This is a genomic window from Paradesertivirga mongoliensis, assembly GCF_024436395.1.
GTDB lineage: Bacteria > Bacteroidota > Bacteroidia > Sphingobacteriales > Sphingobacteriaceae > Paradesertivirga > Paradesertivirga mongoliensis.
Genome location: NZ_JAFMZO010000003.1, coordinates 115343 through 173013 on the forward strand (window position 1 = coordinate 115343; position 57671 = coordinate 173013).

Below are 57671 nucleotides of genomic sequence, written 5' to 3' on the forward strand. Positions count from 1 at the left end.
CCGGAATCGATTTGAAAGAGAAATTAACGGTAGGATCATTAGTCATTGTAAGATTTAGTATTCCTTGCAGATCCATTGTTACATAAGAATACTCCTGATCACTTAGCTGGGCATACGACCCGGTAGCGATTCCAAAAAAAGCTAATAAGGTAAAAATTTTCTTCATTTTATTAATTTGGTTGATATCATTAAGTTCCTTGTTACTTAAAAAATGCATTTCAGGTTACATTTTTATTACAAAGGCACTTAAATATTGCAGCATAGCTTATTTTTTTAATGCGTAAGACAATGCTTTTAACCCAAATTAATATAGCCCCCCAATTGGATCAGGAACCAGGGAGGGTAAGAATCAGGAGTTTAGGCTTCTCCCATCATCAGGCCTTCGATACTATGAGCCTGAACAATTGGCTCCAACTCGTCAACAAGGCGATAGGTCAAATGCTGTCGCAAAGAGTCGGGAAGTGTATTAAAAAATCTCCTGGTAAGTTGTAAATCGTGCCGTTCGGCATTATTTGCACCGGGAGCATCCACGCCTAGAACCAGGGCTGGCCGCGATTTGTCGGAAAGATTAGCAGTACCGCGATGGATGGTCAGAGCAGACCGGGCAGAAATATCCCCCATCTTCGGCATCTTCTGCTGGGCCCTCTGCTCATAGCGCGGATATAAGTTTTTAGGAGGGAACATCTCGTGCTGAAAACCCTCAGGCAAATCCCATTGAGTACCGGGTGCTATCTCAAAAGGCCCCATGTCTTCATACACGTCCACGGTGGTAAGATTAAAAGCCAAAGAGTTTAAACGCCTGCCAACCGTAGTATCGTCAGGCGCCGGGAAATCACGATGCCAGGGCTGATTTTGGGAACCGGGATTAGGAACATCAAATCCTATTTCAACGATTTTATAATCTGGGCCAAGAACCGCTTCACAAACAAATATCACCCATGGATGAGTAGCCAAATCAACAAAGCCGGATATATCTTCGGGATGTATTTCAACATAATGTCTTTTGGGACCACGGCCAACAGCACCGCCCGGACGCTTCAATGCATCCTCATAAAGATCAAGAACTTCGTCGTGTAATTTCTGGACCCATTCTTTAGAAAAAGCAGACTTAAGACCTATAATTCCGTCTCCGTATAATCCACCCATAACCTGAGCAACATCATACACAGAGGATTGGACTTTTGAAAAAGTTCCTGCATGGCTTGGATTTAAATTATTAGTTTGCATAACGGCTGTTTTGATATGATTAACAACCTTAATGCCACTTTGATTAAGTTTATGATCTTTCGATCCACTTACACATCGAACTTATCCAGCAATTTAATCAGCGTTGCGAAATCTTTTGGATATGGAGCCGATACGGTGATAGTATCTTCATCGTTGATCATAAAGGTTACTTCCTTTGCGTGCAAAGCAAAGCGTTTCATAATAGGCAGCTCTTCCTGATCTTTACCTAAACGATATCCTCTTTTTATATTTGATAACAGAACCGCCTGCCCCCCATACATATCATCACCGGCAATAGCTGCCCGTTGAGAGGCAAGGTGTATTCTGATTTGATGCATCCGCCCTGTTATTGGCTGACATTCGATAAGGGTATAATGCTTGTAGTATTTAATAGAATTGAATATCGTTTCCGCGGCCTTACCCTCCTGTCGGCTGATAGCCACATTTTTATTACCCAGATTCAGGATAGGCAAGTTAACATCAAGTTGATTAAACTGATGTGTTCCATTTACTATAGCATGGTACACCTTCTTTACTTTGCGCCGCTCAAACTGCATTGATATTAAGCGATAAGCTTCAGGGTTTTTAGCTATAATCAAACAGCCGGAGGTTTCTTTATCCAGACGGTGGCAAACTTGTGCATCGGGAGTATATTCCTTTGCCAATCGCAGCATGCTCATCCCGCCTCCTTCCCTCTCATCGAGAGAACTGATAAATGGTGGCTTGTTGACGACCACCAAATCATTATTTTCAAACAGTATAGTGTCTTTAAACTTTGGAAATTTCACGCACAAAAGTACTGAAAAACCTTCTGGTTTGTTAGTTTCCCTGGCCTAACCCGTCAAATTTATACCCCACTCCTTTTACAGTGCTGATATAATCTTCTCCAAGCTTCTCGCGAACCTTTCTGATGTGTACGTCGATGGTTCGATTGGTAACAACCACAGAATCTTCCCAAATGCTCTTCAGAATAACCTCGCGGGTATATACTTTCCCCGGTTTTGAAGCAAGCAGATATAACAACTCAAATTCCTTTTTTGCAAGAACTATCTTTTCGCCGTTGCGGTAAACCAGATACGTCTCACGATCGATGGTTAAATCTGCGATCTCCAGTTTGTTTTCTATCGGCTCTTCTGGCTGGCTGTTCCGTCTAAGAATTGCGTTTATTCTACTAACAAGAGCTCTCGGCTTGATTGGCTTAGCGATATAATCATCAGCACCTACATTAAACCCGGCAATTTCTGAATACTCTTCACTACGAGCAGTAAGAAAAACCATAAAGGTATTCTTGAATTCATTCATAGTCCGAAGAATGCGGCAGGCTTCAATGCCGTCCATTTTAGGCATCATGATATCCAGTATGATTAAATCAGGATGTGAGCGTTTAGCTTCCGAAACACCTTCCTGACCGTTTGATGCGGTAAAAACCTGATACCCTTCCTTTTTGAGATTATACTCAATAAGTTCCCGGATATCCGGTTCATCATCTACAATAAGAATTTTTTGCTTTGCTGAACTCATGGCTTTTATTTACCACTAAAGTATAACGTTAAAAGCAGGAAATAGTTAAGCGTGTATTAAATAATTGTTAACAAAGCATATTCTGTTAACAATATAATTAGCTTATCGCAAGGTTTTCGTTAAAAAGGCCTCCAGGTCTGGTCCCCGGAGATTTTTAGCAATTATTTTACCCTCTTTATCCAACAAATAGGAAGTAGGAATGCCTTCAATATTATATTGCTTTACCACATTACTATCCCAATGCTTTAGTTCTGAAACGTGAGCCCAGGCTAACTTATCAGCTTTAATTGCATCAAGCCATTCGGTTCTGTCTCTATCCAAAGAAACTCCAAAAATGGTAAATCCCTTATCCTTAAATGCATGGTATTGCTTTACCAGGTTCGGATTCTCTTCACGACAAGGGCCGCACCACGAAGCCCAGAAATCTACCAGCACGTATTGACCTCTGAAATCGGACAATTTTACATTTTTCCCTTCAACCGAAGGCATTTCAAAATCAGGAGCCACATGCCCAACAGAAAGCGCCCTTAATTTATCCATCCGGCTAATAAAGCTTTGAACAGCCGGAGAACCTGGAAATTTATTTTTGATATCCTGGGCATACTTCAAAAGGACCGTTTCGTATTTATCCTGATTAAGGGAGCCAATGGCGTAAAAGCCGGCAAGATTATCTTTATTTTTTTCGGCAAAAGCGATGGTCTCTCTTGAGAAAGCATCCACGTTCTCGTTAAATTTGGGGAATATTACCTGCTCCAACGAGTCTTTTATGGATGGATCGCGGCCTACTTTTTCTTCAAATTCTTGCTGGAAACTTCTGAATATCTTGCTGTACTTTGTACTGATCGCATTGAACTCTTTCAACTTATCCGCATTTTCAGATCCACTTACGTGGAACTCTCCTACTTCATTGGCATAATCAGCTTTAAATTCGATATCATCACCATTCCTGGCGATGATAGAATAGGCTTTTTCTGCTGCACTGATGGTAAAGAAATCAAAATCAGGAGATATTGCTTTTAACTTAAACTCGCCGCTTTCATTCAGAATAGCAGAATCTATTACTTCGTTTCCTTTATAGAGTTGTACCTTTTTTAACCCGGCAGCATTGTCAAACTTACCGGTAATAGTAAATTCGTCATTGTTCTTACAACCCGACAAAATTGCGATAAGCAACGTTACAACTCCAATTATCTTTTTCACTTTAATAAATCTAATTTCTCAACTATCAGTTTATTGGCTGTCTTGGGGTCGATTTTACCTTTCGATAATTTCATAACCTCGCCCATAAACAATCCTAAAACGCCTTTTTTGCCTTTATGATATTCAGTAACCTTATCCGGATACATAGAAACCGCCTGATCGATATATTTCAACAGCCCGTCGCTATCGGTATCGATCAAAAGATTTAACTCCTGCACCATATCCAGCACATCAACACCCGGATTTTTAACTAATGCCGGAAACAGTTGTTGCGTAACTGCGGTATTATTAATCTTTCCATCATCTACTAACGATATTATCAGCGCTACAGACTCCGCCGGAAGCTTCATTTTGATATTCTCTGCGGGATTTTCATTTAAGTATGATTGAACCGGGCCGTTAATGAAGTTAGCTGCCGCTTTATAATTTGATGTATGGTTCACCACTTCCTGGAAATAATCCGAAACCGCTTTATCTGAAGTTAATAACTGTGCATCGTATTCAGACAAAGCAAATGATTCTCTGTATCTCTTAACCCGTTGCTCAGGCAGTTCCGGAAGCTCATCTTTTATTTGCTGAATCAGCTCTTCGCTAAGCGTTAGCGGCGGCAAATCCGGCTCTGGAAAATAGCGATAATCGTACGCCATCTCTTTAGAACGCAGAACCGATGTTACACCTGTGGCTGCATCAAAATTGAGGGTATTTTGTTCAATTTTTATCCCTTCTTCGATAAGTTGCACTTGCCTTTTAAACTCGTAATTTACAGCCCGTTGAAGATTTCGAATAGAGTTCAGATTTTTCACTTCACACCTCGAGCCATATTCTGTATCGCCCTTTAACCGAACCGAAATATTAGCATCACAACGTAAGCTGCCTTCCTCCATATTCCCATCACAAATATCAAGGTATCTCACCAGCTTTCTCACTTCTGATAAGTAAGCTGCCGCTTCCTCCGCAGATCGGATATCAGGTTCAGAAACTATTTCGATTAAAGGAACGCCCGCCCGGTTTAAGTCGATAAGCGAGCTGCGCTGGTCTCTGTCGTGGATACTCTTACCGGCATCCTCTTCCATGTGAATACGATTTAAACGGATTTTCCTTTCCGAGCCATCTTTTAACGTTATCGCGACATAGCCTCTCTGGCAGATAGGCATTTCATCCTGGGTAATCTGATATCCCTTGGGAAGGTCTGCATAGAAATAGTTTTTTCTGTCGAAACGATTGACCCGATTTATGGTACAATTCGTTGCCAGTCCCATTTTAATAGCAAAAGTAACTACCTTCTTATTTAGCTTGGGCAAAGAACCCGGTAAGCCCAGCGAAACCAGGCTGATATGATGATTCGGGGCAGCGCCGAAAGCTGCCGAGTCTGATGAAAAAATCTTGGTAGCGGTTGAAAGCTGGGCATGTATCTCTAAACCTACAACCAGTTCATATTTCTCAAAAACCTCCTGGCTAAGTGTTTTCTGTTCCGTCTTCATTTATTGTGAGGAGCCAAATATACTATTTCTCGTTTAATGAATACAGCGAATTGGCACATGAATTGAAATATTGAAACATCTAACTCTACCTACTTATGAAAAAAATTATCCTCTCCGCATGCTTTTGCTTTGCAATAGCTTTTGGCGTAGCAGCTCAAGAAACTTTGAAGCCCGCTATCAGTACTCAACCTTTATGGGGACCGACGGGGTACAACCTGGCCGCTTATTATTACCTCCCTGATATTGAGGTTTATTACGATGTACCTGAAAAGAAATTTATTATTCTGGAGCAAGGAAAATGGGTGCATTCTTTCACATTACCCGAAAAACTTAAAGATTTTGATCTGTTTAGCGCTTACAAAGTTGTACTTAACCGGCCGCATCCATATTACAATTTTAAAGCGCATAAGTCTAGATATGCCCGTTTTAAAGGTCAGTTTAACAGGCAGGAAAGTATTAAAGAAAGTACAAACCCTAAATACTTTGTAATAGAAGGGCACCCCTTGTCAGAACAAATTCAGGCTTCTAAACAAAACGATTTAAAAGAGAATAACATGAAGGTTGCAGGCAACTAAGTAACCGCCTGTCGGATTCTCACAAGTTTTACAAGCAAATTTTCCAGCAAAGTCAGATGAAGCATATTCGCGCCATCTGACTTTGCATTTTCGGGTTCAGGATGGGTTTCAATAAACAAACCATCAGCCCCTACCGCTATTGCCGCCTTGGCAATGGTCTCTATCAACTCGGGCTTTCCGCCGGTTACGCCCGAAGTCTGATTCGGCTGCTGTAGAGAATGTGTGCAGTCCATCACCACCGGAACACCAAAGGACTTCATTTCCGGGATGCCGCGAAAATCCACGATCAGATCCTGATATCCAAATGTATTTCCTCTATCCGTTAAAATCACCTTTTCATTGCCGCTGTCTTTTACCTTATCCACAGCAAACTTCATCGATCCGGAAGAAAGAAACTGGCCCTTTTTTATATTAATTACCTTTCCGGTATTTGCAGCAGCGATAAGCAAATCGGTCTGTCGGCATAAAAAGGCCGGGATCTGAAGCACATCTACGTACGCAGCTGACATTTCAGCTTCTTCCGCGGCATGTATATCAGTTACCGTAGGAATTCCAAACTCTCTGCCAATTCTGGAAAGAATTTTCAGCGCTTTTTCATCACCAATGCCGGTAAAAGAATCAATCCTGGACCGGTTAGCTTTACGATATGATCCTTTAAATATGTATGGAATCCGGTGTTTGTCTGTTATCTGCACAATTTTTTCGGCAATTCGCAATGCCATTTCCTCACCCTCTATTGCACAAGGGCCAGACATTAAAAAGAAATTGCCAGAGTCAGAAAATTTTAAGCTTGGGAGAAGATTAATCATTAGTTTCCTAATTCAGATAAAAATTTGATACGCATCAGCTGAAGTTCTTCACGGGTGTAATCATCGCTGCCCAGTTCTCTCAGAGCTTCATCAATAGAGTCAACTTCAGCACTTCTAAAGTAATCAAAAACTTCATCCTGACGATCCTCATCAATCATCTCGTCGATATAATAATTAAGATTGAGCTTTGTACCAGAATTCACGATGGTTTCCACTTCCTTCAAAATTTCTTCGTAGGTAATCCCTTTCGAAGACGCTATATCATCCAGCGCAAGCTGCCTGTCAATATTCTGAATGATTGATACTTTTAAAGCAGACTTATTAGCAGCACTTTTAATTACCAGGTCAACAGGCCTGTCAATATCATTCTCCTCTACATACTTCCCTATCAATTCAATAAAAGAGGCACCGAATTTCATCGCTTTACCTGCGCCAACGCCATGGATCTGCTTTAATTCCTCTATTGTTGACGGATAATGCGTGCACATTTCCTCAAGTGAAGGATCCTGAAATACTACAAAAGGAGGCACATTCTTTTGCTTGGCAATCTTTTTACGTAGATCTTTAAGCATTTGAAGTAAAACAGTATCTACTGCACCTGCCCCTTGCTGTGAACCTTCGTCCTGATCATCTTCCCCGGTTTCCATTACCCGATTGAGAATAAATCGCAGAGTGTGAGGATTTTCAATAAAAGAACGGCCCGACTTGGTTAAATGCAGGAGGCCGTAGTTGTCAATATCCTTTGATAGGTAGTTATTTAAAAGCGCCTGGCGCAGTAATGACTTCCAGTAAATAAGCCCCTCTTCTTTTCCGCTTCCAAAATATGGAAGCGTATGATGATCGTACGCCGTTATTTGAGATGTTTCAACGCCCATCATGATATTTATGATGTGATGGTCATCAAACTTTTCTCCAAGATCCCGAATAGCTTTAAGGGTTTTCTTTAAGTTGTCGGAAGCATCAAAATGAGTTTTTGGAGCCCGGCAGCAATCGCACATGCTGTTACAGCCAGCCTCGTTAAAGTTCTCTCCGAAGTAGTGAAGAATTTGTTTTCTTCTGCACACCGAAGATTCAGCGTAATCGATAACTTCCTTTAATATTTGTGTGCCTATTTCGCGCTCGGAAACAGGCTTATCCTTCATAAACTTGGCTAACTTGTCAATATCTTTTTCGGCATAAAAAGCCACACAAAGGCCTTCGCCCCCATCCCGGCCTGCTCTGCCGGTCTCTTGGTAATAACCTTCCATTGATTTCGGAATGTCGTGATGGATAACATAACGAACGTCGGGTTTATCAATTCCCATCCCGAAGGCGATAGTAGCCACAATTACTTCCACATCCTCCATCAGGAATTTATCCTGAGTTTCAGCACGGGTTTTGGGATCTAATCCCGCATGATAAGGTAAGGCTTTTATGCCATTCAGATTCAAAGCTTCGGCTACCTCTTCTACCTTTTTGCGGCTTAAACAATAGATAATGCCCGATTTACCCATGTTTCCCTTAATAAACCTCACAATCTCCTTCATCACGTTTCGCTTTGGCCTTACTTCATAGTAAAGATTGGGGCGATTGAAAGAAGATTTGAACAGTGTGGAGTCAGTCATCTGCAGGTTTTTGATAATATCCTGCTGAACTTTTGGCGTAGCGGTTGCCGTTAGAGCGATGATAGGGATATTCTCGCCTAAAGAACTTATAACCTGCCTTATTTTACGATACTCGGGTCTGAAATCATGTCCCCATTCCGAGATACAATGGGCTTCGTCCACTGCGACGAATGATATTGTAATTAAGTTTAAAAAATCTATGTTTTCAGCTTTTGCAAGCGACTCAGGAGCAACGTACAGCAGCTTGGTCTCGCCACTTAAAACATCTTGCTTGACTTTAGTTATTTCGGCTTTATTTAATGAAGAGTTCAAGAAGTGTGCGATACTTTCTGTACCACCGAATGCCCTGAGCTGATCTACCTGATTTTTCATTAAGGCAATCAGGGGTGAGATGACGATGGCTGTTCCCTCGGTCATCAGGGCGGGTAACTGATAACAAATTGATTTTCCACCGCCGGTCGGCATTATTACAAATGTATCCTTCCGTTGAAGTATATTGGTGATTATAGCCTCCTGCTCACCTTTGAAGTTATCAAACCCAAAAAAATTCTGTAAATTATCAAACAATGATTTCTTTATCTCCATATCCTCCCGGAATAAAAATTAGAAAGGCTAATTTTAAACATCAAAATAACATATTTTTGCGGTGAAATAGTATTTTAAATTAAAAAACTTCTGTTTGAAGACCAACTCCGAAATTTTAAATATAGCAAGAAGAACACTTCAAACAGAGGTTGAGGGCATCTCGGGACTAATTCCACGGTTAAATAATGACTTTGGAGTGATAATAAAACATATTATCGACACAAATGGACGTGTTGTCATCACTGGTGTAGGAAAAAGTGCGCTTATTGCCCAAAAAATTGTAGCTACATTTAACTCTACCGGAACGCCTTCGATTTTTATGCATGCTGCCGATGCTATCCATGGCGACCTGGGCATTATTCAAAAAGATGATTTGGTAATTTGTATTTCAAAAAGTGGGAACACGTCCGAGATTAAAGTTCTGGTTCCTTTCTTAAAGCAGGCCGGAACCCTCTTAATCGGAATGGTGGGCGATCTCAGTTCTTACCTTGCCCAACAGGCTGATTTTGTTCTGGATACAACGGTCGATAAAGAAGCATGTCCGCATAACCTCGCGCCTACTACCAGCACAACCGCACAACTAGCCATGGGCGATGTTCTGGCGGTATGCCTCCTCGAATGCAGAGAGTTTACCAGTCAGGATTTTGCCAGATATCATCCGGGCGGCTCGCTGGGCAAACGTTTATATTTGAAGGTTAAAGATCTGTATATTAACAACAACAAACCAGAGGTTAACCCCGACTCTCCAATTAAGGAGGTAATTGTTGAAATCACCAAAAACCGTTTAGGCGCTGTAACGGTTGTGAATGACAATAAAATTGAAGGAATCATAACGGACGGCGACATCAGAAGAATGATGGAAAAGTATAACACATTCGACCGCCTTACTGCTAAAGACATCATGGGAACTTCGCCGAGGCAAATTGCCAGCACCGAACTTGCTTTAAATGCCTTGGAACTTATGCGTGGTAACAATATCACACAATTAATAGTCGCAGACAAAGGAGTTTACAAAGGAATTATACATTTACACGACTTATTAAGAGAAGGAATTATATAACATAATGAAGAACTACTACGCAGTAATTATGGCTGGGGGTATCGGTAGCCGCTTTTGGCCAATAAGCCGCTCAGCCCATCCAAAACAGTTCATAGATATTTTAGGAACGGGAAAAACACTAATCCAGACCACGTACGAACGGTTTTTAAAAATAGTGCCGGCAGAGAATATATACATTGTAACGAACGAGAATTACGTTGCTCTGGTAAAAGAACAGCTTCCGGAAATAGACGAGAGCCAGATCTTAGGCGAGCCTGTAATGAGAAATACTGCTCCATGTGTTGCTTATGCCTCGCACAAAATCAATATGCTGAATCCCGAAGCGTCAATCGTGGTTGCTCCGTCTGATCATCTTATTCTAAATCCCGAGCGCTTTATTGCCGACATACAAAACTCTTTAGAAGCGGCTTCAAGAAATAACTGCCTTATAACTCTCGGAATTAAGCCATCGCGGCCAGATACGGGATACGGCTACATTCAATTTACCGAAGAAACGCTTGACAACGACTTTCATAAAGTAAAAACCTTTACCGAAAAGCCAAATCTTGAGCTTGCAAAAACCTTTGTTCAAAGCGGTGAATTTCTGTGGAATGCGGGAATTTTTGTTTGGTCGGCGAAATCAATTATCCAGGCCTTTGAACAATATCTGCCAGAAATGAACGATACGTTTAAAGACGGTGCCAAATCATTTAATACTGATAACGAGCATTCCTTCATTCAGAATGCCTATTATCAATGCACCAATATTTCTATTGACTATGGGATAATGGAAAAAGCTGACAATGTTTACATCTTACCCACTGATTTTGGCTGGTCTGATCTGGGAACCTGGGCATCTGTTTACGAATTGGCAGATAAAGACTATTTAGGAAACGCGGTGATTCCACCCGACCGGGTTATTATGTATGATTCCTCAAATTGTATGGTAAATGTCCCGAAAGGCAAACTGGTGATTTTACAGGGTTTAGATGATTATATCGTGGTAGAAGCAAATAACACGTTAATGATTTGCCATAAAGACAAAGAACAAAGTGTAAAGCAAATAGTTGCCGATGTGAAATCTAAATTCGGAAACGAATTTATTTAATTAAGAGATTGAATGAGGACGCCTCATTCAATCTTTATTCCTTCAATTCTTTGCCGAACGGCCTCATAAAGGATCACTCCAGCCGAAACCGAAACATTCAAGGAATGGATTTCTCCGAACATGGGGATTTTAGCCAGGTAATCTGCGGCACGGATAATTTCGTTCGAGATTCCGTCTTCTTCAGAACCTAATACTATGGCTGTTGGCATTGTATAATCAGGAGCATATAAATACTCATTGGTTTTTTCGGTGCAGGCGACTACAAACAGTCCCGACTCTTGCAAAAATCGGGTTGTTTTTAACAAGTTTTCTTCGCGACACACCGGTATTTTGAACAAAGCACCGGCTGAAGTTTTAATGGCATCAGGATTTATCTGAGCGGAACCTTTCACGGGAACCACAATGGCATGAACCCCGGCACACTCAGCTGTTCTCGCAATTGCTCCAAAATTTCTCACATCAGTAACACCATCTAAAATCAGAATCAAGGGTGTTTCTCCCTTTTCAAAAATAGAGGGAATAATATCTTCAATTCGTTGATAGGTTACCGGAGAGATAAATGCTATTACCCCCTGATGGTTTTTAGTGGTTATCCTGTTCAGCTTCTCGGGCGGAACCATTTGAAAGTTTATGATCTTATCGCGCAGCAGCGCTTTTAATTCATGAAAAATGCCTCCGGTCAAACCACGTTGTACATAGATCGCATCAATATCCTTTCCGCTTTGCAACGCCTCTATCACCGCCCGTATCCCAAATATCATTTGGTTTGATTCTTTTTTTGGCCTTGAAGACTTCGTGTCCATCATTAAATATTTAGCCCGCAAATTACTGATATTTGCTTTAAAACGCGGTTACAAATATTTCAGCCGTCTTCATTATTAACAACAGAAAAAGTTTTTAACACAGCCTTCAAGCTAACCACCGAGGGATATTTACATTAATCCACAATTTATCAACATCACTTTGTGAACAGAAACAGCTACTTGTTAACAAGATAAATAAGCGTAAATTTTTCAGTGTTGACAAAGTAAATACCCGGGTACGGCGGTTTATGTATATTTTTGTATTGATGAGTTCAGACAACCAAAACGATTATAACCCTGGGAAGAAATCCGCACCAACTGCAGAACGCCGAACCCGCTTAAATAACCTGGTAAGTGGCCTTGGTAAGCTTCCACCACAGGCGGTAGACCTTGAAGAAGCAGTGCTTGGAGCACTTATGCTCGAAAAGGATGCTCTCTCCGCGGTTATAGACATTTTAAAACCTGAGGTATTTTACAAAGAAAGCCATCAAAAGATATTTGAAGCAATTCATATGTTGTTTCAAAAGTCGTCACCCGTCGATATATTAACAGTTACATCTCAACTACGTCAGCAAGGCGATCTTGAACTAATTGGCGGGGCTTACTACATTACCGAATTAACCAATCGTGTGGCTTCGGCCGCGAACATCGAATATCATGCCCGAATCATCTCTCAAAAATATATTCAGAGAGAGCTTATCAGGATCTCAACCGAAATTATTAATAACGCATATGAAGACACCACTGATATCTTCGATTTGCTTGACCATGCTGAGAAAAACCTGTTTGATATTGCCCAAAATAATCTTCGCCGCGACTCCAGAAAAATGGATGATATTGTTCGCGAGTCGATAGAAACACTTGAAAAACTTCGCGACAAGGTAGACGGCCTGACGGGTGTACCATCTGGTTTCACCGGGCTTGACAGGATGACGTCTGGCTGGCAACCTTCCGACCTTGTAATTATAGCAGCCCGTCCGGCGATGGGTAAAACAGCTTTCGTTTTAAGTTGCGCCCGCAATGCTGCTGTTCAGTTTAAAAAACCGGTTGTAGTGTTCTCGCTGGAGATGTCGTCGGTACAGCTGGTGAATCGTTTGATATCCGGGGAAACCGAAATTGAGCAGGAAAAGATCAGAAAGGGAAACCTTGCCGAGTGGGAATGGCAGCAATTGCACTCAAAAATAGGAACATTAACCGAAGCTCCGCTTTTCATAGATGATACCCCGGCCCTGAATATCTTTGAATTCAGAGCGAAATGCAGAAGGCTAAAAGCGCAATACGATATCCAGATGATCATTGTCGATTACCTCCAGTTGATGCACGGTAAAGGCGAAGGCAAGGGTGGCGGAAACCGGGAGCAGGAAATTGGTAGTATTTCCCGGGCACTAAAATCGGTAGCTAAAGAATTAAATGTTCCCGTATTGGCATTATCACAGTTAAGTCGTGCGGTAGAAAGCAGACCGGGTGCAAGCAAAAGGCCAATGCTCTCCGATCTTCGTGAGTCCGGATCTATTGAACAGGATGCAGACATGGTGCTGTTTCTGTACCGGCCGGAATATTATGGACTTACCGAAGACGAAGAAGGCCGCTCTACCATTGGTATCGGTGAGGTAATTATTGCTAAGCACAGAAACGGTGAAACAGGAACAGTTCCATTAAGATTCGTGGGTAAGTTTGTGAAATTCGCCGATCTTGAAGATGACTTTTCTGTTCCGTCTGCACAAAAAGGGAATCCTTTTGGCGCTATGGCCCCTTCAGAAGATTTTGAAAAGCCAAGTAACTTCATTATCCGTCCGTCGAGAATGGATGATATCGACGAAGAGCCTCCTTTTTAATCAGATAAACCATCCCATAAGAACTCCTGCCAGAATAATAAAAGGGGTTCTTATGCGGGTAAAGGTTAAAAGCAGGAAAGTTGTAAGTACCAATGCGGCAGTCAGCCAGCTCAAACTGAGTGGTTCGAGCATAAACACAAAACCGGCGATCAAAAACCCTACCGCCACCGCATTTATCCCCGAAAGGGAGTTTTTTATCCTCGATATCTTCTTCAAATCGTTCCAGAAAGGAACGAAAAACAGCACCAGAATAAATCCCGGAAGATTAATACCTAAAGTAGCCACTACACTGCCCAGTATCTGACCTCCAATCGATCCTCCGGCGTGTTTCATTGTCATTGCTCCGACAAATGAGGTAAATGAGAAGGTTGGCCCGGGAAGGGCCTGCTGAAATGCAAAACCGGCTAAAAATTCATCGCCAGTGAGGTATCGTTTCATTTCAACAAACTCTGTGAACATTAAAGGAATAAGCACCTGCCCTCCTCCAAAAATTATGATCCCGTTACGATAGAAGTTTTCGAACATCCTGATAGGCAAACTAAAAGGCGAGGTTTGATTGATGATTGCACCCAGGGTTGCGAAGAGCAGCAAAATTCCAATGTAGTACATTACCTTCTGAGTATTGATATTCGAAAATAACTTTACCCGTAACTGATTTTCTTCCTGCGAGGTCTCTAAGGCTGACGAGATAATTCCGCCAACGAGAATAAGAATAGGAAAAACGTAAGCATTCCTGAGGATCAATGTCACAATTACCGCAGTTACAGCCAGCCAAACCGAAATATTTGTTTTTAAAACCGTCTTCCCTAGTCTATAGGCTGCATAAGCAACTATTCCGACTGCGATAGGCTGAACATAGCGCATAATCTGGACAAATTTTTCTTTATCCCCTAAAAACGAAAACATAATAGCAGCGAAACAAAGAATAGCAGCCGATGGCAACACCCAGATCAGGAATGTAACGACCGAAAGCCACAATCCGCCAACTTTATAGGCTACACCGACCAGTGTTTGTGTAGACGAGGGGCCCGGCAGGATCTGGGTTAAGGCATTAAGTTCGAGAAGTTCATTTTCATTAATATAATGCCTTCTGTTTACAAAATCTTTTAACATGATAGCCATGTGAGCCTGAGGCCCGCCAAAGGCCGTGAAAGTAAATACTACGGCATCCCGGATGAAAAGAAATTGCTTTGCGTTCAATGTTAGTCGTCTTCGTAATCTAGTCCCATTGCAGAATTGTAAACAGACTGCAGCTCCGAGAACGCGTGGTTATCTCTTGCGGCACGAGCAACCTGCATTCCCTGTTGATAGGTTTTTATAGCTTCATCCTTCCTTCCGAGCTTCTCATATAGCTTTCCTAAATGATAATAGGTGCCTACATAATCCCTGTGATTGAGAATTAAATCTTCAAAATAAATCAAAGCAGAGTTAAAATCGTTTATGGCTATATACTCTGTAGCCAGTGCATACTTTAAGAAAGGATCATTGGGCTCATTGGCATTAAACTCTAACAGCTTTTGTAATCGGGTGCTCTGCATTTTAAAAAGAAGCTTTTTTAAACTAAATTTGCAAAAAAGACAATATGAAATTATTGGTTTGTATAAGTAACGTACCAGATACCACCACAAAAGTAACTTTTACCAACAATAATACACAATTCAACACTTCGGGGGTGCAATTTATCCTTAATCCTTACGATGAGATTGCATTATCAAAGGCGATCGAATTGACCGAGGGTGGGAATGGCACTGTAACAGTAATACATGTCGGTGATGTTGCTGCGGAACCAACTATCCGTAAAGCGCTGGCCATTGGTGCCGACGATGCTGTAAGAATCAACGCCGAGCCGCATGATGCATACTTTGTGGCATCACAAATTGCTCAATATGTTAAGGATAAAAACTTTGATCTTATCCTTACGGGACGGGAATCAATAGATTACAATAACGCTCTGGTTGCAGGCATGCTAGGCGAAATGCTTCAGATACCATCGGTATCGATTGTTAAGAAATTAGATTTGATCGGCAACGAAATTGTTGTCGAAAGAGAAATTGAGGGAGGAAAAGAAGTCCTGAATGTGTCTTTGCCGGCGATAGTAAGCTGTTCTGAAGGTGTGGCAGAACCGAAAATCCCTAATATGAGAGGTATTATGTCGGCGAGATCTAAACCCCTTGAAGCTATTGAAGCCACGGAGGCCGGCAAATTGTCGAACATTGTTGAGTATACCACTCCTGAACCAAGGGGATCAGTGAAAATTCTGGGAGCTGAAGAAACCGAAAAACTGGTTGAATTATTGCACACTCAAGCTAAAGTAATTTAAGCTGATAATTTAAAACAAGAACAAACATGGCGGTTTTAGTATATGCAGAACACGTTGAGGGTCAATTTAAGAAATCAGCTTTTGAAGTGGTTTCATACGCAAAAGAAATAGCGCGCAACGGAAATACACAGTTGGTTGCAATTTGCGTCGGTGAGATTTCTGATGAGGCGTTGGGCAAATTAGGCGCTTATGGGGCAGACAAAGTTCTGGCTGCAAGGTATGCTGCCTTAAATACGTTTTCCAGTTCTGCTTACGCCTCGGCAATCGCCGATGCCGCTAATAGAGAAAATGCCGATATTATCATTCTTTCTAACTCATTTAGCGGAAAGGGGCTTGCGCCTGCTGTTTCAGTTAAACTAAATGCAGGAATAGTTGCAGGCGCGATTGATTTACCGAAAACAGAAGGCGGAAAATTCATCGTCAAAAAACTTGCATTTTCAGGAAAGGCTTTTGCGTGGGTAGAATTACTGTCAGCAAAAAAAATCATATCTCTTAATCCGAACTCATATAGAATAGTTGACTCACCCACCTCGACAATCATTGAGAGCTTTGAGGCAAACAACACTCCCGATTCAAAAGTATCTGTGAAGGAAGTTATTCGTTCAACTGATAAAGTTTCGCTGCCTGAGGCGGAGATAGTAGTGTCTGGTGGCCGTGGACTTAAAGGGCCTGAAAACTGGGCGATTCTGGAAGATCTTGCTGCGGCATTAGGGGCAGCAACGGCATGTTCCAAACCAGTATCAGACGCTGGATGGCGGCCGCATGAGGAACACGTTGGTCAGACCGGAATTGTGATAAGCCCTAACCTGTATTTAGCTATTGGTATTTCCGGAGCTATACAGCACCTAGCAGGTGTGAGCTCTTCCAAAACCATTGTAGCGATAAATAAAGATCCGGATGCCCCTATTTTCAAGGTTGCCGATTACGGAATAGTTGGCGATGCGCTAGAAGTAGTCCCCAAATTAACACAAGCAATTAAAGCCTTTAAGGGTTAAATTTTTAAGCCGGCGTTTGGCCTTTTATAACATGAAGAAAATTAAATTAGATATAGTAGGTTTATCTTATAGTCAAACTCAGTCTGGCGCTTATGCTTTGGTATTAGGCGAAGTAAACGGCCGACGAAGGTTACCTATTATTATTGGCGGATTTGAAGCACAGGCCATTGCTATAGAGATTGAGAAAATGACACCCAGCCGTCCGCTCACTCACGACCTGTTTAAATCTTTTGCACTCGCTTATAACATCACGGTTGAAGAAGTAATTATCTATAATCTTGTTGATGGGATTTTCTTTGCGAAGCTGGTTTGTAACGACGGTAAAAAATCGATCGAAATTGATGCACGGACTTCTGATGCCATAGCTCTTGCTGTACGATTTGAATGCCCGATTAATACCTATGAATTTATTTTGTCGACTGCCGGAATTATGATTGAGGGTAATGACTTTGTTTTCCTTGAAAATATTGATGCCCCAACTGAAGAAAAAGTAGCAACTGCAGCAACAAATTACTCTTCACTTAGCGACGAAGAATTAAAAGAGAAACTTCAACAGGCTTTGACTGAGGAAGCTTATGAAAAAGCTGCCAAGATCAGGGATGAACTGTCAAAAAGAAAATCTTCCTGATAGCTAACATTGGTCAAAAGTTACCTAATTGTATCTAATTAGCATTAGCTTTATAAGTACGATTTATCTTAAAACAGATCTATGAGCGTAAAAACCCGCCTGATAATAATGAATTTCCTCCAATTCTTTATTTGGGGATCGTGGCTTATTACCATAGGAGCGTACTGGTTTCAAAACAAACAATGGTCTGGCGCCGAGTTTGGCGCTATCTTTTCGACTATAGGTATTGCGTCGATATTTATGCCAGCTATTACTGGGATTATATCAGACAGATTTATAAATGCTGAGAAACTATACGGAGCAATGCACATCATGGGGGCTTTTGTTCTGTTTTCATTGCCGCTTGTAGACAACCCCTCAACCTTTTTCTGGGTCATTCTACTAAATATGATTTTTTATATGCCCACATTATCCCTTTCAATCACTGTGGCATATTCCGCATTAAAAAACCATGGAAAGGATGTTGTAAAAGACTACCCTCCTATCAGAATCTGGGGAACAATTGGCTTTATTGCAGCATTATGGCTGGTTAGTTTAACCCATAATGAGACTTCTGTTAACCAGTTTTACATCGCATCGCTGGTTTCTCTTGCCCTCGGAATTTATTCGTTTACCCTACCTAAATGTCCGCCGTTGTTTAACAAGGCAGGCAACAAATCTACGATAGATTCACTCGGCTTAAATGCCTTTATTTTATTCAAACAAAGCAGGTTTACTGTATTTTTTCTCTTTTCGATGCTTCTGGGAGCTGCATTACAACTTACAAATGCTTACGGCGACACTTTCCTTCACGATTTTAGTAAAGTAGCCGAATATAAAGACTCGATAGCTGTGAGATATCCAGCCATCATCATGTCGATCTCTCAGATCTCTGAAACACTCTTCATTCTGGCCATTCCATTTTTCTTAAGAAAATTTGGGATAAAGTACGTGATGTTATTCAGTATGCTTGCCTGGGTTTTGCGCTTCGGACTTTTCGCCTATGCAGACCCTGAAGGAAGATTATGGATGATCATTCTCTCTTGTGTGATCTATGGAATGGCCTTCGATTTCTTCAATATCTCTGGTTCTCTGTTTGTAGAAACACAGACGGATCCTAAAATCAGGGGAAGTGCTCAAGGCTTATTTATGATGATGGTGAACGGCTTCGGTGCCCTTTTTGGTAGTTTTACAAGCGGTATCGTCATAGATAAATATTTCACTTATGCCGATCAAAGCAAAGACTGGAACGGAATCTGGACAGCCTTTGCCTTATACGCTCTTGCTATTGCGGTAGCATTTCCTTTCTTATTTAAATACAAGCATACAAAGGAACTGGAAAAAGCCATTGACCGGATCAATTCTTAAACAAAGCGCCAAAAAGAAAGAGGTTATCTACCATATCTGCTCAGCAAACATGGTAGATAACCTCTTTAAGATTTCTATTGTATCGTCTTTCTATCGGTTTTTAATATCAACAAAAGTACGGTCAACCTCACCAACGTAGACTTGTCTTGGGCGTCCGATGGGTTCTTTGTTTTCGCGCATCTCCTTCCACTGTGCAATCCATCCCGGCAAACGGCCTAAGGCAAATAATACTGTAAACATCTCGGTTGGAAAGCCTAAAGCTCTATATATAATTCCGGAATAAAAATCTACGTTAGGATATAATTTACGTTCCGCAAAGTAAGGATCGTTCAAGGCTGCTTCTTCCAGGTGTTTTGCAATTTCCAGTACCGGATCTTTGATGCCTAACTTGTTTAAAATATCATCACAAGCTTTCTTTATGATCTTTGCACGCGGGTCAAAGTTTTTATAAACTCTATGTCCAAATCCCATTAGACGGAAAGGATCATTTTTATCTTTTGCCTTCGCAACCCATTTTGCTGTGTCGCCTCCATCGTTTTTGATCTTCTCAAGCATTTCGATCACTGCTTGATTTGCTCCTCCGTGAAGAGGGCCCCAAAGCGCTGCAACACCTGCTGCTACTGAAGCATAAAGATTGCAATCAGAAGATCCTACAATACGAACGGTTGAAGTTGAGCAATTTTGCTCGTGATCGGCATGTAAGATCAACAATTTGTTCATTGCATCGATTACCACCGGATCAACTTTTGTACTTCCGGCGTGTCCGCCAAAAGCCATATTCATAAAGTTGGTAACGTAATCTAAGTTATTATCGCTCGCAACATAAGAGTGACTAAGTGTGTGTCTTTGGATGTAAGCTACTATGCTGGGTAATTTAGCAAGCAATTTTACAAGAGTTAAATTCTGTTCGCTTTCGGAAGCATTTGGCTTTAAACTTTCCGGATAGAAAGCAGACAACGAGGCGATCACTGAACACAATTTACCCATTGGATGACCTTCAGGCGGGAAAGCCAACAAAATTGTCTTTAACTGCTCGGGCACATCAGAATGTTCCTTCAGCAATTCCTCAAATTCATTCAATTGAGTCTGCGTTGGCAGCTCACCGTAAATTAACAGATAGGCAACCTCAATGAAAGATGATTTTTCTGCAAGCTGCTCAATCGGATAACCACGATATTTAAGGATACCTTTTTCACCGTCGAGGAAAGTAATTGCACTTTTAGTACAGCCTGTATTTTTGTAACCACTATCTAAGGTGATGTAGCCGGTTAGATCCCGAAGTTTCGAAATATCTAGTGCTTTTTCATTTTCGGTACCGGTAACTACCGACAAATCATACTTTTTATTATCCAGTGTTATAGAAGCTGTTTCAGACATATTAATTGAAGTTGCGTCGCAAAAATAATCAAATCTGCCTTTTTTGGAAGTTAATTATTAGTTGTAGCGTAATTTAATGGTCAAAAATTTAAAATAATTTGATTTTGGGCGATCATGAGGGCTTATTAAAAGAAAAAACGGACTTGAAATTAAACAAGTCCGCTTTTTGCAATGAAATTTTTACCTATCGGCTTAGATTAAATCCATAAGCTATTCTTAGAGCCACCTGGCCAAGTTTTAACTTACTGTCTGGAAATCCTTCATAATTCAGGCCGGACACGCCTTCGTACCGTAGTCCCAAATCGATGCCCCTGTTAAAGCCTATTCCAATTCCCGGAGCGTAAACAAAGCCTGTTCCTTCAGATTTCGCGGCCCCAAATGCGGCTCCTACTTCTCCGGAAATGTAGAACCGTTCGATCGGAAATACTTTTATTCCGACTTTTAAAGGAATGTAATCCGCGCTGCCGCCTCCGGCCTCATCTTTTATTGAAAAACTGGTATAACCCAGCGATAAAAGTCCAGAAACGTTACTGTAAAAATCTTTTTGCAAACGCAAATCGCCACCTATGGCAATTTTGTATGCGTCCTCTGTAGGAATTCCCAGACTAAGACCTAAACCAAGCCTGGTATCATGAGAATCGCCGGCCGGTTCGGTTTGAGCATTGGCACTGGCAGAGAAAAACAACGCTGCTGTAGCTACTAAAGCAGAGAAAAATGTGTTAGTGTATCTTTTCATAGTGTGAAAATTTAACTGTTTAGCTAATATTTCAGATACAGTACAACTTAAACGAAAATTTGTTATTAAAAAATAAAAAAAATATAAAAACAACAGCATAAACTATTGATTATCAACTAAAACTAATTATTTTTACACTAATAATGAGAAGGGAGATTGCCGGTTACTTAGTAGGACGACAAGTTTTTGTAAAGAGATTAAGCTCTTAACCAAATAACAAGTACCTTTAAGTCGCGGAACATTATAGATGAGTTTTGCTCTCGATAACCGGCATTCGTCGGGATCGGGATCATTCTGTAACTAATTAAAAATATCAAATTCCCCGAATAAGGTTTTGATGAAACATTTTGTGTTGCAGGGCGTAAACGCGGTATAGTAAACGACAAAAAAGGGTTCATTTCGTACATGAAAAAACAGATTCTCATTGTTGATGATGAGTTAAGTATACTAAAGCTTTTAAATTTTGTTTTGTCGAAAGATTATGACCTGATTATTAAAAACAGTGGTGTAGATGCGTTTAACTGGCTTGAGGAAGGCAACGATCCTGATCTGATTATATCTGACTTACACATGCCTTATTTTGATGGAAGCTCATTTATCAGGAACTTAAAAGTCAGCGGATACTACCGCGACACCCCGGTGATTTTGCTTTCCGGAGCCGATGATTTAGAGAATAAAGTAACTGAAATGGCAATTAAGGTTGAAAGTTTTATACAGAAGCCATTTAATCCGGACCAACTAAAATCTATAATTAATACTTTAATTGTTTCGTAATATGGTTCTAACTCCGGAATTAAATTTATCGCAACAAACTGGTTTGAACGTTAAGATCGCCTATGCTGGTTCTGAACTGAGAGAACTCGTTTTGCCGGAGTTATCAGCAAAATTTGAACTTGATAAGAGAAATCTCTCATTAAACACTATTGAGCAATACCTGAACGAGCAATCACTGCTATCGCTGCCCGACGTTATTCTAATCGAAGCTGATAATAAAGATCAGTGGATAGGGGTTGTAAGGCAAATTAAACAAAACCCACTACTGCTGGGCGTCATTGTTGTGGTGATCTCTGCTTTCTCTAATAAAAAGTGGAAATCAATAGCAATGGATCTTAAAGTACACGATTTTTACACTTATCCTTTCCCCTTACAAGATTTATCAGAACGCTTAAGCTTTTTAGTAAAATTTAAGCTGATAAAACCAAAACTTTCATTTCTTTCACAAATTATCGATGTTACGTACAAAACTCCCGTCTCAAAACGAGTTTTTGACATCGTATCATCCGGAACGGCCTTGATTATTCTGTCTCCTGTATTACTCCTGGTTGCATTGGCTATCCGACTGGAGTCGAAAGGTCCGGTTCTTTATAAAAGCAAGCGTGTAGGCACAGGATATAAGATTTTCAACTTTTATAAATTCCGCACTATGCGTGAAGGGGCCGACAAGGAAGTTGAGCACCTAAGCACATTAAATCAATATGCCGACGAAACAGGCAAGTCAGCATTTTTCAAGGTGAAGGATGATCCGAGAATAACCAGACTGGGGCAGTTTTTCAGAAATACAAGCATAGACGAGCTGCCTCAATTATACAACGTTTTCAGAGGCGATATGTCGTTGGTAGGTAACCGCCCTCTCCCTTTGTATGAGGCTGAGATGTTAACATCTAATGAATGGACTCAAAGATTTCTGGGGCCTGCAGGTCTAACGGGCCTTTGGCAGATAAGTAAACGGGGAAAAAGCGACATGTCTGAATATGAACGCAAAAAGCTGGATAATTTTTACGCCATGCACCACTCGTTTTGGCTTGATATTAAAATTATTTTGAAGACTTTCCCGGCATTATTGCAAAAGGAGAAGGTTTAAATTCTACGCCATTAATCCAGAATTCCCGTTAATCTTGTGCTGGCTAATTAACACAATCCATCTGGCTAAGGTTTACGCCATTTATCACCACATCAAATTCGGTACGTCTGTTTAGTTGCTGGTCTTCTTCCGAGCAGTTTACGCCATCGAAACAACGGTTTACCAGACGACTTTTACCATAATACTCTATTTTGACTCTCCCCGGCCGCACTCCTCTTGATACCAGATACGATTTTGTTGCCTCACCCCTTCTTAGTGAGAGGGCCTTGTTGTAACCGGCAGAAGCACGACTATCACAATGACTTGCTGTGATTATTGAGATTTCGGGATGCTGTTTCATTAGTTGAACAATCTTATCTAAAACAGGCTTAGACTGCTCGCGTACGTGGGCTTTATCCAGATCGTAGTAAATGTTCGATATGTTTAATACACGTTTTAGAGAATCGCAGTTCTTTGTTACCCAACGTTGTGAAACTTCTGCCTTATTAAGCGAAAAGTTTACAACGATAGTGGTGTCTGTACGCATTCCTGTGGTGCTGAAAAACTGCCTTTGAGTTACATAATCGGGATTGTAACCGATGATCTCATAGTCGGTTTCTTTATCAAGTTCGGTTGTAAATTCACCCGATCGATTTACTTTTAAGGTATCAATTCCGTCAGAGGTGCGCAGATAGATTTGACTTCCCGGCCAGGCAATTTTAGTCTGCTTATCTAAAATCTGGCCAGCCAGCCTGATAGAATAACTTTGACGGGTATACGCATAAATATCATCGTTCCCGGAACGATTAGAGCTAAAATATCCATTTTTTCCATCTTCTGATCTGATCAAACCAAAATCGTCTGCAGATGAATTAATAGGAGCACCTAGATTATGTGGTATCCCCATAGGCCTCAAATCTTTAAGCACCACTTCAAAAACATCGAGGCCGCCGAGGCCGGCATATCCGGTAGATGAAAAGAACAAAGCTCCATCCTTTCCCCAAAAGGGAAACATTTCGTTCCCTTCCGTATTTATTCTCTTACCCATATTAACCGGCCTGGTCCACTGCTTTCCACCGGCTACTCTTACACTATAATACAGATCTTTGCCCCCAAAGCCGCCCGGCATATCAGAAACGAAAATTAAAATGTTTCCGTCGCTGCTTATAGCTGGATGGCCCACCGAGTACTCATCGCTGTTAAAGGGCAGCTCCTCCAAATTATCCCAATTAGCACCACTTGCGGTAAATAATTTTAGTTTTACGGTTCCGTCGCTGCTCGTTCCTGGCTTCACGTGCGTGTAATTATTTCGGGTAAAGAATAATGTTCCGTCCGGAGATACTACACACGGTCCTTCATGAAACCTGGTGTTAATTTTGCCCTTTACAGGATAAGCGTTAGCGCTCGTTAGCCGTTGACTTGCATTATAGATACGAGGATCGTAGAGACCAAGTACTCTGCTGTCGTTACTGGTTGGATCAGTATCATCGTCGTTTGATTTATAGGCAGACAAATAGCCAATACTACTACTAGTGGAATCAATTTTTACTTTCTCAATCTTTGTGAGATCATTAAATACGTAAAGATTACTGTAGGGAGTATTATCCCAGCCAAAAACGTTTTTTACAATTTCTCCCGATCGACGATTACTGACAAATAGCAAACCTTTTTTATACCATGCCGGAGAATACTCTGAAGCCGCCGTGTTCAGGTTAGTTTGATAGACCACCCAATCTGAATTACCCTGAAAAGATGCTGCACCGGCCTTAATAAAGGATGAGGCTCGTTTATCTTTGGGCACCAGACTCAAATATTTGCGATACCATTTCTCAGATTCCTCGTATTTTTCTTTGCTTGCGAGCGCCTCTGCATAATAGAGAGCCCATTCAAACTTCATATTCGGTTGTTCAACCAGTTTGGCAAACCAATATAACGACTCATCATAATTACGGAGATTGCGATAGCTGTTTGCCATCATTTCCTGCGCATTTACGAGCGTTGAGTCAGCCTCCAAAATAGGCTTGAGATGCTGAATAGCCGATAAAAAATGTAATCGCTTATATTGCTGTTCGGCTATTTTAAGTTGTGTCTTTAATTTGGCGCTGCTCTGGCCATAACTATTCTGGCAGACCAGTGCGAATAGTACGCAAACTATTATTGGGGAAATTCTCTTTAAATTCATCGGTCCTTAAAAATACCTTGGTGTTATCACCTTGTTTCGTTGAAACCCAAACTCAAACCTCAGCATTAATTCGTGACTACCTGTATTGTAGTTACTCAAAGCAGTTGTGCTATGGTCGTAAGCATACCCCAATCGAACTTGTGGTGTTGCCTGGATCTCCAGTAGTCCTGAAACGTCGGCATTGGTTCGATACTGCCCTCCAATAGAAACCCGGTCTTTTATCCAAATACTGGCATTTAAATCGGCCTCAAGAGGGGCTCCTTGCACACCTTTAAAAAGCACTGAGGGTTTCAATTTGAATGAATTGTTCAGATCGATAACATAGCCGGTCATTATAAAAAGGTGGAAACTCTGCCGGTTTCCGCCAGTCTGCGAACCGGGCAAAACGTTATTCATTAATTGGGGTGACGACAAACCGGCATAAAACCGGTCGGTATTATAATAAATCCCTGCGCCAAAGTTATACAGCGCCTTATTGTCGTTGCTTATAAATGCAGGATCCGCAGACATGCCCGAAGGATCCAGTTCGACTGAATTATAATCTGTTTTAAAATGGCTCATGCTGCCCTGCAGCCCGAACGATAAACTTGCCTTTTCCATTCGTATGCGATAGGCATAGCTAATAACCGCACCTGTATTTTGGGTTTTCCCAAGCTCATCATTGAACAATTGAAAACCGAGGCCTATTTTCTTGGAATTGAAGGGTGCATCCATCGTAAAGGTCTGCGTGTTGGGAGCCCCCGGAACCCCAACCCACTGATTACGGATGACGCCAGTAGCCGAAATGACGTTCCGGCTTCCCGCGTAAGCGGGATTTAGAGCAAGTGTATTGAACATGTACTGTGTATACATTGCATCCTGCTGAGCAGAAGCATGAAAAGGCTTATATCCTATACAAAAAATAAGCAGATTAAGTACTAAAATCCTCTTCATGCTACCGGTTAATTGTGATATATCCCATGTACTTATCCTTGTCATCAATGATTGCTATATAGTAATAGGTCCCAACCGGTAAATCCTGTCCCAGCGAAATTCCTTCTGTGCACCTTCCATCCCAATTATTTTGATAGTCCGTTGATTTGTATACCCGGTTGCCCCAACGGTTATATACATCGAGATTTATCTTTTTACCCTGACTGTTACTAATGATGAAAACATCGTTGATTCCGTCGCCGTTGGGAGAGAAACCTTCGGGGATATAGAGGGGACCTTTGACTAATTCAACAAAGGTCGGTCCGGAGGGAGTGACATTTCCCGGCTCAAACGGATCCGGAATATCACCAGCCACCGATGCATCTAAGGTTTTCATCCCGTTCAATCCGGAAGAAGCTTCTGCAATAGCGCTATTTTGATACATTCCTTCGCTAGATACCAAAGTTAAGCTTATAATTAGCTCCACTTTTTCAACTGCAGCTACGGGCAGTGTGCTTGACTCATTTAACAATTCGATGTCGCCCACTCCGTTAAAATTGGCATTTGCTTTAAGGGTGCCGGTGGCATTGATCCCCACGATTTTAGTTTCAGCACCGGCAAACGCTTTTGCAAGGTCATCTTTAAGACTAACTTTTTCGAGCGGCTCCTTCCCATAATTCCCCAATGTGAACATAAACCTTACAATAAAAGATCCGTTGATTGAATTTCTGACACTAGTCAGCGCCTTTGCCAATCCGATTTTAGGCACGGAGTTCACAGTAATTTTCACCTGGGCGGGTAGAGATTCTGCACCGTCATTGTCTTTGACGGTATAGGTTACGAAATCGACCCCTATAAACCCTGGTTTAGGGGTATAAATAATATTACCGCTTACATCCGTAGTAACAACACCATTACTGGGCTGTGCCTTGATATCTATTGATGCATTATTTACAACCCCATCTACATCTGTGTCGTTAGCTACTACGTCTACAACAACCGCTTCATCTATCAATGTGATTGCCTCATCATCATTAGCAATTGGCGGCCGGCGAATTAAGACGGATACCGTTATGGGGTCAGATTCGAGGCCATCTCCGTTCCTAAGTTTATATGTAAACGTATCACTACCATAGAACCCATTGGGAGGGGTATACTTAATGGTGTTATTGGGATTTATTAATATACTTCCACCCCGGCTCGTGAGAGTGCTCCCGATCACTATAACATCGATTTTGGACGGGTCATTACTATTTACGTCTATTGTAACAGCTTGGTTCAGGGTTGTCTCGGCTGCGTCGGGCATGCCTGAGGGCTTTATACTAACCACTGTTACTTCTACCCTGGCAATATTTGAAACCTCGCTTTCGTCGTCTTTAACGGTATAGAAAAACGTATCCTTGCCTAAAAAACCTACCGGCGGCGTATAAGTCACGACACCTGTAACAGCATCTTTGGTGATCACCGCTCCCGGGGTTTGGCCTATAATAACGACTGTAGCCGGATCAATATTTCCGTTTTGATCTGTATCATTGTGAAGTACAGGAATGTTTACCGCGGTATTTTTGGCGGTTGTAACCGTTAAATCATTGTTTGCTACTGGCGGTATCGGGTCGAAGGCATTAATCCTAAGATTCCGGATTTCGTGATAATTAGTTTCGAAACCTGTAGATGAGGCAATGCCGTATTTTAGTGTGGCGGGTGCCACATCTGGGTAGTGATGTCTATCTATTAGTGTGTAAGTGGTAGGCACACTACCACCTTTAACAATTTTTACAGTTATGTAATATCCGGTAATAGGTGCATCAGCCGGCTCTAAATGGATTATGGCCTTCCTATAATCGGGGTTTTCTGAAGTCGGATTTCGGCTCCCCGATGTCAAACCGAATCCTAGATCTTGAGTTTGCTTGTGAGTAATATACCGGTAATTTTTCACGCTAGAATTTGGTAAGGTTGCGCCACTTCCCTGCCCTCTTCCGCGAATGGTTACTGAACCCTTTTTAAAACCTGGACCATCAGAGCGTAGTTCGGTAGGATTAGCAAAATTACCGTACTCATCTAAGCCTATACCCAGGTAACCACCGGTAACTCCATCAATGGGCAATGGGTCTTGAACAGTTTGATACTGTGCATAGCCAAGAGACCCCCCGAAACCTCCAATTTTAAAATCGGTATCCTTAACCGCCGCATCGTACAAGAAAAACGTAATTCCGTCTGCTGACCCGCCGAAGAGCTGTGCACCGCCGTATGTAAAATATTCAAAGTCTATTTTCAATCCATAATGCGACAAAAAACTCGTGGAGCTATGAATATATCCTTTTTGGTCCCTTAGATTTCTGGTCAGCCGCAAATACCCTTCCCCCTCGGGATCTTTTATACCTGTAGCCGGGTCCATCAACCCCGATGTTAGATATGCGGTAGGGGTACCCCCGAAAACTATATTTGGTGCAGTAGATTTCTTAAAAGTTTCTTTATACGGAAACTGGCCAAATGCCCCCGTAATACAAAAAAGCAATAAAAAAATAAGAGCATTAATTTTTTTCTGCATGGAAATCCTCAAATTTAGGGCGCTTAAAACTCATCAATATTCAGCCCGACTATAATTAACAAATATAGTGCTACAGCTCCTTCACTTAGGGTATGGGTAAGAATTACGCTTTTTAAGCTATATTTCGTAATCAAAGATTTCTGCATCTTCTGTCATTTCTTTAGCAAGTGAATTCAGTTTCCCTTCCCGGGAAACAAATTCTACATAAAATTTTGAAACCATTAGGGAGTTTAACAATATAAAGGTTTAGAGTAAGTTATAATGACTAGCTTATCTTTGGCATAATACTGGTTTATATACGGTTTAATTAGAAAGGGGTTTCTAAAAAATTCGAACCATAGTGTTAACATGTTAACAAGTTCTTCGATTCAATGACAATACAGTTAAATATTTTTGAGTGGTTTGGTATACAGTGTGAGATTCAATGATTAAAAGGTTAGCGATTTTAAGTATTCTACTTTCTGTTTTTTCTAAAATCTCCAATGCCCAAGAACATCAATCTTCTATAATGGAAGACATTTCGTATGTCTATATGGAAAAATTGGTTGCGGTGGCCAAAGAAAACTATCCCAGAGTGAAAGCTTTAAAGAGCAGGGAACTTGCTGCGTCGTCTGCTGTTACGGGTGCAAAATTCTCCTGGTTTAGTCCTTTAAGTCTCTCATATGTCTATTCACCAACCACTACTCTAAATTTAACCAATCCTACTTTCTTTAGCGGCTATCAAGTTGGCCTGGCATTAAATTTTGGATCTATCTTACAAACACCATCGAATATACGACGGGCGAAGGAGGAGCTAAAAATAACTAAACATGATAGTGAAGAATACCTGGCATCACTTGCCGCAACAGTAAAAACGCGGTATGTTGCATATTTGCAGGCACAAAAAGTACTTAAACTCAACTCCCAGGCGAGTCTGGACGCAAGGGACATGTATACGCAAACCAAACTAAAATACGAAAGGGGCGAACTTACGCTTTCGGATTACGTATCAGCATCATCAGCATTAACTACAAACAATCAGGCGAAAATAGATGCGGAAGCGGCAGTATTACAAGCAAGATTCGCACTCGAAGAGTTGTTAGGAATTAAGCTAGAAGAGGTACCTAATTAATGGAGATAACAGCTTTTTTTAAATTCTTATATAAAAACGTTGTCGTTTTAGTATTAATACCCATCATCACGGTAGTTATTACATATTTTTTGGTTAAAAGTCTCCCTGATTCTTATATAGCACAAACGCAAATATCAGCAGGAATTATCGACAAGACCGGAGAAATAGACCTGAGTGATACCCCGCCATTACAACAATCGGAGATAGAACAAAAGTTCAGCAACCTCATTCAGCGAATGCAGATAACCCAGATCATCAGCTTGGTCTCCTATCGCTTAATTATCCATGATCTTCTGAATCCATCCTTTAAGCCTTTAAGTGCCAGACTTCAAAATCTTACGAAGGATCAAAAGACCCGGCTAATTAATACTGCGAGTGCTAAATATAAATCAATGCAGCCTCTGGCGCGCGCTAACCAAGATGAAATCGCATTGGAAGATGCACTTGTTTCAATGAAATATGATGTAAACAGCATTAAAAGCAACCTCTCCATTGCCCGTGTTCAACAAAGTGATTACATCAATGTGGTATATACAGCCCCCACCGCAGAACTCTCTGCCTATGTTGTAAACACTCTCTGCTCTGAATTTATAAATTACTATAACGGGCTCGTACGAAGTACCGGACAGCGTAAGGTTAATTATCTTTCAAAGCTTCTTGAAAACAAACAAAAGGATCTGAACAATAAGATGGTAATTTTAAAATATTATAAGATCCAAAATAATGTTTTAAATCTTCCTGAGCAGGCCAGGATTATTTTTGGGCAGATGATCGAAGTAGAAAACCGTCAGGCAGAATTACAAAAGGAGATCATTGCAGGCTCTGCCGCCATTAAGTCTATTGAAAATCGGTTCAATGCACGCGACAGAAAATATTTCGAAGCACAATCTGCTATCCTAAACGCGCAGATTATTACCGATAAAGAAAAAGCAAGATTATTATACGACAAATATATAGATAGCGACTGGGATCCGGTGTATAAGCGGATGCATGATTCAGTGCAATCGTTAACAACAGACAAAATACTTCGTGGGGTAGATGAGAACATTTTCAACCCTATGGTGCCGAAGCAAGATTTGATAGGCCGTAAAATTGGTCTTCAAACGGAACTCGATTTAAACAGAGCGGGGGTTAATAGTTTGGAACGGCTACATACTAAGCTCTTTGCACAATTCAGGCGATTGGTTCCATTTGAGGCTAGTATTCAGAATTACGAACGAGATATTGAGATAGCAAGCCAGGAGTACCTTGATATTTTAGACAGATACAATAATACGAGCATGCAAACCAGCTTTGTAGCAAAGCCAAAACAAGTACACGAAGCACCACTCGGAGCCCTTCAGCCGTCTAAAAAAATGTTGCTTATTATACTCAGTGGAGTTATTAGTTTTGTATTCTGTGTATTAATCTTATTCGTATTATTTTATTTCGATGATTCGGTTCTCTCAGCCAGGCAACTGGCTAATACTACTGAACTTCCCGTCATCGGGCAGTTGGATACACTAAACCACACCAGCTTAAACATTCAGGAACTGTGGGAAGACAGGATAGACCGACCACAATACAAAGGCTTCAAAGATCAGCTAAGGGCGATCAGGCTTGAGTTAAACCAAGAACTTCATGGAGCTAAATTATTGGCGGTAACCAGTTTTTCGGCGCAGGAAGGTAAAACATTTTTAGCCTTAAATCTGGCCTATGCCTATGCACTTACAAACAAAAAGGTATTACTTATTGACGGAAACTTTGTCCAGCCAGGATTGACAAAGTCGTTGAAATCTACCGGTTTAAACTATATTGAGGACTTTCTTCTTCACGGCGAAGTAAACTCTGCACCAGAAGCAAAAATCGGAATTACCGTTTTGGGAAATACTGGGGGAAATAAATCTCTGTTTGAAATTTCGGATGAAACAAGTGCACGAAACAGGTTCGAGAGTTTAAAATCAGTGTACGACCTTATATTGATTGAAACACCCGCACTTGTCGACACCGAAACAAGTAAAGAATGGATTTTACTGGCCGACAAGGTTATCGGAGTTTTTGAATATAAAGGTTATATCAGCGACGCGAAAAAGGCACAATTGTCTTATCTTAAAATCTTGAATGAAAAGTTTATTGGCTGGATATTCAATAAGTTCCCCGCTCCACCGGTTAAAAAGCCGTCTTTAAAAAAGGCATAATATGCTTGTGTTGCTTTTTGTGTTATGGATATTCATTCAAGTTGTGATCGGATACAATTTGCTTCTCCCATTCATTTTATCATTAGTACATTATTTCGTAAGACCTAAAGGCTTGTCGGGCGTTTCAGAAACAGAGCCTGACTATGCGGTGATTATTACCGCTTACCAATACACAGACACCCTACCTCAGGCTGTTGCCTCTGTATTAAAACTCAACTACGATAAGTTTTTGGTTTATGTTGTAGCAGATAACTGCGACACATCAACATTAACCTTTGATGATGAGCGAGTGATACTATTAAAACCGGAACATGTACTTAAAGGAAATACTCGATCTCATTTTTACGCGATAGATCGATTTAAACGCCAGCATGACTACATCACGATCATTGACAGCGACAATGTTGTTCATCCCGAATACCTCAACGAAATAACCAAATGCCTGAATCAGGGATTTGATGCAGTTCAAGGATTGCGAGAGGCAAAAAATCTGGACACGACCTATGCTTGTCTCGACGCTGCGAGAGACCTTTATTATCATCACTTTGATTGCAAAGTTCTTTTTGAATCAGGCTCATCTTCTACTCTCTCAGGATCGGGAATGGCATTTGCAACCTCATTATATAAAGAGTGCCTGCAAAACGAGCAGATAAGCGGTGCCGGATTTGATAAAATACTGCAAGCAAGGATTGTACAAAGAGACAAACGAATTGCATTCGCTCCATCTGCAATTTTATACGATGAAAAGACATCTCAACCTCAACAACTGGTAGATCAACGCTCACGCTGGCTTAACACATGGTTTAAATATTTCAAACTTGGCTTTTTACTATTATGGAAGGGCGTCAACAATTTTAGTTGGAATCAGTTTCTTTTCGGACTTATATTATTACGCCCCCCCCTGTTTTTATTTCTGATTCTTTCAGTTTTACTGATGTTGGCTAACCTTTATGTAAATCCCTTTATAAGCTTAATATGGATGTTAGCACTCGCAGTATTTACTATTTGTTTTTTTAAGGCGCTTCTATTTTCAAAAGCAGACAGACGCATTTACAAAGCATTGATTGGTATACCTAAGTTTGTTTTTTACCAGATAATTTCACTCACTAAGGTTCGAAAAGCGAATATCCGCTCCGTGAGCACCAGGCACTATCGAACATAATAATCGCTTTAGAGCATAGTTTAAAGTAAAATGAAGATAAACCCGACCGAGCACGAAGTTAAGCAGCAACAGCAAGAGGAGAAAGACAATGCCTTTCTGCAATCGCTCTCTATTCTTTTTGCCTTCGTCGGAATATTTGCTTTCGCCATAAAACTTATTTTTTTGTAATGCGGATATTACCGGAGATAAAAAGCCTCAACACGAGCATGCCGGCCAAAAAGTTCTTCGAAGGAGGCACCAACAAAAGGTTTCCTCCTAATTTTTGGTATGTTGCTTCCCTTTTTGCAATTATAGCTCTTTCATTAATACTCGCGGCTACATTATCACTTTTAGGTATCAAATATGTAATCCTCATGTTGGTAATACTAATTGCTATTCCAACAGTTTTTTGCATTGTCGCCTTTCCCAAATTCGGAATACTTGTGATTCTCATATCTTCCTATTTTATTATGTGGGTGATAAGAATGGGAGTAAATTTTCCTCTCGGGACCATTATGGATGGCATTCAGGCCCTATTGATATTTGGCTTCTTTTTAAAGCAGAAATTTCATCCAAACTGGGACCTTTTAAAAACACCAATAGCTATCATTATTTTGATTTGGGAGGCTTACAATCTCTTACAGGTAGCTAACCCAACGGCCGAGTCCAGGATGGCCTGGCTATATACAGTGCGTTCGGTTGCGGTAGTTACCTTAATGTATTTCATATTTTCCTATCATATAAAGACCATTTCGTTTGTCAGGGTTATTTTGAAAACCTGGATGGTGTTAACTTTCATTGGCGCCCTAAATGCCTTTAAGCAGCAGCACTTTGGTTTTTTCGCCTTTGAAGAAGCCAACTTTAACGATCCCCTGGTTCAATCGCTTTTGTTTATCAACGGAGAATGGAGAAAGTTCTCCATTTTCTCCGACCCCGTATCATTCTCATACAACATGGCTATTGGCACCATATTTTGTATCTGTATGGTCACAAGCCCGAAACCTTTAAAACAGAAAGTAATTTACTTTCTGTTAGGTTGCTTTTTTACCACTACAATGCTTTACTCTGCAACGAGAGCCGCGTATGTATTACTCCCGGCAGCGATGGTATTTTATGTGGTGTTAAACCTCAACAGAAAGGTGCTGGCGTTGGGTATAATTGGGGGAATAATATTTGCCGGTATAGTGTATGTCCCCACATCAAATCCAACCCTTTACCGGTTCCAGTCGGCGTTCAAACCTTCTGAAGATGCCTCCTTTAATGTCCGAAAGCAAAACCAGAAGTTTATTCAGCCCTATATTCAAACTCACCCATTTGGCGGCGGCCTGGGAGCCACAGGCGCCTGGGGGGTTAAATTTGCACCCCACTCTTTTCTAGCTCAATTACCACCAGATAGTACTTACTTGCGCGTGGCCGTCGAACTTGGGTGGGTAGGACTACTTTTACTCTGCACACTCTTCTTCGTGGTGATTCGGCAGGGGATAAAGAATTATTTTCGAATACGGGATCCCGAGCTTAAGTCATACTGTTTGGCCATGACACTCATCATTTTTGCACTAAACGTAGGTAGTTATCCGCAAGAGTCGTTAGTTCAATTCCCAATTAACATTTATTTCTATTTCTTTATCTCTATGATAAATATTACCTTGAATCTGGATAAAGCGAAACAGGAAACTGGCGTTGCTTCCTTACAATAAATTATAATGGCACTGGTAGAAAAAATCAAAGCAAACCCTTCTTTAAAAAAGATTGCACATTGGTGCCTGATTCCTACCAACGAGTATCGACCGCGGCTTTGGGTAAAACTCTTGTTAAATCCTTTTAAGCATAAAAAAGGCAAAGGATCTAAAATATGCCGGCGCACCCGAATTGATGTATTACCTTTTAACCATTTCGAACTAGGTGCTTATTCCACAATCGAAGATTTTTCCACCGTAAACAATGGTGTAGGAGATGTTCTGATTGGAGAGAAAACCATAATCGGCTTGGGAAATGTCGTAATTGGCCCTGTGAGTATCGGCAACAATGTTATGTTGGCCCAAAATATTGTAATTTCAGGATTAAACCACGGCTATCAGGATGTAAGCAAGCCTCCGGCTGAGCAGGCTGTTTTTACACAAAAAATCACTATCTGTGATGATGTGTGGGTTGGCGCCAACAGTGTGATCACTGCAGGTGTGAAAATCGGCAAACATTCTGTGATCGGCGCCGGAAGTATTGTAACGAAAGATATACCTGAATATGTGGTTGCGGCTGGGAACCCGGCAAGAATTTTAAAGAAATACAACTTCGAAACTAAGATTTGGGAAAAATCCGATTAATGAGTTTATCCAATCAGTTTATTTTCATTCTGGGAACGGCCAAATTTGACAACCCCTACGAATCGGCCAGCTATATCATCGCCAAAAATCTGGCGAAAACTAATAAGGTCTTTTACATTGAAAATCCTTTTACGTGGAAAGATTACTTTAAACAAAAAGGAACTCAGGAATTCATCCGTCGCAGGAAACACTTTTCACTAAAGTCGGATGGTCTTCTTTCGACAGAACTTCCGGGGTTAAAGGTTGTAATAACTCCTCCTCTCCTTTCCATCAATTTCTTTCCCGAAGGGTTAATATACCGACAACTGCTAAAAATCAACGAAATAAATATCGCTAGACGAATCCGAAACATTCTCATTAAAGAAAAAATTGATAAGTATATTTATATCAACTCATTTAACTTTCATTACCCGGAAGTCAGCAGATATATTTCGCCCGAGCTAACGGTTTACCATTGCGTTGATCCACTTATTTTACCATTTGATAAGAGACATGGTTTAACTTCGGAACCTAAGCTACTAAAAAATAGCGACGTCGTAATTTGTACCAGTAAACAGCTTTACGAGGAAAAAAAACAGGTTAATCCCAATACTTTTTTCGTACCAAACGCTGCAGATATTAGCCATAGCAATAAAGCCATGGACCAAGATTTGGCTATACACAAGAGCATTGAAGGACTAAAGAAGCCCGTAATCGGATTTTTCGGACATATAGAGAGACGGATGGATTTCGACCTCATAAAAGACATTACTACAAATAATCCGCATAAAAGCTTTGTATTTGCAGGGCCAATAAGCGCAGAGTTCGTGCCCGAATGGTTTTTTAACACCCCGAATATTTTTACCACCGGACAATTGCCATACGATCAGCTTCCCGGTGTACTAAAAGGATTTGATATTACCTTGATCCCATTCAAAAAAGACGCAGTTAGCGCTACAATTTTCCCGCTTAAATTATTTGAATATCTGGGTGCCGGGAAGCCTGTTATAGCAACAAACTTCAATCCCGATCTTGAAGAATTCACCAAAGGAACTGTACGCTTTTGCGATGATAACAAATCATTTTCGGCCGCCATTAGTGAAGAATTAACGACAAATTCGGAAGAGAAGATAAATAAACGACTAAAAATTGCAGAGGAAAATACCTGGATAAAACGAGTGGAGGAATTTTCTGAAATCCTACGAGCTAACCTCGAAACCGCCAGCTAAAATTCATCCCAAACAACTATTTTAAATCATCATCGTATACCAAACACTAAACATAAACAATGATCAAGATCTTTTACGATCATCAAAAATTCAGCACGCAACTCTATGGTGGCATCAGCAGGTACTTCGCTAACCTAATACAAGCTATAGAAGAATTACCGGATTTTGATTACTTATTGGGAGTTTTGTATTCGAACAATCATTATGTAAAAAGTAAAATATCTAACGAACTCATTCGCAAAATTTTAAAAAACCCCAACTACGTTTATAAACTGAACCAACTATATTGCCGGGAGCTACTTAGAAGAAATAACTTTGATATTTTTCACCCGACTTACTATGACACTTATTTCTTCGATAGGTTAAAAAAGCCTTTGGTTATTACTATTCATGATATGACATATGAGCGTCTTCCTGAATACTTTTGGGCCGAGGATTCTCTCACTAAGCTGAAAAGATTAAACATTGAACGCGCTGACAGGATTATTGCGATCTCGGAAACTACAAAAAGCGACCTTCTTAAATATTCAGAAGTGGATGAATCTAAAATACAGGTCATTTATCACGGCATGGACCTGAAAAGTCCTTTTGTTACCAATCCCATAGATAACCTTCCCGAAAAATACCTGCTGTTTGTAGGCGACCGAAGCGGTTATAAAAATTTTTACTTGTTTCTTAACGCGTTTAAAAGAGTTTCAGCTCAACATCCCGACATTCAGGTAATACTAACAGGTGGGGGTTCCCTCAAAGTGGCAGAGCTAGAATACCTCAAATTAATAAAGCTAGATGACAAGGTAAGTCATAAAAATGTGAGCGATTCGGAGCTAAATTTTCTATATCAAAACGCTACATGTTTTATATATCCTTCACTTCATGAAGGTTTCGGCCTCCCGATACTCGAGGCATTTAGGGCAGGCTGTCCAATGATATTAAGTGATACCGAGTGTTTTAAGGAAATAGCAAGTTATGCAGCCATTTATTTCGATGCGAATAGCGTAGATGAATTAACGGGGAAAATAGAAAGAATCATTACCGAGCCCTCCTTACAAAATACTCTCACAGCGGACGGAGCGGTACGATTAAAAGACTTTCCGCTTGATAATTCGTTAAAACGGACTCTTGATGTATATAAAGAACTTTTGTAGTGAAGACCTAGACCGACTGGTTGTTAAAGGGAACATCCTCCCAAATAAACTTTTTGGTCATCACACCTTTAGGATGCTCCGCACCGATTCCGAACCCCATCCAATTTTTAGGAGCATATACTATCTTAGCTTCCTTCCCTAAAAAAGCCGCCCACCACCCAAAGCTACTATTCGAAATAATTGCTATATCAGCATTTTGTAGAATTTGAAAATCGGTTATCTCATCGTTATCTGAAAAGATAAAATTCGATTTCTCGGAAAACACTGATTTTACAAAAGGAACATCATCACTGACAAAAAACACCCGATAGCTATCCAAATCATCAATTTCTGATAAACGCCTTTTGAAATATTCAATAGGTAAGGAAATATCGCGTTTACCGTACTTTAAATAATCTGTTCTTCGAATATGCACGGCTATAGTCTTTTCTTTCCTAAAAATCTCGCTGTAAAGAGTTTGAAACTTTGAAGTATACTTCGGTTTAATTTTAAAGTGTGGCTTGTTTTGCAATTGATTATAATACCAGTCCGTCTGAAAATAGCCGTTATAAACGACAGAATTTCTGGCCTCATAATTTCTTGGTCTAACAAAATTCTGAACATAAACGTCTTTAAAACGAAGTAATCGAGGAATGAACCGCACTAACACGGAATATATTTTAGACTCAAAGGTAACAGCCTGATAATTTTCGAGTTCGAAATATTTACTTAGGTAAGCATGATGCGGGTTGGAAAAAAATATTAATTTATCGCTATTCTTCTCTTTCAAATATCTGTAAAACACATACTGAAACATCTGGTTACCTAACCGACCCTTAAAATATACCGCGGTCATTTCTAGCTTTTCTTTAAAATATATTTGTTGATAAACTCTGGATAGAACATATATGCATAAATGAACGTATTTAGCATATTAACCTTCAATTCTTTGCGTAGAATCACCTGAGCAATTGCAAACCCGATAACATTTGAGAGGCCTGTAGCATAAGCGGCTCCGATAACTCCATATTCTTTGATAAAAAAGTAATTCAAGATTAAATTGGTAGCTGCTGTTACTAGTACAATATAAAATGTGAGATTTGTTTTTCCTATAGAATCGAGGATAGTACCGAACTGTCGTCCGAAAGGAATAAGTAAGCAATAGAGAAGGGTGACGTTTAAAATCGGGACAGCATCTGCGTACTTACCTCCAGCAATAAGGTTTACGATGAAACTATCAAACAAATACACAAATAGTACTGCCGGAATTAAGATAGCCAAAATTGTGCCCACCGACTTTTCATACAGGTATTTAATTGCGTCCTTCCCTTCTGTATGCATCCTTTTTGCACTTTGAGGAAATACGATTACAACTACAGCATCCGTCGGTATATTTATCAGGTTGGTAATTCGAACTGCTGTACTAAATGAAGCTGAGGCCGCAGGTGTAAGCATTCCCGCAAGCATCCATTGATCTATCGTGCCGGATAATTGTGAACTTACTGACGTTCCTAGCGCATACTTTCCATAGTTAAAAATCTTTCTAACCCAGTACCAACTGAAAATGTAAGTAAACTGGAAGAATTTTTTAACGATACGCCATGCCCATATTAAAGATATGGTCATACTAATAATCTGCACATAAGCCAATTCAAGCAAACTAATGGTATGATTGAAAAAATAACAATAGACGCAATAAATAAACACTGAAAAGGTCCGAATAAAATTTGCTGCAAAAGCGCTTTTATACTGAAGGTTGGCTTGCTCAATCGCACAAAGAATAGTTAATATCCCCGATAAAACAAACACTATATTAAAGAGGTAAAACACGGGTTGTAGTTGTGGTGCGTTCAGTGCGTCTGTAAAATAATTTACGAATATGATATTAAGGAGTACGAGGATGACAGTGAGAATTGTACTGATGGCAAAACTTGCAGTCACAATTTTGGAATGATCCTCTTTTTCAGAGCCAGCTAGAAATTTGATTACGGCACTTTGTGTGAGACCATTTCTCAGCAATTCAAAAATAACTACGGCTTGCATATAGATAACCCATGAACCATTGTCTTCTTTGGTGAACAAACGGGCCATGAACCAAAAAGTAGCGATACTCAAAATTTGTGTAGTGAGATTTTGAGCAACGTTTATTATCCCAGACTTTAGCCAATACGAACGGTTATTTTTTTGTTCCATCAAAGGTTTACAGGTATTTGCTCGTCAAGGAAATATTGCGCAACAAAAAACTTCACCTCATCATCATTCATGGCGTGAGCTATTGTTGCGCCTCCAAGCTTGGGATAAAGTTTCTGATAACAATTAAAATGATGTTCGGGCCCCTGTTTAGACAAAATAATATTCACACCACCGAAGTAACTTGCAAGCGTGGCTGTACCGCCATGAATGGAGATAAATCTCTCGGAATTTGCATATACCATCAGTTGCAGATGATTGAAATTATCGGCTTTGCCTTTGTTTTCTGTAAAAAGATCCTCCATCAATATTACTTCAGGGTGCTTTTCGCGCAACCACTCATATTCGTTCATGTCATAAATATCACTTTCATCGGTTGTGATATTTTGAGGTCTGGGCCTGTTGTAAACAATAGTGTAAAAAGGCTTCAATTGATTTACTAAAACGTCAAGAAGGTCGACACTAAAATAGCTGATGGGAGGTCCATCCCATTCCATGTTGTACCGATTAGCAATAATAAAAAGAGGCCTTTCGTAAATATAAACCTCGTTCTTATAGTGTTCCTTAAGAGGTACTGCCGCCCATTTACTCATGTCGTAATCATGACTGTATAGTACTCTGGGTATTTCAAAGTTATAGTTGCCTGCATTGCTCCTCTCTTCGTAACATTCTTTATGTTCAGGAGAAAAAAAATACAACTCCTTAGTAAATTTCGATGAATTTGTGGATCGAAGTGTACCATTTTTGAAATGCCAGTAAGCGTGCGGAAGTGCAAACTGAAGTTCTGGCGCAAATTCGCCATTAAAAGAAACAGTTTTATACTTCGGCTTTGTGAGATAATCTTTAATGAAATACTTTATTTGTGCAATCTTACAATAATATGTATCCCGGTAAAAATAGCGTAACTCTGGCGACACGTTGCTAAAGCGCAAACGCACATACAGACCGAATATCTTTCTTAATAGTTTTTTAAGCATATCAATTACGACCCTATTAAATATTCGTTCATTTGTTTAAAGTGCAACTTTAAGCGTCTAATAAAAGAAGTTAGAACTCCACCTTCTGAGGTCAACCTGCGAGATGATGTAAAAACTCTGGCATCGCGATGAGTGACCAGTTTTAAAGAGCCCTTCTTTTTTAAATTTACTGCCATTCTACCATCTTCCGACTCTTCCACAAAATATTCGCTTCCAAGGGCATTATCAAATTTTCTTACATCGGTAACTTCAAACCCTCCTGTTGCTTTTCCTATTTCGGTAACAAAGCCCATTGTAAATCCGAGCACATTAATATACTCACGGTTATATCTTCTAATTCGAATTAAAACACCTGTAACTTTTTCATAAAACCATAAATTAAGCCTGGTTCGCCCCTCAGGCGGAATAAAGCCATACCTACCATACACTCCAACAACGTCCGGTTCTGCAATCATCGGCTTGGTCATCAACTCAATCCATCGAGGCGGATAAAATGTATCCGAGTCTGCACTTAAATGATACTTACCACGCGCATTCATGAGGCCCATCTGACGCGCAAAGGTTATACCCTGAACAGGTTGAAAAAAACTTTTCACACCCAAACGGTCGAGTACAGCCTGAGTGTGATCTGTGGAATTATTGTTTACGACGATTAATTCAACTTTTAGATTAGTAATATTCGATGCCAGCGATGACAAGGTTCTATAAATACCATCGCCCTCATTCCAGGCTGGAATTACCACGGAAATATCAGGATTATCATTTCTTATTTTATTTAACCTTCCTTTAAGCTCATCTAGCTCTTCTTCCGTAAGATCACTAAAACGTTTTTCCCTGTATAAATGCTGGTTTAACCACCCCGGGAGTTTAACAATTGACATTTTGTATCGATTAAAAATGTAAATCAAAGTTAAATCGAAGGTACCGGTACAAGTGACGAATGCTCGATATGAGGAAAGTGTTATTTTCTCTCCAAAAATTCCGTTTTACAGTACTCGGCTCTTCCGAAGAGTTCTTCTGATCGAATAAAGCCTGATAATCCTCGTAAAACAATGCTTTTCCTTTTTTCTTAAGAAAAGAGAACATCATTTTATACTCTGTACGCTCTACTTTTTCATTTTCTGCATACCTGCCAAATTTTTCAAAAAATGTACTGCGCCGAAGATGCGGATGATCACTGTAATAATAGAATTTTTTATATCCAAAATACCAGGGCCAGGCACTGAATATCATTTCAGAAAACCCATCGCCTACTGGTTTTAAAAAGGGATATTTAAAATAGGCATAAAAACGAACCATATCGATAGTTTTCCGGTCGTTCATAAAACGTAAGCCCTTATCAAGTTTTTCGGGAAAGAGTTGCTGCGGGACAAAATCTTCCTGAACGTAAAGCGTGTAAGGGCTTGTTACAGCGTCTTGACCCTTATTTATATTATTACCCAACCCTTTATTGACAGGTGTGGTAATTAGCCGACACCCATAATTTTCTTGTAGTCTCTTTAATGCATTCAAATGTTCTTCCTGACTGGAATCATCGGATACAATGATATTTCCGAAATGGCAGTCGAGCTCATCAAACTTTTTTAATAGCCTTTCTAAAGAACTACTCCTGTTATAATGAGTGATAAGTAAGGTCACATCCTTGAAGTTGTACATGATATTATTTGAATGAAAAGAGCTGAAGCGACTTCTTCTTCACTTTGGTATAAATCTTTTTAAATAATCTGTTGTAATTAGTGACAGGTTTATGGTCTTTCCAGGGAGTTAATCTCAAATATTTATAAAATTCTTCTTTAAACTCAGGTCTTGATCTATACGATTTAAATATTGGCTTAACGTCTAAAAAGTGGATAATATAAGGTGCCTCATTTTCAAATTGCGCGAAGCAGTTCCAATTAGAATCCAATTGAAACCATCTATCATATAAAGCCCCGTTAAGACCATACTGGTCGGCGTAATTTATAAACTTGACATTTTCATGCATGAACTTAATCACTTTAGTGGTAATATCCTCATCTCGCCATTTCTTTGCATTCATTATCAATAAGCCTGAATTAAAATACTTTGTATCAGCAGGAATCCCTAATTCTTTATAATTGGGTATTCCTCCCCAAGAACAGCTTACCGTTAGCTGCCAATCTTGTACAGCCGCGAAAAGACAATCGCCAATGTCTGTTTTCCACAGCTTAGAAATGTCTGCTAAAACGATCATGTCCACATCCAGATAGATAACCCTCTCCCTATCAGCCGGAATAGCATGTGATGCAAAAATTCGATAGTAAGCGGTAAAAGGAAAGGCAGTATTATCTACCGGAATAGTTAGATGCGGGGGAATGACTGAGGAGATGGTCTTCCAGTTTAAGGTTATCCTCTCGGGATTTACGGTCGACGAAATCCTTGATTTATTCGAAGCCGATATCTTGTCATCCAAAACATAAACATCAATCTTCTCACCGGTTTTATGGTTCTCCTCTATTGATTTTAGTAATGCGCCCAGCAAAATAGCATATTGATTATCACTGGCAACTACTAAAGTAATAATATCTTGATTCCCCAATTCTTGAAATTTGCTGTAAAGTAATAAATTGAATAAATTTCCCTGTTATACTTCACAGAATATTTTAGGTTACGTAATACTGCGATCCCAGGCTTCTGTACTGTCAAACAAAGCAACTTTTTTTGGTGTTGCTAAGAAAACATTCGGATTTATGAAATGGTTAGGAAGACGCCAGAGCGGCAATATTGAAGATCGAAGAAGCGGTGGTGGTGGCCTCGCAATTGGCGGGGGACTGACAGCGGTGGTTGCGATTATCTTTTCACTCTTAACCGGTCAAAACCCGCTCGAACTGCTGGGCTCGATGGGCGAGGGTGGCGGCGCACAACAAGAAGCTCCTCTCAATACGGATGTAAAACAGGATGAGAAAGGCCATTTCGTAGCGGTAGTGCTTGCCGAAACAGAAGATGTTTGGAACAAAGTATTTTCGGAAGCAGGGAGTCGCTATAAAGAACCAACACTAGTATTGTTTAGCGGTGGTGTGCAATCCGCCTGCGGGAGTGCGAGCTCTGCTACCGGGCCATTTTATTGTCCCGGAGATCAAAAGGTATACATCGACCTCTCTTTCTACGACGAGCTACAAAACCGCTTTGGCGCCCCGGGCGATTTTGCAATGGCCTACGTTGTTGCGCACGAAGTGGGGCATCATATTCAAAATCTTCTTGGAACATCTGATAAACTTCATCGGGCCCGTGGCCAGGTAAATCAGGAAGAATACAATCGCCTATCGGTTAAACTTGAACTACAGGCCGATTTCTTAGCCGGGGTTTGGGCTCACCATGCACAACGGACTAAAAACATACTCGAAGAAGGCGATATCGAAGAGGCCTTAAATGCGGCTAATGCTATTGGAGACGACAGACTGCAGAAACGATCGCAGGGACATGTAGTACCCGACGCATTTACTCATGGCACTTCTGCTCAGCGCATGCGTTGGTTTAAGAAGGGGTATGAAACCGGCGATATTAATCAGGGCGACACCTTCTCTGCATCCAGTCTCTAACAGATTGTAGGGTTTTATCTACAGATCGACCAGAAATCAAATCACTACAAAACCCGTTGTAAACAGAATAGAGTCATTTCTCTACCATAACAACTTGTGTTCTAGTAAAAATCCATTATCCCCGATTTCTGGTCTGGTGATTGAACAGTGGTTACCACAATAACTTAGATAAAAAATGAAAAAAATAATTTTACTAGCAGCCGGCTTTCTGATTGCAGGAACCGTTGCAAATGCACAAACAAGTACGACCTCCGGTTCTGTCGGTAGCACAAAATGGGGCTTAAAAGTTGGGGTTAACCTTGCTAAGTACAGCTATGGTGCAGACGATGCTGAAAATCCGGAAACAGATCACGCTACGAATTTTCATGTAACCGGATATCTAGACTTGCCTTTGGGCGGAATGTTCTCGGTTCAGCCGGGCTTATCGCTACAAGGTAAAGGTGCTGAGTTTTTCGATAGCGGCGACACAGAAGTCAAAGACAACACGATGTGGCTTGAAGTTCCGGTAAATTTAGTAGGTAAAATTCCTTTGGGAGCTACCGGAACAAGTCTTTTCCTTGGGGCAGGACCTTATGCTGCTTATGGAATCTCAGGTGAAAGAAAGATAACCTTTGACGATGAAGGTAACGACAGAGAGACTATAAAGCAGGACCTTAAATTCGGAAACGATGACGAAGATGATTTTAAAGCTTTAGATTTTGGAGTCAATTTCCTTGGAGGCATCCAACTAAATAATGGATTCAATATCGGCGCTGGTTATGGTCTCGGATTGACGGATTTACTCCCAAGTGGCGATGGCGGAGATGGACAACTTACCAATAGAGTTCTATCATTCTCTGTAGGCTACTCGTTCTAAAATATCCTACATCTACCTATCTTAAAACCGCCTTCTTGGGCGGTTTTTTTGTTTAATATACTTCCCATTTAAACCAGTTTCCTTCCTCCATGAATTTATACGATTGAATCTCGGCATAACCTATTCCTTCCATTTGCGTAAGAGTCATCACGAATGATATATTCGTGATGAAATTTTCACTATGTAATGAAGCATCTGGCAAAAAAAGTAGTATCCTCCGTAGTTAACAACGACCTATTATGGCCCGTATTGAAGCCCGCTTTGAAAGTTGGCGTATTTGCCTATTTCAGTCGTAAGCATCCGGACGACGTAAGTAAAACACATTTGCATCTTTTCGAGAAGCTCACTGTTTTAAACGGTCCCTTTAAAGCTATGAAATATCCATCTATGGATGCACTTTGCAGCGCTATTTATCCAAAACTTATAGGAAGTTACGAACAGGAATTGCACCCAACAATTGAAACATTTAGCACCCGGGATTATTCGGAAATTATTGACGTAGGCTGTGCCGAAGGATATTATGCAGTTGGCCTGAGCCTAATGTTTCCGAAAGCAAAAATCTACGCTTATGATATAGACCCGGCTGCAAGACGCTTATGCTTAGACATGGCCAAGCTCAATAACAGAGACAGCAGCATTTCAATTCGCAACTTTTGTACGGCTAAAGAGCTGGCAAGCTTTAATTTTACCCGCCGGGGACTTATTGTATGCGATTGCGAAGGTTTTGAGAAGCACCTTTTCAATTCAAGCAACCTTAAAAATCTAAACCGTTGCGATATTATTATCGAAGTTCATGACTTTGTTGACATAGAGATTTCAGACTACCTAAACCACTTATTTAAAGAAACTCACGATATCCAGGTTATTAAAAGCATTGATGATATTGAGAAGGCCAAAACCTATTACTTTAAAGAAACCGAGCAAGCAAGTTTAAAAGATAAGCTAGCCATATTTAAAGAGATGCGTCCAGGAATCTTAGAATGGATGGTTTGCACGCCTAAATCCGAGTAGTTTTATACTGGTATTTTCCTCCTTCATTTTTAAATTTTATCTTTCACGGATAAAGTGATTCGTCCATGAACCGGTTATTCGTTACTATTCTTTTCTTCGTAATTTTCCTAGGCAAACTACAGGCCCAAACGGTTATGATTAATAACTTCTTGGTGAAAGAGCACCTGCTTAAAAACAGTAAACTGGCAATAATTGCCGCCGACTCTTTGGATAAGCCGATTGAAACGGTCAACGGAACCTTTCTGTTTACGCTTAACGGCTTCAGGCAGGAGCTAAAATTCAATGATGGAATTGCCGTGGCTCCGCAACAAATTGAAAAATCGTCTTTTGTCTACATCAAACATCAGAACGAAACCGGAACGCATTCGAAGCTTTACTACGTGATAAAAAAAGGCGAAGACCTTAATCCTTTGAAAATAAATTGGGTGCTTCTGTTGCTGATCCCGCTTATAATTGTCGCCATAGCAGCCATGTTTAGGAAGTTCATCATTTTTGGGATTATACTGCTGGTAATTATTTTCTTCTTTAATTCCAGCAAAGGCCTAGGAATACCAACTTTCTTTGAAACAATAATCGACGGACTTAGATCGGCCTTTTAAAAAGGCATTCCTATACCAAAGTTATACTGCAAAAAGCGGTAATTATCCGGAGAGTGGGTTCGTTTATATTCCGCTTTAAATTCTTTGTCAAAAAACTTTTTGATCACCCACTGATCTGAGCCTCTGAACTGCGGATCCTTCACCTTAACGCCGACATCAAACCTGAATATAAAATACTCCACATCAAAACGTAATCCGAAACCGGTACCAATAGCAATCTGATTGAAAAACTCTTTTAAGAGGAATTCGCCGTTCAGATTACTTTCAAACTTACGTATCCGCCAAACGTTTCCGAAATCGGTAAAAGTTGCTCCCTTTAACTTAGAACCGAAAAAATTGTTGAGTATCTTAAATCTATATTCCAGATTCCCCTCCAGCTTCAATTCGCCGAACTGATCGAGGTTGGTTAGATTTCTTCGCAAAGTATCGTTTCCTAATACCTCTCTATTGTAATTCCCGGGTCCTAGGGTCCTGGCTTGCCAGGCTCTTATTCCGGTAGATCCGCCAGCATAAAAGTTCTTTTCAAACGGAAGTTCTTCCCCGTCAGAGTTGCCGTAAGCATAAACAACGCCAGGATTTATCCTGGCCACAAACTGTCGCTCCCCCCCAAGTGTTCTATAGGCTCTCACGTCAGCTTCGCTTTTCGCGTATTGCAAGTACCGTAAGCCTAAAAATGTGCCATCATCTTTGAAGGCTTTGGCTATCAGACTTAAAGTATTTCCTGCAATGTCATTCGATGTTCTGAAATAAACAAAATTATTATAGGTTAGAAGCTTGGAAGCGTTCAATGTAAACGCATATAAGCTCCCCAGATTAAAGTACTGGCGGTTATTTGTTCTGATATAGAGGATACTTCCCTGTTCTTTGAGCGACTGTTGGAAGTCCTCAGACAATATACCCTTACGATATTCGATGTTAATTGGCGTGAACGAATGAAGTTTACTGCGCGTTTCAATCCAATTATAGGTCAATGAATTGATAAATAAGCGACTTTGAAAAGCATTCAATTGGTCAAAGATCTGCAGACTGCTGGATATAGTAGTGTGAGGCACCCCATTTTTACCTAATCTTGATGTGTTAAACGGCACCAACAACCTTGGAAAAGTTAAATTTATTCCGAATTGAATATCTCGGTTAAAAATTCGCTCTATCAGATTTCCTTTTATATCTGAATTAAAAAGCAAACCGTAACGCACGCGGAAATCAAGCTGCTCTGCGCCTCCAAAAACATTTCGGTTGGTATAAGTATTTGCCACGTTGAATCCACTGCTTCCAGAGTTAAAAGTATATTCACCTTCAACCCTGTTGCTAAGTCTTTTCATTGGAGTGGCATCAATTGAGGCGTCCAGACTTACGCTGTCACTGGTTTTGACATAATCTATTTTAAGGGTTTTGAACACATTCAAGTCAAACAACCTGTCGTAGGTTAGATTTTTTTTGTCGATGCTATACTTTTCTCCCTTTTTCAGATAATTGTATCTGTAAATATCCGGCGCATCAAAGCGGTGCGAATAATCGCTGAAGATAAATTGCGAATCGATCACAGTAGAGTCAGGAGTTCCAGACATTTTATCATTACTGCTTCTAATGCGCATAGAAGTGTTATTTAAACGATAAACTTTATGACCTGGCTGATTTACAGGATTATCAAGTGTCATTAAAATATCTGCAGCGCCTGCGTACAAATGAGTATCTACAGCAAATTTTACATACTGCGCTTTGTAATCGTAGTACCCGTTATTCTGAAGTAAGTTAAAGATCTGGGTACTTTCATGTCTTAACGAGTCGCCATCATATCGGGTACCCTCTGTTATAGTTGTAAACGACGGACGGTTCTGAACGTACAGGTTTCTAACTGCCGAATCCGGGATCGAATATGAAAACTTATTAATCTTAAACGACTGGCCTGGCTGAGCCGTAAAGGTGATGTAAGCCTTTTTATCTTTGATAACAACATCATGTTTAACCTCGGCTTTAAAAAAGCCTTTGTCGAACAGAAACTTTTCAATCTCTCTTCTTGAAATTTCGACAAGAGCGCTGTCGAGCAAATTTGGCGGCTCACCAATCGGCTTGATCCGGTCAGTCCGGTATTTCCCGTTTTTAGTATTAAAGAGGTTGTATAACGCCAGGTTTACTCTCGAATTTGGCATAATATCGCGGTGTACATAAAGATGTGCCCGTTCTGAAAACTCTTTATCCACCCCCTCGATAGTCACCCCTCTAACAATTTGCTGATTATCTGCAAGGTACTTAGTGGTAGAACAGCTACCTAAAAACAACGCCAAAAACAGTATACTTGCAACACAAAAATTACTTACAACAGAATATGCTTTCAAAATCTCAAATCAGTTTTGTAAATGCATTACACCAAAAAAAACACCGAAAAGAACATCATCTTTTCATTGCAGAAGGCAGCAAATCAATCGTCGAATTTACACAATCTTCCTATTGTATAAATACCATCTTTCATACACCGGATGCAACGCCAAAGTTGTGCAATTTATCACATAAAATAAAGTTGCATGAAATTACTGCTGCCGAATTAAAAAAAATCAGCACTCTTTCCACTCCGCAAGATGCTTTGGCGCTTATTCATATTCCTGAAAGAACCATCACCAGACCAGAAAGTTTTAAAGGGCGGTTTACTCTCGTTCTTGACGGAATACAGGACCCAGGAAATTTAGGAACCATCATCCGCACCGCCGACTGGTTTGGGTTTAAAGACATAATATGTTCTTTTGATACTGTTGATGCATATAACCCCAAAGTGGTTCAGGCAACAATGGGTTCGCTTTCGCGGATTAATGTGTACTACGAAGACTTAGGAGCGTATTTCTCCGAACCGAACATGCCGGTGTATGGAGCCTTGCTGGATGGCGATTCTGTCTACGAAACCCGGTTTGGCAAAGAAGGCTATATTATTCTGGGAAATGAAGGGAATGGAATTTCGGAAAAAGTGCAAAAACGGATTAATACAGCAATTACAATCCCGCGGTTTGGCGAGGCCGAATCGTTGAATGTTGCGGTAAGCACTGCAATTATTTGCTCCGAACTAAAAAGAAACACTAAATAATATTGGGCCGGCAATAATAAATTACTATTTTTGCAATCCTTTACAAAAAGGTCGGATGGCCGAGTGGCTAGGCAGAGGTCTGCAAAACCTTCTACAGCGGTTCGAATCCGCTTCCGACCTCCCGAGGAAATGTTTTAAAAAGAAAATCATGGCAGTTACACGTTTAAAAAGAAAAGACAGAAGAAATAAAACGGTTTCGCGTCTGGAAGTTCAGTTTCTAAAATTAGGACGCAACCTTGAAACAGGTAGCCGCTCCAGAGAATCTGCTACAAGCCAGCTTGCGAAAAACAACGCAGTTTTAGCTCAGATTGAAGCACAGGCAAAGTAATTTTTGACTTGTTAAGAACAAAAAAATCCAGAATCATTTCTGGATTTTTTTTTTGCCTATTTAGATTCTCTAAGAATCGCTTTATTAATTTCTTTAATTAAACCTGGCCCCTCATAAATAAAACCGGTGTAAATTTGGATCAAAGCTGCTCCTGCATTAAGCTTCTCGATGGCATCCTGTGCCGAATGAATCCCTCCAACACCAATTATTGGAAAAGCCTTTCCGGACTTTTCTGACAAATAGCGTATTACTTCGGTGGAGCGCTTACCTAAGGGCCTTCCACTCAAACCACCTGTTTCCTTCCTCAGATTCTCATCAGAAGTAAGTCCTTCCCTACTGATAGTTGTATTGGTGGCAATAACACCAGCAATCCCCGTTTCTTTTACTATTTCAATTATATCATCCAACTGCGCATCCGTCAAATCAGGCGCAATTTTCAAAAGAATGGGTTTAGACAAATTATTTTTATTATTCCTCTGTTGAAGTGTATTTAATATTTTCTTCAAAGGTTCCTTCTCCTGAAGCTCTCTAAGGCCGGGCGTATTTGGCGAACTAACATTTACCACGAAATAATCCACTACGTCAAACAGCGCATCGAAACATTTAATATAATCGCTGACAGCATCCTCGTTCGGCGTCACTTTATTCTTTCCAATATTGCCGCCTATCAATATTCCATCCCGCTTTAAATGCTTTAAGCGAAGCGCAGCAACCCCAACACCCTCATTATTAAAGCCCATGCGGTTTATAAGAGCATTATCATCAGGCAAACGAAACATGCGGGGTTTCTCGTTCCCGGGTTGAGGCAGAGGCGTTACTGTCCCAATTTCGATAAACCCAAATCCAAAATTCGAAAGCTCTGCAATTGATGAAGCATTTTTATCGAATCCCGCCGCCAGGCCTACCGGATTTTTAAATTTCAAGCCAAACACTTCACGCTCCAGCCGCGGGTCAGAAACGGTAAAAGCTTTCTTTAATGCCCGGGACACACCCCAGATACGATTAATGGTTTTTAAAGTCCCGGTGACGAAATAGTGGATATTCTCCGGATCGAACTTGAATAAGATTGGCTTCAGTAATTGATACATGCTGCAAAAATACTGGAATTATTGATTTTAGATTACAACCTGCATACCGTTAAATAGAATTAAATTGCGGCCAGAATATGTCGACACAAAATTTACAGCTTGTAACCACCGGAGATGGCTCAAAAACCATTTATAATCCTTTAGTTGGAGAGAACTACCATTCGAAACATGGTGCATTGCAGGAAAGCCAACATGTTTTCCTTAAATCGGGACTGCAGTACTATCTCGACAACAACGAGACAAGTTCAGTATCTATTCTCGAAGTAGGCTTTGGGACTGGTTTAAACTTTCTGTTAAGCGCCAATTACTGCGTTCAGCACCAGTTGCTGCTACACTATACGGGCATTGAAGCTTTTCCTCTTCCTATTCAAATGATACAAGAAACCGGACACGAAGCCTATGTAGAACAGCACTTATACCAGTCCTTTCTCGAAAATTATGAACGTAGCCTCAACAACACTGTTAGGATAAACAACTTCATCGAACTAGAAATAGCCCATGATAATCTTCTCCGATTCAATAATCCGAAACTATTCGACGTTTTATATTTCGATGCCTTTGCGGCTATTCATCAGCCCGAAATGTGGACGCATGAAGCTCTGAGCCATTGCTGTAACTATCTAAAACCAGATGGTGTCTTTGTAACTTATGCTATTACCGGCAACTTAAAGCGCATAATGAAAGGCCTTAACTTTTCAATCGAAAAAGCCCCTGGTGCTCCGGGGAAACGAGAAATGCTCCGCGCTGTAAAACATTAGTCAACATTTGCTAATTATTTTTATTTTAGAGCACTAACGAACAAATAAATGAAACTACGCACTTTTTTAATTTTAACACTCATTTCATGTATCATCATAGGCACATCTGCTACAATGCCGGTTCAGGATGAAAAAAAAGACCCTCAGTACACAAATCTAAGGGTTCTGCCTAAAAACATAAGCAGCGATGAGCTCAAGAAAGTGATGGACCATTACAGCGTTTCTTTAGGCGTAAAATGCAATTTTTGTCATGTGAGAAATGAAGAGACAAAAAAGATGGATTTCGCCAGCGACGCGAAGGAAGAGAAAGTGATTGCACGCTCCATGATGAAAATGACCAACAAACTTAACATCAAAAACTTTGGCGAAAAGAAGACACAATACAACCAGGCTGTAATGGAAGTAAGCTGTAAAACCTGTCACCGCGGTAAAGCACACCCTGAGGGGTAATATAAAATTATGTCTTCAAACATCGCGCCCCCAAAAGCAAACACACCGGCAACTGCTTTTGAAAGATTACTCAACATAATGGATACCCTGAGGGAGCAATGCCCCTGGGATAAAAAGCAAACGCTAGAAACCTTACGACATCTGACTATTGAAGAAACCTACGAGCTATCTGATGCCATTTTGGAGGGAGATAAACAGGAGATAAAAAAAGAGCTTGGGGACATTATGCTCCATTTGGTTTTTTACGCCCGTATTGGATCAGAGACCGGCGATTTTGATATTACTGATGTATTGAACAGCATTTGTGAGAAACTCGTGCATCGTCACCCTCATATATATGGTGATGTAACCGTCAGTAGCGAAGAAGAGGTAAAACGAAACTGGGAGCAGCTAAAATTAAAAGAGGGTACAAAATCTGTCCTGGAAGGGGTTCCATCCTCTTTGCCGGCACTGATCAAAGCTTCAAGGATCCAGGAAAAAGCGCGCGGCGTGGGCTTTGACTGGGAGGAGAAAACTCAGGTATGGGAAAAAGTTGAGGAAGAGATGAATGAGTTCAGGCAGGAATTTAACGTTGCAGACGATTCTATTATCGACAAGGACAGGGCCGAAAGTGAGTTCGGAGACTTGCTGTTCTCTCTGATTAATTATGCCCGCTTTATTAATATCAATCCCGAAGACGCCCTTGAAAAGACCAACAAAAAATTCATCAAAAGATTTCAATACCTGGAAAACAAAGCGGCAGAATCCAATAAAAGCCTGAAAGATATGACACTGGCAGAAATGGATGTTTTCTGGAATGAAGCCAAAACCCGAACCTGAGTCGTTTTAATTAAATTTCAATAAAAATCAATCAGCTGTATCACTATTGTTTTACTGTGCGTACTGTATATTACGAGGAAATGATTCCGGTTGTAGTCAGGCTCTATCGTCAATGCCTTATAACTGCACCTAACATATATTGATGCAAAAGTCAATCGGCATATCGGACCTTGATTTAATAAGAGGATGTAAATCTGGAGATCTGAAATCGCAAGAACTGTTGTATAAGCAGTTCTATGGGTATGCTATGGGCGTTGGAATGCGATATCTTTCTAACCGCGATGATGCGATGGAAGTAGTAAACGATTCGTTTATAAAGGCTTTCAACGGCATTAAGTTTTTTAACGAAAACCAGCCTTTCAGAGCCTGGCTGCGCAGAATTATAGTTAATACAGCGATAGATTGCCACAGAAAAAATCTAAAACATCAAAACCAGGAGGATATAGATCTGGTGGTGAATCATGGTAAAGCCGCCGAAGCATTGGAGAATCTCTCGGCAAAAGATATATTGAGGTTATTAGATAAGCTTCCGGAAATTCACAGAACGGTGTTTAACATGTATGAGCTGGACGGCTTCAATCACGATGAGATCGCGGATATGCTAAACATCCCGGTTAGTTCCTCAAGGGTTTATTTAAGCCGTGCAAAAGATAAGCTTCGCGCTTACATTCTTCAACAACAGAAACGAGACTATGAGCGAGCCATTCGATAAAAAACTCATAAATCACATCAACAAAGTATTCGACGACTTCGAAGACGACTCTGCTGATGCAGGCTGGATCGAGTTGCGAAAACGCTTGCCTCAACCTAAAAAGAAACGCTATGCTGGATGGTGGATAAGTTCGGCTGCCGCCGTATTGCTACTGGCCGGGGGATGGTACTTCGCTTCATTAACAGGGCCGCCAGCGAAAAAAGAAAAGCTCACTGCAAACTCATCTGCCAAAATAACGGCACCTGGAAAAAATAACGTCCCCCCTGTCGTCAACAGCCCAACTCCCGTTGCGCCCGACCGAAACAGTTCTGTTAGAATCGTCGTAAATAAGAGCTCAGGGCATGACGAATCAGCGAAGCAACCTGTGCTAACAAAGCCCTTATTGTCCAATATTGATGAAAGCTCGGCCGGATCGGTTGAATTTATTGAAACCCAGTCTCAACAAGATCTAACGATCATGGCTCTCTCGAAACACACCTGGGATAACACCACCGGTTCAGACGATGAAAGAGCATCAGATATTAAGGTCGAGCCATCCTCAGATCTGGCGGTTAAGGAACCTGAAGTTCTTGCGATGCTCCCGGAGAAAGCGACATTAACAACACAACTAGACGGTTTAATATCTAATGATAAATCAAATTCGAAAACAGGGCCGAAACTTGCCGTTTTTGCAGGAAGCTACTTTACATATGCTGAAGGCAGTGAAACAAGTGTCAATACCCGAATCGGAATTTCTTCTGAAATTAAACTCGGAAAAAAAATAAGTTTCTCGACCGGGGTTTCGTTAGGGCAAAACTCGCTGAAATTCAACACCTCTATTCCTCAGCAAGCCAAGCTAAATTTTGCCAGAACAGCGCAGCTATCAGAACAGATGAGTTTCGAATCACCCGCTCTTAATTCATCGGGCATAGCAATTAACACCTATGATGCTAAGCTTTTGGGTTTGGATATTCCGTTTAATTTAAAATACTTATTTTTGGAGAAGAAAAACAGCATTTACCTTATCACAGGAATTAGTTCAAACTTTTTTATCAATGAATCATACACCTATAACTATAACTATGCATCCAGTACTAACCCGCCAGACCAGCCTCATGGCCAGAGTTCGGGCCAATTTCAGAGCTTCGACTTCGCCAGAATAATTAATCTGTCGGTGGGATATGAGCGCCCTCTAAACGAGAAAACGAAGATTTCATTCGAACCTTTTATTAAATATCCCGTATCCGGTCTTGGAAGTCATGATTTACGGTTTGGTGCGGCAGGAATGAATCTTAAATTTAATTTTAATCGCTAAACACACAATTCTATCAACTACTTTAATGAAATCATTTACCCGTTTATTGCTAGCGTCTGCTGGCGTTAGTTTTTTGTTGCTATCCTGTGAAAAAGAATCGCTTAAAATCGATAAAGAAAATGAATTTAATATCCCGTTTACCGCAAATGTGAATGAGCACATCGCACTAAAAAGCGATGATTCGCAAGTACTTATCACGGTGAAAAATATCAGCGATCGCCGCTGCGCGAATCATTTAGATTGTTTAGATGCCGGAATGGCGGCCGTAAGAGTGCAGGTGTCAACTTCAGAAAATTCGAAAGCGGAGTCTTTTTTATATCTCGGAACAGTAGGCGAAGATCGAAAGACTGTTGACAGCGTAACCGTCAGGTTGAATAAATCATGGTATGTAGTATCGCTGCACAGTGTTAACCCGCATCCAATGATGGAAACAACTGAAGCTCAAACAGCAGAACTGTCGATCAAACCGAAACCTTAATTATTTAAAGGTGATGGCTTTTACCGGGCTTATCCGGGTAACGAGCATCGAGGGAATGATCAGAACGAGCAGGCATACCACCAGTGTGCCTGCATTTAAAAAGATAATATCTGCCAATTCTAGCTGTACAGGCACGAATGACATGTAGTACGAAACCTGATCTAACTTGAAAAAATGTGTGTAAGTCTGCAACAAACCCAGACCTATTCCTAACACGTTGCCCAGCAACAAACCAAAACCGATAAGGTAGGCCGCATTGCTTAAAAATATTTTTTGGATACTCCAGTTCGAACTGCCCAGCGCCTTTAATATCCCGATCATACTGGTTCGCTCGAGGATGATAATAAGAAGCGCAGATATCATGTTAATTACAGCCACTGCCATCATTAATATCAATATAACCTGAGTGTTAATATCAAGCAATGATAACCATTGAAAAATAGTTTGGTACCACTCTGTTATCGAAAACGCCCTTAATCGAAATCCGATATTATCCGACACATGGCTGTTAGCAGACTCCAGCTTATCGAAATCCTTAACCCGGATTTCATACCCGCCTACCTGACTGTCCTTCCAATTATTAAGGCGTTTTATGATCGACAGATCGCCGATTACGTAGGTTTTATCTACTTCCTCTACCCCTAAATTATATATCCCAACGATCTTGAAAGGCCGCTTTCTAAGATTTTCCTGCACGAAATACATCAGGAAGTCATCGCCAACTTTTAGCTTCAGCCGGTTAGCTATATGCTGTGATATCAGTATCTGCTTTCGCGCTGCGAGGCTGTCAGTAAAATCAATTACCTTTCCTTCAACAAGGATCTTTTTGAAAAAATCCCAGTTAAAAGATTTATCAACACCTTTTAAAACAACACCTTCTATTTCATTGTCTGTGTTAATGATTCCCGGCTTAATGGCGTAAGGATAAGCATATTGAATATCCGGCAGACTCTGGAGTTTCTTTAAGGTGTCGGCTCCAAGCGAGAAGGGTGAATTTTCGTATGAAGAGTTTAAATCATATTTAATTAAGATGATATCTCCCGAAAAACCTCTTATCTTTTCCCGGATTTCAGTTTTAAATCCCTTAACAACAGCCACCGCCAGAATCATAACACTGAGACTCAGCATGATACCCAGAATAGCTATCCGCACACTCAATTTAGAGAAAGAGCGTTTAGATTGAAAGGTAATTCTGTGCGCAATAAAAGCCGTTAGATTCAAGCTATAACTGTTTTTTTGTACTTTAGCAAAGATGCAAAAATTTCCATCGCTTGCCTGGTGAACTTAATTTTTATGCAAATGAGACCATATCTATTGACATTCTTACTGGCCGTTCTGTTTGTTTCGGCATGCAGTTCGGGAAAACGCGGATCGCCACCAACGACAACTACAACAAACGCCGGCCAGCAACAGGTTAGTCGTGAAAGTACCAGGATTGAATTAATTACCGGGGCGGAACAGACTGCCGTATATGTACCTATGCTAAAAGGGAAACGGGTAGGAATAGTCGCAAATCCAACCTCTATTATCGGACCAAAACATCTGGTTGATACTCTCAGATCACTTGGCGTTAACATAATAAAAGCATTCGGCCCCGAACATGGATTTAGGGGGCAGGCGAGTGACGGCGCTAAAGTTCAAAACGACGTTGATACAAGAACCGGTATACCAATTATTTCTCTTTACGGCAGTCATACCAAACCAACACCTGCCGATTTAAAAGGCGT

The 57671-nt window shown here is 40.6% G+C and carries 56 protein-coding genes and 1 tRNA gene (2 of these 57 running past the window's edge); 32 read left to right on the forward strand and 25 right to left on the reverse strand.

The window, feature by feature from the left end:
* The 6 genes from J3P43_RS11750 to gatB form a co-directional block, all read right to left on the reverse strand.
* Nucleotides 1–166, reverse strand: the beginning of a protein-coding gene (locus J3P43_RS11750) for a hypothetical protein (protein ID WP_255902571.1). The gene continues 494 nt to the left of window position 1, outside the view; the window shows 166 of its 660 coding nt (coding positions 1–166); the start codon lies at nucleotides 164–166; its stop codon lies off the left edge, out of view.
* Nucleotides 167–357: 191 nt separating this feature from the next.
* Nucleotides 358–1227 carry a phytanoyl-CoA dioxygenase family protein gene (locus J3P43_RS11755; protein ID WP_255902573.1) on the reverse strand — a complete coding sequence of 290 codons (870 nt, stop codon included), beginning with the start codon at nucleotides 1225–1227 and terminating at the stop codon, nucleotides 358–360.
* A gap of 68 nt (nucleotides 1228–1295) precedes the next feature.
* Complete coding sequence (locus tag J3P43_RS11760) at nucleotides 1296–2015, reverse strand: RluA family pseudouridine synthase (protein WP_255902575.1); 720 nt, start codon at nucleotides 2013–2015, stop codon at nucleotides 1296–1298.
* A 31-nt stretch (nucleotides 2016–2046) separates the two neighbouring features.
* The gene (locus J3P43_RS11765) at nucleotides 2047–2748 is read right to left on the reverse strand and encodes a response regulator transcription factor (protein WP_255902578.1); all 702 of its coding nucleotides are present in this window, start codon (nucleotides 2746–2748) and stop codon (nucleotides 2047–2049) included.
* A gap of 102 nt (nucleotides 2749–2850) precedes the next feature.
* A complete protein-coding gene (locus tag J3P43_RS11770; protein WP_255902580.1) occupies nucleotides 2851–3948 on the reverse strand; it encodes a redoxin domain-containing protein in 1098 nt (365 codons plus the stop codon).
* Entirely contained in the window at nucleotides 3945–5429 is a 1485-nt protein-coding gene (gene gatB, locus J3P43_RS11775) for an Asp-tRNA(Asn)/Glu-tRNA(Gln) amidotransferase subunit GatB (protein ID WP_255902587.1), read from the reverse strand. Before gatB ends, J3P43_RS11770 begins: the two co-directional genes overlap by 4 nt.
* Before the next feature lie 95 nt (nucleotides 5430–5524).
* Here gatB and J3P43_RS11780 point away from each other — a divergent pair, with 95 nt between their 5' ends.
* Nucleotides 5525–6004 carry a hypothetical protein gene (locus tag J3P43_RS11780; protein ID WP_255902589.1) on the forward strand — a complete coding sequence of 160 codons (480 nt, stop codon included), beginning with the start codon at nucleotides 5525–5527 and terminating at the stop codon, nucleotides 6002–6004.
* Here the strand turns inward: J3P43_RS11780 and kdsA are convergent.
* Entirely contained in the window at nucleotides 6001–6813 is an 813-nt protein-coding gene (kdsA, locus tag J3P43_RS11785) for a 3-deoxy-8-phosphooctulonate synthase (protein ID WP_255902591.1), read from the reverse strand. The genes J3P43_RS11780 and kdsA overlap by 4 nt on opposite strands.
* On the reverse strand, nucleotides 6813–9002 hold the full coding sequence (recQ, locus tag J3P43_RS11790; protein ID WP_255902593.1) for a DNA helicase RecQ: 2190 nt from the start codon (nucleotides 9000–9002) through the stop codon (nucleotides 6813–6815). Before recQ ends, kdsA begins: the two co-directional genes overlap by 1 nt.
* Nucleotides 9003–9096: 94 nt before the next feature.
* Here recQ and J3P43_RS11795 point away from each other — a divergent pair, with 94 nt between their 5' ends.
* The gene (locus J3P43_RS11795) at nucleotides 9097–10062 is read left to right on the forward strand and encodes a KpsF/GutQ family sugar-phosphate isomerase (protein ID WP_255902595.1); all 966 of its coding nucleotides are present in this window, start codon (nucleotides 9097–9099) and stop codon (nucleotides 10060–10062) included.
* A 1-nt stretch (nucleotide 10063) separates the two neighbouring features.
* Nucleotides 10064–11149, forward strand: coding sequence for a mannose-1-phosphate guanylyltransferase (locus J3P43_RS11800; protein WP_255904029.1), 1086 nt, complete (start codon nucleotides 10064–10066; stop codon nucleotides 11147–11149).
* 23 nt (nucleotides 11150–11172) lie between these two features.
* Here the strand turns inward: J3P43_RS11800 and rlmB are convergent, their stop codons facing one another.
* Nucleotides 11173–11910 (reverse strand): 23S rRNA (guanosine(2251)-2'-O)-methyltransferase RlmB, encoded by a 738-nt coding sequence (gene rlmB, locus J3P43_RS11805; RefSeq protein ID WP_255902597.1) that lies wholly within the window; start codon nucleotides 11908–11910, stop codon nucleotides 11173–11175.
* Between the two features lie 308 nt (nucleotides 11911–12218).
* Between rlmB and dnaB the strand changes: the two genes are divergently transcribed.
* On the forward strand, nucleotides 12219–13787 hold the full coding sequence (gene dnaB, locus J3P43_RS11810) for a replicative DNA helicase (protein WP_255902599.1): 1569 nt from the start codon (nucleotides 12219–12221) through the stop codon (nucleotides 13785–13787).
* Here dnaB and chrA read toward each other — a convergent pair whose 3' ends face one another.
* Nucleotides 13788–14987 (reverse strand): chromate efflux transporter, encoded by a 1200-nt coding sequence (chrA, locus tag J3P43_RS11815; protein WP_255902601.1) that lies wholly within the window; start codon nucleotides 14985–14987, stop codon nucleotides 13788–13790. It lies immediately after the preceding gene.
* 2 nt (nucleotides 14988–14989) lie between these two features.
* Nucleotides 14990–15325, reverse strand: coding sequence for a tetratricopeptide repeat protein (locus J3P43_RS11820; protein WP_255902603.1), 336 nt, complete (start codon nucleotides 15323–15325; stop codon nucleotides 14990–14992).
* Nucleotides 15326–15369: 44 nt separating this feature from the next.
* On the opposite strand from J3P43_RS11820, the gene J3P43_RS11825 reads away from it, so the two are divergent.
* The 4 genes from J3P43_RS11825 to J3P43_RS11840 all read left to right on the forward strand — a co-directional run bounded on the left by J3P43_RS11825 (nucleotide 15370) and on the right by J3P43_RS11840 (nucleotide 19077).
* Nucleotides 15370–16107, forward strand: a complete 738-nt coding sequence (locus J3P43_RS11825) for an electron transfer flavoprotein subunit beta/FixA family protein (RefSeq protein ID WP_255902605.1) — start codon at nucleotides 15370–15372, stop codon at nucleotides 16105–16107.
* Between the two features lie 26 nt (nucleotides 16108–16133).
* On the forward strand, nucleotides 16134–17102 hold the full coding sequence (locus J3P43_RS11830) for an electron transfer flavoprotein subunit alpha/FixB family protein (protein WP_255902607.1): 969 nt from the start codon (nucleotides 16134–16136) through the stop codon (nucleotides 17100–17102).
* 31 nt (nucleotides 17103–17133) lie between these two features.
* Nucleotides 17134–17730: a bifunctional nuclease family protein gene (locus J3P43_RS11835; protein WP_255902609.1), complete on the forward strand. Its 597-nt coding sequence runs from the start codon at nucleotides 17134–17136 to the stop codon at nucleotides 17728–17730.
* 81 nt (nucleotides 17731–17811) lie between these two features.
* Nucleotides 17812–19077, forward strand: coding sequence for a nucleoside permease (locus J3P43_RS11840; RefSeq protein ID WP_255902611.1), 1266 nt, complete (start codon nucleotides 17812–17814; stop codon nucleotides 19075–19077).
* 90 nt (nucleotides 19078–19167) lie between these two features.
* Here the strand turns inward: J3P43_RS11840 and J3P43_RS11845 are convergent, their stop codons facing one another.
* Together J3P43_RS11845 and J3P43_RS11850 are read right to left on the reverse strand one after the other, a co-directional pair.
* Nucleotides 19168–20454: a citrate synthase gene (locus tag J3P43_RS11845; RefSeq protein WP_255902614.1), complete on the reverse strand. Its 1287-nt coding sequence runs from the start codon at nucleotides 20452–20454 to the stop codon at nucleotides 19168–19170.
* Between the two features lie 184 nt (nucleotides 20455–20638).
* Nucleotides 20639–21190, reverse strand: a complete 552-nt coding sequence (locus J3P43_RS11850) for an outer membrane beta-barrel protein (protein WP_255902616.1) — start codon at nucleotides 21188–21190, stop codon at nucleotides 20639–20641.
* Nucleotides 21191–21595: 405 nt separating this feature from the next.
* On the opposite strand from J3P43_RS11850, the gene J3P43_RS11855 reads away from it, so the two are divergent.
* The gene (locus tag J3P43_RS11855) at nucleotides 21596–21964 is read left to right on the forward strand and encodes a response regulator (protein ID WP_255902618.1); all 369 of its coding nucleotides are present in this window, start codon (nucleotides 21596–21598) and stop codon (nucleotides 21962–21964) included.
* 1 nt (nucleotide 21965) lies between these two features.
* Nucleotides 21966–23051, forward strand: coding sequence for a sugar transferase (locus tag J3P43_RS11860; protein WP_255902620.1), 1086 nt, complete (start codon nucleotides 21966–21968; stop codon nucleotides 23049–23051).
* Nucleotides 23052–23094: 43 nt separating this feature from the next.
* Here the strand turns inward: J3P43_RS11860 and J3P43_RS11865 are convergent, their stop codons facing one another.
* The 3 genes from J3P43_RS11865 to J3P43_RS11875 are packed head-to-tail and all read right to left on the reverse strand — an operon-like array spanning nucleotide 23095 to nucleotide 28672.
* Nucleotides 23095–25212 (reverse strand): OmpA family protein, encoded by a 2118-nt coding sequence (locus J3P43_RS11865; protein WP_255902622.1) that lies wholly within the window; start codon nucleotides 25210–25212, stop codon nucleotides 23095–23097.
* Nucleotides 25213–25218: 6 nt separating this feature from the next.
* A complete protein-coding gene (locus tag J3P43_RS11870; protein WP_255902624.1) occupies nucleotides 25219–26145 on the reverse strand; it encodes a PorP/SprF family type IX secretion system membrane protein in 927 nt (308 codons plus the stop codon).
* 1 nt (nucleotide 26146) lies between these two features.
* On the reverse strand, nucleotides 26147–28672 hold the full coding sequence (locus J3P43_RS11875; RefSeq protein WP_255902626.1) for an Ig-like domain-containing protein: 2526 nt from the start codon (nucleotides 28670–28672) through the stop codon (nucleotides 26147–26149).
* 508 nt (nucleotides 28673–29180) lie between these two features.
* On the opposite strand from J3P43_RS11875, the gene J3P43_RS11880 reads away from it, so the two are divergent.
* From J3P43_RS11880 to J3P43_RS11915, 8 genes are read left to right on the forward strand one after another with little or no spacing between them, the layout of a single operon-like run.
* Entirely contained in the window at nucleotides 29181–29783 is a 603-nt protein-coding gene (locus J3P43_RS11880) for a TolC family protein (RefSeq protein WP_255902628.1), read from the forward strand.
* The gene (locus J3P43_RS11885; protein WP_255902630.1) at nucleotides 29783–31960 is read left to right on the forward strand and encodes a GumC family protein; all 2178 of its coding nucleotides are present in this window, start codon (nucleotides 29783–29785) and stop codon (nucleotides 31958–31960) included. Before J3P43_RS11880 ends, J3P43_RS11885 begins: the two co-directional genes overlap by 1 nt.
* A gap of 1 nt (nucleotide 31961) precedes the next feature.
* Nucleotides 31962–33122, forward strand: a complete 1161-nt coding sequence (locus J3P43_RS11890) for a glycosyltransferase (RefSeq protein ID WP_255902632.1) — start codon at nucleotides 31962–31964, stop codon at nucleotides 33120–33122.
* Between the two features lie 30 nt (nucleotides 33123–33152).
* Nucleotides 33153–33290, forward strand: a complete 138-nt coding sequence (locus tag J3P43_RS11895; protein ID WP_255902634.1) for a hypothetical protein — start codon at nucleotides 33153–33155, stop codon at nucleotides 33288–33290.
* Nucleotides 33290–34798: an O-antigen ligase family protein gene (locus tag J3P43_RS11900; RefSeq protein WP_255902636.1), complete on the forward strand. Its 1509-nt coding sequence runs from the start codon at nucleotides 33290–33292 to the stop codon at nucleotides 34796–34798. Before J3P43_RS11895 ends, J3P43_RS11900 begins: the two co-directional genes overlap by 1 nt.
* 6 nt (nucleotides 34799–34804) lie before the next feature.
* Nucleotides 34805–35422 (forward strand): acyltransferase, encoded by a 618-nt coding sequence (locus J3P43_RS11905; RefSeq protein WP_255902638.1) that lies wholly within the window; start codon nucleotides 34805–34807, stop codon nucleotides 35420–35422.
* Nucleotides 35422–36630 (forward strand): glycosyltransferase, encoded by a 1209-nt coding sequence (locus J3P43_RS11910; RefSeq protein WP_255902640.1) that lies wholly within the window; start codon nucleotides 35422–35424, stop codon nucleotides 36628–36630. Before J3P43_RS11905 ends, J3P43_RS11910 begins: the two co-directional genes overlap by 1 nt.
* A 59-nt stretch (nucleotides 36631–36689) precedes the next feature.
* Nucleotides 36690–37775, forward strand: a complete 1086-nt coding sequence (locus tag J3P43_RS11915) for a glycosyltransferase family 4 protein (RefSeq protein ID WP_255902642.1) — start codon at nucleotides 36690–36692, stop codon at nucleotides 37773–37775.
* Between the two features lie 7 nt (nucleotides 37776–37782).
* Here the strand turns inward: J3P43_RS11915 and J3P43_RS11920 are convergent, their stop codons facing one another.
* The 6 genes from J3P43_RS11920 to J3P43_RS11945 are packed head-to-tail and all read right to left on the reverse strand — an operon-like array spanning nucleotide 37783 to nucleotide 43478.
* Complete coding sequence (locus J3P43_RS11920) at nucleotides 37783–38610, reverse strand: alpha-1,2-fucosyltransferase (RefSeq protein WP_255902644.1); 828 nt, start codon at nucleotides 38608–38610, stop codon at nucleotides 37783–37785.
* Nucleotides 38611–38612: 2 nt separating this feature from the next.
* A complete protein-coding gene (locus J3P43_RS11925) occupies nucleotides 38613–39947 on the reverse strand; it encodes a flippase (RefSeq protein ID WP_255902646.1) in 1335 nt (444 codons plus the stop codon).
* Nucleotides 39947–40921, reverse strand: a complete 975-nt coding sequence (locus J3P43_RS11930; protein ID WP_255902648.1) for a hypothetical protein — start codon at nucleotides 40919–40921, stop codon at nucleotides 39947–39949. The genes J3P43_RS11925 and J3P43_RS11930 overlap by 1 nt, the downstream gene beginning before the upstream one ends.
* A 5-nt stretch (nucleotides 40922–40926) precedes the next feature.
* Nucleotides 40927–41802 (reverse strand): glycosyltransferase family 2 protein, encoded by an 876-nt coding sequence (locus J3P43_RS11935; protein WP_255902650.1) that lies wholly within the window; start codon nucleotides 41800–41802, stop codon nucleotides 40927–40929.
* A gap of 10 nt (nucleotides 41803–41812) precedes the next feature.
* Nucleotides 41813–42577 carry a glycosyltransferase gene (locus tag J3P43_RS11940; RefSeq protein ID WP_255902652.1) on the reverse strand — a complete coding sequence of 255 codons (765 nt, stop codon included), beginning with the start codon at nucleotides 42575–42577 and terminating at the stop codon, nucleotides 41813–41815.
* Nucleotides 42578–42581: 4 nt separating this feature from the next.
* Nucleotides 42582–43478 carry a glycosyltransferase family 8 protein gene (locus J3P43_RS11945; protein ID WP_255902654.1) on the reverse strand — a complete coding sequence of 299 codons (897 nt, stop codon included), beginning with the start codon at nucleotides 43476–43478 and terminating at the stop codon, nucleotides 42582–42584.
* A gap of 151 nt (nucleotides 43479–43629) precedes the next feature.
* Here J3P43_RS11945 and ypfJ point away from each other — a divergent pair, with 151 nt between their 5' ends.
* The 4 genes from ypfJ (at nucleotide 43630) to J3P43_RS11965 (ending at nucleotide 46944) form a co-directional block, all read left to right on the forward strand.
* Entirely contained in the window at nucleotides 43630–44478 is an 849-nt protein-coding gene (ypfJ, locus tag J3P43_RS11950; protein WP_255902656.1) for a KPN_02809 family neutral zinc metallopeptidase, read from the forward strand.
* Between the two features lie 175 nt (nucleotides 44479–44653).
* Nucleotides 44654–45334 carry a porin family protein gene (locus J3P43_RS11955; RefSeq protein WP_255902658.1) on the forward strand — a complete coding sequence of 227 codons (681 nt, stop codon included), beginning with the start codon at nucleotides 44654–44656 and terminating at the stop codon, nucleotides 45332–45334.
* A 186-nt stretch (nucleotides 45335–45520) separates the two neighbouring features.
* A complete protein-coding gene (locus J3P43_RS11960; protein WP_255902660.1) occupies nucleotides 45521–46345 on the forward strand; it encodes a class I SAM-dependent methyltransferase in 825 nt (274 codons plus the stop codon).
* A gap of 65 nt (nucleotides 46346–46410) precedes the next feature.
* The gene (locus J3P43_RS11965) at nucleotides 46411–46944 is read left to right on the forward strand and encodes a hypothetical protein (protein WP_255902662.1); all 534 of its coding nucleotides are present in this window, start codon (nucleotides 46411–46413) and stop codon (nucleotides 46942–46944) included.
* On the opposite strand, the gene tamL is transcribed toward J3P43_RS11965, so the two are convergent.
* Nucleotides 46941–49280 (reverse strand): translocation and assembly module lipoprotein TamL, encoded by a 2340-nt coding sequence (gene tamL / locus J3P43_RS11970; protein WP_255902664.1) that lies wholly within the window; start codon nucleotides 49278–49280, stop codon nucleotides 46941–46943. The genes J3P43_RS11965 and tamL overlap by 4 nt on opposite strands.
* On the opposite strand from tamL, the gene J3P43_RS11975 reads away from it, so the two are divergent.
* From J3P43_RS11975 to J3P43_RS11985, 3 genes are all read left to right on the forward strand, one after another.
* Nucleotides 49271–50017, forward strand: a complete 747-nt coding sequence (locus J3P43_RS11975) for a TrmH family RNA methyltransferase (protein ID WP_255902666.1) — start codon at nucleotides 49271–49273, stop codon at nucleotides 50015–50017. The two genes, tamL and J3P43_RS11975, sit on opposite strands and share 10 nt — an antisense overlap.
* Before the next feature lie 49 nt (nucleotides 50018–50066).
* Nucleotides 50067–50137, forward strand: a tRNA-Cys gene (locus J3P43_RS11980).
* 28 nt (nucleotides 50138–50165) lie between these two features.
* Nucleotides 50166–50345 carry a spore protein gene (locus J3P43_RS11985; protein WP_255902668.1) on the forward strand — a complete coding sequence of 60 codons (180 nt, stop codon included), beginning with the start codon at nucleotides 50166–50168 and terminating at the stop codon, nucleotides 50343–50345.
* A 56-nt stretch (nucleotides 50346–50401) separates the two neighbouring features.
* On the opposite strand, the gene J3P43_RS11990 is transcribed toward J3P43_RS11985, so the two are convergent.
* Nucleotides 50402–51433, reverse strand: coding sequence for a quinone-dependent dihydroorotate dehydrogenase (locus J3P43_RS11990; RefSeq protein ID WP_255902670.1), 1032 nt, complete (start codon nucleotides 51431–51433; stop codon nucleotides 50402–50404).
* Nucleotides 51434–51510: 77 nt separating this feature from the next.
* Here J3P43_RS11990 and mnmC2 point away from each other — a divergent pair, with 77 nt between their 5' ends.
* The 6 genes from mnmC2 (at nucleotide 51511) to J3P43_RS12020 (ending at nucleotide 55944) form a co-directional block, all read left to right on the forward strand.
* Nucleotides 51511–52191 (forward strand): tRNA (5-methylaminomethyl-2-thiouridine)(34)-methyltransferase MnmC2, encoded by a 681-nt coding sequence (mnmC2, locus tag J3P43_RS11995; RefSeq protein ID WP_255902672.1) that lies wholly within the window; start codon nucleotides 51511–51513, stop codon nucleotides 52189–52191.
* Between the two features lie 48 nt (nucleotides 52192–52239).
* Entirely contained in the window at nucleotides 52240–52641 is a 402-nt protein-coding gene (locus J3P43_RS12000; protein ID WP_255902674.1) for a c-type cytochrome, read from the forward strand.
* Nucleotides 52642–52650: 9 nt separating this feature from the next.
* Nucleotides 52651–53460: a nucleoside triphosphate pyrophosphohydrolase gene (gene mazG, locus J3P43_RS12005; protein WP_255902676.1), complete on the forward strand. Its 810-nt coding sequence runs from the start codon at nucleotides 52651–52653 to the stop codon at nucleotides 53458–53460.
* A gap of 142 nt (nucleotides 53461–53602) precedes the next feature.
* Nucleotides 53603–54172: an RNA polymerase sigma factor gene (locus J3P43_RS12010; RefSeq protein WP_255902679.1), complete on the forward strand. Its 570-nt coding sequence runs from the start codon at nucleotides 53603–53605 to the stop codon at nucleotides 54170–54172.
* A complete protein-coding gene (locus J3P43_RS12015) occupies nucleotides 54153–55466 on the forward strand; it encodes a hypothetical protein (protein WP_255902680.1) in 1314 nt (437 codons plus the stop codon). Before J3P43_RS12010 ends, J3P43_RS12015 begins: the two co-directional genes overlap by 20 nt.
* 25 nt (nucleotides 55467–55491) lie before the next feature.
* Nucleotides 55492–55944, forward strand: coding sequence for a hypothetical protein (locus tag J3P43_RS12020; protein ID WP_255902683.1), 453 nt, complete (start codon nucleotides 55492–55494; stop codon nucleotides 55942–55944).
* Here J3P43_RS12020 and J3P43_RS12025 read toward each other — a convergent pair whose 3' ends face one another.
* Nucleotides 55945–57165, reverse strand: coding sequence for an ABC transporter permease (locus J3P43_RS12025; RefSeq protein WP_255902686.1), 1221 nt, complete (start codon nucleotides 57163–57165; stop codon nucleotides 55945–55947).
* Between the two features lie 78 nt (nucleotides 57166–57243).
* Here J3P43_RS12025 and J3P43_RS12030 point away from each other — a divergent pair, with 78 nt between their 5' ends.
* Nucleotides 57244–57671, forward strand: partial view of an exo-beta-N-acetylmuramidase NamZ family protein gene (locus J3P43_RS12030; RefSeq protein ID WP_255902689.1) — the beginning only. 832 nt of this gene lie beyond the right edge of the window; 428 of the gene's 1260 nt are visible here — the first part of the coding sequence; the start codon lies at nucleotides 57244–57246; the stop codon falls past the right edge of the window.

Coding starts and splice junctions, on each gene's coding strand:
- J3P43_RS11755 (WP_255902573.1), bottom strand. CDS start 1,227: ATGCAAACTAATAATTTAAATCCAAGCCATGCAGGAACTTTTTCAAAA.
- J3P43_RS11765 (WP_255902578.1), bottom strand. CDS start 2,748: ATGAGTTCAGCAAAGCAAAAAATTCTTATTGTAGATGATGAACCGGAT.
- gatB (WP_255902587.1), bottom strand. CDS start 5,429: ATGAAGACGGAACAGAAAACACTTAGCCAGGAGGTTTTTGAGAAATAT.
- J3P43_RS11780 (WP_255902589.1), top strand. CDS start 5,525: ATGAAAAAAATTATCCTCTCCGCATGCTTTTGCTTTGCAATAGCTTTT.
- kdsA (WP_255902591.1), bottom strand. CDS start 6,813: ATGATTAATCTTCTCCCAAGCTTAAAATTTTCTGACTCTGGCAATTTC.
- recQ (WP_255902593.1), bottom strand. CDS start 9,002: ATGGAGATAAAGAAATCATTGTTTGATAATTTACAGAATTTTTTTGGG.
- rlmB (WP_255902597.1), bottom strand. CDS start 11,910: ATGATATTTGGGATACGGGCGGTGATAGAGGCGTTGCAAAGCGGAAAG.
- dnaB (WP_255902599.1), top strand. CDS start 12,219: ATGAGTTCAGACAACCAAAACGATTATAACCCTGGGAAGAAATCCGCA.
- J3P43_RS11820 (WP_255902603.1), bottom strand. CDS start 15,325: ATGCAGAGCACCCGATTACAAAAGCTGTTAGAGTTTAATGCCAATGAG.
- J3P43_RS11825 (WP_255902605.1), top strand. CDS start 15,370: ATGAAATTATTGGTTTGTATAAGTAACGTACCAGATACCACCACAAAA.
- J3P43_RS11830 (WP_255902607.1), top strand. CDS start 16,134: ATGGCGGTTTTAGTATATGCAGAACACGTTGAGGGTCAATTTAAGAAA.
- J3P43_RS11835 (WP_255902609.1), top strand. CDS start 17,134: ATGAAGAAAATTAAATTAGATATAGTAGGTTTATCTTATAGTCAAACT.
- J3P43_RS11840 (WP_255902611.1), top strand. CDS start 17,812: ATGAGCGTAAAAACCCGCCTGATAATAATGAATTTCCTCCAATTCTTT.
- J3P43_RS11845 (WP_255902614.1), bottom strand. CDS start 20,454: ATGTCTGAAACAGCTTCTATAACACTGGATAATAAAAAGTATGATTTG.
- J3P43_RS11850 (WP_255902616.1), bottom strand. CDS start 21,190: ATGAAAAGATACACTAACACATTTTTCTCTGCTTTAGTAGCTACAGCA.
- J3P43_RS11855 (WP_255902618.1), top strand. CDS start 21,596: ATGAAAAAACAGATTCTCATTGTTGATGATGAGTTAAGTATACTAAAG.
- J3P43_RS11860 (WP_255902620.1), top strand. CDS start 21,966: ATGGTTCTAACTCCGGAATTAAATTTATCGCAACAAACTGGTTTGAAC.
- J3P43_RS11865 (WP_255902622.1), bottom strand. CDS start 25,212: ATGAATTTAAAGAGAATTTCCCCAATAATAGTTTGCGTACTATTCGCA.
- J3P43_RS11870 (WP_255902624.1), bottom strand. CDS start 26,145: ATGAAGAGGATTTTAGTACTTAATCTGCTTATTTTTTGTATAGGATAT.
- J3P43_RS11875 (WP_255902626.1), bottom strand. CDS start 28,672: ATGCAGAAAAAAATTAATGCTCTTATTTTTTTATTGCTTTTTTGTATT.
- J3P43_RS11880 (WP_255902628.1), top strand. CDS start 29,181: ATGGAAGACATTTCGTATGTCTATATGGAAAAATTGGTTGCGGTGGCC.
- J3P43_RS11885 (WP_255902630.1), top strand. CDS start 29,783: ATGGAGATAACAGCTTTTTTTAAATTCTTATATAAAAACGTTGTCGTT.
- J3P43_RS11890 (WP_255902632.1), top strand. CDS start 31,962: ATGCTTGTGTTGCTTTTTGTGTTATGGATATTCATTCAAGTTGTGATC.
- J3P43_RS11895 (WP_255902634.1), top strand. CDS start 33,153: ATGAAGATAAACCCGACCGAGCACGAAGTTAAGCAGCAACAGCAAGAG.
- J3P43_RS11900 (WP_255902636.1), top strand. CDS start 33,290: ATGCGGATATTACCGGAGATAAAAAGCCTCAACACGAGCATGCCGGCC.
- J3P43_RS11905 (WP_255902638.1), top strand. CDS start 34,805: ATGGCACTGGTAGAAAAAATCAAAGCAAACCCTTCTTTAAAAAAGATT.
- J3P43_RS11910 (WP_255902640.1), top strand. CDS start 35,422: ATGAGTTTATCCAATCAGTTTATTTTCATTCTGGGAACGGCCAAATTT.
- J3P43_RS11915 (WP_255902642.1), top strand. CDS start 36,690: ATGATCAAGATCTTTTACGATCATCAAAAATTCAGCACGCAACTCTAT.
- J3P43_RS11920 (WP_255902644.1), bottom strand. CDS start 38,610: ATGACCGCGGTATATTTTAAGGGTCGGTTAGGTAACCAGATGTTTCAG.
- J3P43_RS11925 (WP_255902646.1), bottom strand. CDS start 39,947: ATGGAACAAAAAAATAACCGTTCGTATTGGCTAAAGTCTGGGATAATA.
- J3P43_RS11930 (WP_255902648.1), bottom strand. CDS start 40,921: ATGCTTAAAAAACTATTAAGAAAGATATTCGGTCTGTATGTGCGTTTG.
- J3P43_RS11935 (WP_255902650.1), bottom strand. CDS start 41,802: ATGTCAATTGTTAAACTCCCGGGGTGGTTAAACCAGCATTTATACAGG.
- J3P43_RS11940 (WP_255902652.1), bottom strand. CDS start 42,577: ATGTACAACTTCAAGGATGTGACCTTACTTATCACTCATTATAACAGG.
- ypfJ (WP_255902656.1), top strand. CDS start 43,630: ATGAAATGGTTAGGAAGACGCCAGAGCGGCAATATTGAAGATCGAAGA.
- J3P43_RS11955 (WP_255902658.1), top strand. CDS start 44,654: ATGAAAAAAATAATTTTACTAGCAGCCGGCTTTCTGATTGCAGGAACC.
- J3P43_RS11960 (WP_255902660.1), top strand. CDS start 45,521: ATGAAGCATCTGGCAAAAAAAGTAGTATCCTCCGTAGTTAACAACGAC.
- J3P43_RS11965 (WP_255902662.1), top strand. CDS start 46,411: ATGAACCGGTTATTCGTTACTATTCTTTTCTTCGTAATTTTCCTAGGC.
- J3P43_RS11975 (WP_255902666.1), top strand. CDS start 49,271: ATGCTTTCAAAATCTCAAATCAGTTTTGTAAATGCATTACACCAAAAA.
- J3P43_RS11985 (WP_255902668.1), top strand. CDS start 50,166: ATGGCAGTTACACGTTTAAAAAGAAAAGACAGAAGAAATAAAACGGTT.
- J3P43_RS11990 (WP_255902670.1), bottom strand. CDS start 51,433: ATGTATCAATTACTGAAGCCAATCTTATTCAAGTTCGATCCGGAGAAT.
- mnmC2 (WP_255902672.1), top strand. CDS start 51,511: ATGTCGACACAAAATTTACAGCTTGTAACCACCGGAGATGGCTCAAAA.
- J3P43_RS12000 (WP_255902674.1), top strand. CDS start 52,240: ATGAAACTACGCACTTTTTTAATTTTAACACTCATTTCATGTATCATC.
- mazG (WP_255902676.1), top strand. CDS start 52,651: ATGTCTTCAAACATCGCGCCCCCAAAAGCAAACACACCGGCAACTGCT.
- J3P43_RS12010 (WP_255902679.1), top strand. CDS start 53,603: ATGCAAAAGTCAATCGGCATATCGGACCTTGATTTAATAAGAGGATGT.
- J3P43_RS12015 (WP_255902680.1), top strand. CDS start 54,153: ATGAGCGAGCCATTCGATAAAAAACTCATAAATCACATCAACAAAGTA.
- J3P43_RS12020 (WP_255902683.1), top strand. CDS start 55,492: ATGAAATCATTTACCCGTTTATTGCTAGCGTCTGCTGGCGTTAGTTTT.